This is a genomic window from Arthrobacter sp. UNC362MFTsu5.1 (genome assembly GCF_000685965.1).
Classification (GTDB): domain Bacteria; phylum Actinomycetota; class Actinomycetes; order Actinomycetales; family Micrococcaceae; genus Arthrobacter.
The window spans coordinates 112,988-170,658 of the sequence record NZ_JMLE01000009.1 but is presented as its reverse complement, the minus strand read 5'-3'; the positions used below and the strand labels follow the sequence as shown (position 1 = coordinate 170,658).

Here is a 57,671-nt window from a genome sequence, read left to right as displayed (position 1 = left end):
TTCCTGGCTGGCGGCCACGATGCCGTCGGCCATGACCAGCCGGCCTTCGGCATCCGTATTAAGGACCTCGACGGTCTTCCCGCCGAACATGGTGAGGACGTCCGCCGGGCGCTGCGCCGCGCCGGAGGGCATGTTTTCAGCAATGCACAGCCATGCGGTCACCTTAACGGGAAGGCCCAGGCCCGCGATTGCCAGCACGGTGTTAAGTACGACGGCGGCGCCGGCCATATCGCTCTTCATGTCACCCATGCCGAGGGCGGGCTTGATGGAAATTCCGCCGGTGTCGAAGGTGATGCCCTTGCCCACAAGCGCGATCTTGGCTGCGGCCTTGGACGGGGCATATTCCACCTTGACCAGCCTGGGCTGCCGGGTGGATCCCTTGCCGACACCCATGATCCCGCCGAAACCCTCCTTTTCGAGGCGCTTTTCGTCCCACACAGTGACCTTGACCGGCAGGCCCTTGGAGAGTTCCTTGGCGGCGTCGGCAAAGGACTCGGGGAACAGGTGGCTGGGGGGCTGGTTCACCAGCGAACGGGTCGCGTTGACTGCTTTCCCGATGAGGGCGGAACGGTCCAGCAGGGGCTGCAGGTCCTTGTCGGCGGCGAAGTCCGTGAAGATGACGACGTTCTTCACGGGGTCCTTGCGGCCGTTGGCAGCTGAACGGTATTCCGTGAATGAGTACGAACCCATGGCCGCGCCTTCGGCGACGGCGGCGACGTCGGCGAGGGACGCCGTCGGGAGCGCCAGCGTCACGGTGGTGAGGCCGGCAAGCTGCCGGACAGCGGAACCGGCGGCGCGGCGCAGCGCCTCTTCGGCGAGCTTTCCTCCGGCGCCGGGTTTGCCGACCCCTGCCAGGACCAGGACGGCGGCGCCGGCTTCCGGAAGCCCGGGCAGCCTGTGGACCTGGTCGGCCGCGCCGGTGAGGCCAAGAACCTTCAGGGACTCCGCGATGGCCTCGGCGGACTTGGCCGTCAGCGGGTTGTCCAGCAGTACAGGTCCGTCGGGACCCTGCGCCACTCCAATGACCAGTGCGTCCGTGGGCGACTTCTTAACGTCACGCGCAATGACGCTAAGTTTGATTTCAGTATTCTTGACCACGAGGATCAGTCCTCAATTCTCTGTGATTTTCGGCAGGATGCGCATGTTGGGCGCCCCGCCATGGAACAGGCCGTCGTCGGCTTGAGACGCAACCCGGTGTCTGCCAGGCCGTCCGTAGGGCCAGTTCCGATCGTAGTCTCTCCGTCCCGGTCGCGTTGAATTTGATGAGACCTGCAGCACATTGCCGCTGCGCGCGCCGGACCCGGAATGCATCGGGCGGCCGGTGCGTTGTAGAAAATATCCGGCGGACCTGTGCGGACCACCCCACCAAAGCGCTGCCGACCCCCGCCTCCGCCGCCACCTCGAAAGGAACACGCCGTGCTTGAACGGATTTCCGGCTCCCTGCTGGACCCCGACGCTCTCTTTGTGAGCAATGCCGAGCTGTTCGACGACCCGGCCCTCCGCGGGCTCAACCTGGTGATGGGCTTCACGGGATTCGCGGACGCCGGCCACGTGGTCAAGCAGATCACTGCTGAACTGCTGGACACCCTCGACTCTGAGGTGGTGGCTGTTTTCGACGCCGACCAGCTCATCGACTACCGCTCGCGCCGCCCGCACGTCACCTTCGTGGAGGATCACCTCCAGGACTACCAGGCCCCCAGCCTCGCCCTGTACCGGCTGGTGGACGGACTGGGCAAACCCTTCCTGTTCCTTGCCGGCTTCGAGCCCGATCTCCAGTGGGAGCGGTTCGCCCGGGCCGTTGTCCGGATCGTGGAGCATCTCGACGTGAACCTGGTGACCTGGATCCATTCCATCCCGATGCCCGTTCCACATACCCGGCCGGTGGGAGTCACGGTCCACGGCAACCGACCCGAACTCATCGAGGGCATCTCCGTCTGGAAGCCCACAGTGGAAGTTCCCGCCGCGGTGGGCCACATCCTGGAGCTGCGCCTCACCGAGGCCGGCCGCAATATTGCCGGCTACGTCATCCACGTGCCGCATTACCTTGCGGACGCCGAGTACCCCAACGCGGCCGTGGCCGGGCTTGAGTACCTTGGCGCGGCCACCTCGTTGATGCTTCCCACTGACCGCCTGCGGGAGGCCGGCCGCGAAGTCGGGCGCCAGATCGCCGAGCAGCTGGAAGCCTCCGAAGAAGTGCAGCAGGTGGTGTCGCGCCTGGAGACGCGCTATGACGAGAAGGCTGAGGGCACCGTCCGCCGCTCACTGCTGGCTGATGAAAACGACGAACTGCCGAACGCCGACGCGCTCGGCGCTGCCGTGGAGGCGTATCTCGCCCGGGAAGAGCCCCGTCAATAAACCAGGGAAGGCCCCCGTCAATAAATAGGACTTATCCAGCCAGCGGGCATAATGGAGACGTGACTGCACCGCGCGCCTGGCTCATCTGGACCGTCGGAATTTTCGCGTATCTGGTTGCGGTCAGCCAACGTACATCCTTTGGCGTCGTGGGCCTGGAGGCAACCGAGCGGTTCCATGCCACCGCAGCGGAGATCTCCTTCTTTACCGTGCTGCAGCTCCTGGTCTACGCCGGCCTGCAGATCCCGGTCGGCGTCCTTGTCGACCGGCTGGGGTCACGGACCATGATCGCCGGGGGAGCCGTCCTTATGGGACTCGGCCAGCTTCAGCTGGCCTTCGCGGACAACATCCCGGGCGGCGTGCTGGGACGGGTACTGGTGGGCGCCGGGGACGCCATGACGTTCATTTCGGTGATCCGGTTGATCCCGCTGTGGTTCGCCCCGGCCAGGGTGCCGCTCATCACGCAGCTGACAGGAATGTCGGGCCAGCTCGGGCAGCTCTTCAGTGTGGTCCCGTTCGCGATGATCCTCCATTCGGCCGGCTGGACCCCCGCATTCCTGACGCTGGCAGCCATGTCAGCGCTCGCCGTCGTCCTGGTCCTGGCGGTGCTGAAGGACCAGCCGCCCGGGCACCCCCGGCCGGACACAGGCCAGGGCCTCAAGGCCACCGGCATTTCACTCTCCCGCGCCTGGCGCCAGCCCGGCACCCGGCTGGGGCTTTGGAGCCACTTCACCATCCAGTTCAGCGGCACGGTGTTCGCCATGACCTGGGGCTACCCGTTCCTGATCTCCGCCCAGGGCCTTAGCGCCGGGACCGTGTCCGGCCTGATGGCCATCTACGTCGCCGCTGCCATCGCAGCGGGTCCGCTGATCGGCAGGTTCGTCTCCCGGCACCCGCTCCGCCGCTCCACCATGGTGCTCCTCATCGCAGGCACTACGGCTGCGGCCTGGGCCGCCGTGCTGCTCATGCCCGGCCGTTCTCCGCTGTGGATGCTCGCCGGGCTGGTGGTGGTGCTGGCCATCGGAGGGCCGGGATCCATGATCGGCTTCGACTTCGCAAGAACCTTCAATCCTGCCCACCGGATCGGAACCGCCACCGGAATCGTCAACGTCGGCGGCTTCATTGCGGCGCTCGTGGCCATTTACCTCGTAGGCGTCGTGCTGGACGTGCTCCACGCCACCGGGTTCTCGCAGGGAGAGCTCTACGGCCTCGACCCGTTCCGGATCGCACTCAGTGTCCAGTTCGTGCTGATCGGAATCGGTTCCGCGGCGATTATCTATACCCGGCGCAAGGTGCGGCGGCAGATGGCGGCCCAGGGCGTCGTGGTTCCGCCGCTGCTTAAAGCCCTCGCGCAGCAGCGCCGCCGCAACCTGGAACGCCGCCGCGCCGAGTAGGGCTGTTTCCACATAGCGCTGAAAAGCTATTAACGCGGGACGCCGGCCGTTCCAGTCTGGATACATGACACCTCCAGAACGACTGACCATCACCTGCCCCGAGGACATCCTGGGCTTCATTCCACATTCCCTTGGCTACTGGCCGGCCAACAGCCTGGTGGCCATGACCATGCAGGGAAAGCGGCTGGGTGCCACCCTCCGCGTCGACCTCCCCGACCTTGATTCGGATCCGGGGCTGCTTCGGTTTGCCCGTACCGTCAGGGACTACCTTGACGCGGACCACGACGCCGACGGCGCCCTCCTGGTGCTCTTCAGCGAGGAAGGATGGATGGGCGGGTCGGGCGGATGGCCCGGTGGTGTCCCCGCCGGGGCGCCGATGGAGGGGACCCTGGCGAGGCTGCTGGCGGCTCTGGAGGTCGAGCTGGAAGTATCCGGGCTCCCGGTCCGCGACGCCTGGTACGTCGGCGGGTCCTTCTGGCGGAATGCGTACTGCTTCGATCCCGCCTGCTGCCCGTTTCCCGGCCGCTCGGTGGATGAGATCCGGGACAGCCGGCTCAACGCCGAGATGGTGTTCCGCGGGAGCAGCGTGGGCGAGGACCCCTCGTCCGCGGGCGCCTTGCCCGCGGCCGCGGAGGCTGATGCGTGCGTGCTGGAATCCGAACAAAAGTGGTCCACTGAATTTGCTCCGCTCCGGGGGAGTTGCGCCCAGTTCGCCAAGATACTGGACGTGTGGGGGTGCGTGCTGGCCGACGGAGGGCAGGGGCACCTGCCGGCCGAGCTGTCCGGGTATCTCAGGGCTTCCCTGCGCATACCCCATTGGCGGGACGCCGTGCTGGTGATGAGCGCGGCGGGACGGCCGGCCGCGGAACAGGGCGCGGAGGACTTCGGGATCTTCGCGCCGGACGCAGGCCTGCGGGTGGTGTCACCTCCTCCTGGCGCTTGGTCGGCACCCGGACCGGCGGAAGACATGCCGGACGAGGGGGCATTCCCGATTCCCGGGTACGGGGAGGTGCTTCTGGGGCTGGCACCGCCATCGCCCCGCTGGGACCGGATGAGGGCACTGGAGCGCGTGCTGCAGCAGCTCGGCACGGCCGGCGGGGGAGAAGGCGGCGCTGCATCGCTCACGGGACGGGCCTGGATTGAGTGGTGCCGCGGCAGGGGGTCGTTCGCCCATGCCCTGCTGGACCGGGCCGTCGCGGAGCACCCCGGATACCGGCTCGCGGAACTGCTGTCCGAACTGGTCGGCCGCGGGACGCTGTGCGGATGGGCCGGGCGCCGTGACGCGGCCTGGCAGAAGTTTGAAACGGATGCGGCCTAAGGCGGCACCGCATACTGATGCGCCGGGCGGGGAGAGAGGCCGGTCCGCCGAAACATTCGGCCCCGGCGGCGGCACTGAGGGGCCGATTCGGAAAATCATGAGACAATGGATGCCGAGACCCGGTTGGGTCCGTGAATCAAGTGCATGTAGTGATGCCCGGAAACGGGAACATTACGGCCGCTCCGGCAGTTCTACTTAATGGCTCTGCTGGCCGCGATCGCACCTGATGTGAATCACGGACTTGACAGGGTCATAGTGGTGTTGCCCGTATGGTGATTCCACAGACCGCCGCTAGAAAGGTTTTCTGTGACCCCGTCTTCCGCCAAGAAGGAACCCGCCGACCAGGCCGAATTGTCCCCTGAGGAGAAGAAGGCGGCGACGAGCGCCAAGCGTGCCGCCACGCGCGCAGCCAATAAGGCTGCGGCCGCCGAAGGCGGCGCCCCGGCAAAGCCCGAGCCCAAGAAGCGCGGACCCAAGCCCGGCGCCAAGGCTGCCGCCGAGGCTGCCGGAAAGTCCGACGACGATGCAGAGGACGTCGAGCTGGACGAAGATCTGGACGACGTCAGTCCGGATCCGTCAGAGCTGAGCGAGGAAGAGGCCGCCAGCAAGACCGGTGCCGCCGCCACCGGCACTGGCTTTGTCTACTCCGACGCCGATGACGACGATGCTCCGGTCCAGCAGGTCATGTCGGCCGGCGCCACGGCCGACCCCGTCAAGGACTACCTGAAGCAGATCGGCAAGGTTGCCCTGCTGAACGCCGAGCAGGAAGTGGACCTTGCCCTCCGCATCGAGGCGGGCCTGTTCGCCGAAGAGAAGATCGCGGCGGACGACGGTTCCATGGATCCGAAGCTCAAGCGCGAGCTCGAGTTCGTCATCCACGACGGCAAGCGCGCCAAGAACCACCTGCTGGAGGCCAACCTCCGCCTCGTTGTTTCGCTCGCCAAGCGCTACACCGGCCGCGGCATGCTGTTCCTGGACCTCATCCAGGAGGGCAACCTGGGCCTGATCCGTGCGGTCGAGAAGTTCGACTACACCAAGGGCTTCAAGTTCTCCACGTACGCCACCTGGTGGATCCGCCAGGCCATCACGCGTGCCATGGCCGACCAGGCCCGCACCATCCGCATCCCGGTGCACATGGTGGAAGTCATCAACAAGCTGGCCCGTGTCCAGCGTCAGATGCTGCAGGACCTTGGGCGCGAACCTACGCCCGAGGAGCTGGCCCTCGAACTGGACATGACACCGGAGAAGGTTGTCGAAGTCCAGAAGTACGGCCGCGAGCCGATCTCGCTGCACACGCCCCTGGGTGAGGACGGCGACTCGGAGTTCGGTGACCTCATCGAGGACTCGGAAGCCGTGGTTCCCGCCGACGCAGTCAGCTTCACGTTGCTGCAGGAGCAGCTGCACTCCGTGCTGGACACCCTGTCGGAGCGCGAAGCCGGCGTTGTGGCGATGCGGTTCGGCCTCACCGACGGACAGCCGAAGACTTTAGACGAAATCGGCAAGGTCTACGGCGTCACGCGTGAGCGGATCCGCCAGATCGAATCGAAGACGATGTCCAAGCTGCGGCACCCGTCCCGGTCCCAGGTCCTGCGCGACTACCTGGACTAAACAGCAGAAACACATACGTGAGGCCCCGCCGTCCGGCGGGGCCTCACGTATGTGTGGATTTGTCCGGGTCCTGGGCAAAACGAACAGGGCCCCTCCGAACGGAGGAGCCCTGTTGCTGTCAGAGAGTTGCCTAGTCCACCGATACCGGCGGCTTCTCGTGAAGCCGGCCCGTCTCGTCGTGCCAGTCGGAGCTCAGCGGCTTAAGCGTCGCTTCGACTGCCCGCGCGTGGTGGCCGCAGAAGAGCAGCTCCCCGCCGGAGGACTCGAGAACAACCCGGACGTACGCCTGTGCTCCGCAACGATCGCACCGGTCCAGTGCGTTGAGCGTGCGGTCCGCAACTGCTGTTGTCATTTCGGCCTCCTTAGTAGATCTGTACATCTATATAACCAGCATTCGTAGCAAAACCATGACAAGGATGGATCACTTTCGCTGTGCGCGTATCACCATTCCGTAACGGGTACTGCCGGATGACGCCGATGTTGGAGTGGCTGGCAGGGGTCCCGGCGCGGGCCGACTAACCTAGGAAGAGCGTCAAAAGCCTTAGCTGTTCCGTCACTGAAGGAGTTCACAACCCGTGGCACCAAGTTCTGATTACACTGCCCGGCACCTGTCTGTACTGGAAGGCCTCGAGGCCGTCCGCAAGCGCCCGGGCATGTACATCGGTTCCACCGACTCCCGCGGCCTGATGCACTGCCTGTGGGAAATCATCGACAACTCCGTCGACGAGGCACTGGCCGGCTTCGGCCATGACATCCAGATCATCCTCCACGCCGACAACTCGGTGGAGATTCATGATGACGGCCGCGGCATCCCCATCGACGTTGAGCCCAAGACCGGACTGACCGGCGTCGAGGTCGTCTTTACCAAACTGCACGCAGGCGGCAAGTTCGGCGGCGGATCCTATACGGCGTCAGGCGGCCTGCACGGCGTCGGTGCCTCGGTGGTCAACGCGCTGTCCTCGCGGCTGGACGTGGAGGTGGACCGCGGCGGCAAGACGTACAAGATGTCCTTCCGCCGGGGCGAACCGGGGCGGTTCAAGGACCCGGGGACCAAACCCGATCCGGCGGCGACGTTCGAACCGTTCGTCAACGACTCGGTCCTTGACGTGGTGGGCAAGGCCAAGCGCGGCGTCACCGGCACCCGGATCCGCTACTGGGCGGACCGCCAGATCTTCACCCCGGACGCCAAGTTCTCCTACGAGGAACTGGCCGCCCGGGCCCGTCAGACGTCCTTCCTGATCCCGGGCCTGAAACTGACCGTCCGGGACCAGCGCAGGCTTCCGGGCACTCCCGGCGAGCTCGCCGGCCACGAGGAAGTCTTCCACCACGACGGCGGCATCTCCGAGTTTGTCGATTTCCTTGCTGCCGATCCTGCGGTCACGGACACCTGGCGGCTGCACGGCTCGGGCAAGTTCAAGGAAACAGTCCCTGTCCTGGACGAGCGGGGCCACAGCCAGTTGGCCGAGGTGGAACGCGACTGTGAAGTGGACGTGGCGCTCCGGTGGGGGATCGGGTACGACAGCACCGTGCGCAGCTTTGTGAACATCATTTCCACCCCCAAGGGCGGCACGCACCAGTCCGGCTTCGAGCAGGCCCTGGTGAAGACGTTCCGTAAGGCCGTGGAAACAAATGCCCGCAAGCTCAAGGCCGGCAACGACAAGATCGAAAAGGACGACATCTTCGCGGGACTGACCGCGGTGCTGACGGTGCGCCTGGCCGAGCCGCAGTTCGAGGGCCAGACCAAGGAAATCCTCGGCACGTCCGCGGTCCGGGCCATCGTGGCCCGCGTGGTGGAGAAGGAGATCAATGCCAAACTGACCTCCGCCAACCGCAATGACAAGGCGCAGTCCGCGCTGCTCCTGGAAAAAATCGTCAGCGAGATGAAGTCCAGGATTTCCGCGCGTGTCCACAAGGAGACGCAGCGCCGCAAGAACGCGCTGGAGACATCCTCGATGCCCACCAAACTGGCGGACTGCCGCACGGATGACGTGGCCCGCTCGGAACTGTTCATCGTGGAGGGAGACTCCGCGCTGGGTACTGCCAAACTGGCCCGCTCCTCGGACTTCCAGGCGCTCCTGCCCATCCGCGGCAAGATCCTCAACGTTCAGAAGGCATCGGTGGGGGACATGCTGTCCAACGCCGAGTGCGCCGCGCTCATCCAGGTGGTGGGCGCCGGGTCCGGGCGCAGCTTCGACATCACGGCGGCACGTTACGGCAAGGTGATCCTGATGACGGACGCCGACGTGGACGGCGCCCACATCCGGACACTCCTGCTCACGCTCTTCTTCCGCTACATGCGGCCCATGATCGATGAGGGCCGGGTGTTCGCCGCAGTGCCGCCGCTGCACCGCGTGGAGGTGATCAACGCCGGGCAGAAAGCCAACGAGATGATCTACACCTACTCCGAGGCTGAACTCCACGTGCTGCTGGCGCGGCTGGCCAAGGAGGGCAAGCGCTACAAGGAGCCCATCCAGCGTTACAAGGGCCTCGGTGAAATGGACGCGGAACAGCTGGCGGAAACCACCATGGATCCGCGCCACCGGACCCTGCGCAAAGTGGGGATCGAAAACGCCAAGCAGGCTGAAGAGACCTTCGACCTGCTGATGGGCTCCGACGTCGCGCCGCGCAAGGACTTCATCATCGCCGGTGCTGCGAGCCTGGACCGGGAGCGGATCGACGCCTGAGGCCGGCGGCCGGGGAACGCCCGGCCGCCTGGCCTGTTAGCCGAGCAGCCCCGGGACTATCAGCAAAGCGGTGGGCACCGCCAGCAGCAGCAGGCAGCCCGCAAGGACCAAAGCCCTCTGCGGGGCCGGCAGCGGCTCCTGGGGGGACAGCAGCCGGCGGACCCGGGACATGGTGGTGCCTGCCGAACTCGCGCTGCCCGGCGAACCCTGGAGACCGGCGTCGACCATTCCGGCCGCGCTGATTCCAGCCGTGCTGATGCCGGCTGTGCTGATGCCGGCCGTGCTGATGCCGGCCGCGCCGGCTTCGCCGGACGGCAGGTCGCCGCCGTTAAACGCCACGCGGCCGCCGGGGACGCCGGCGGGACCGCTGGCAACGATGGCGATGGCCTTGATAAGTGTGGCTTTGCTTTCGGTCTTCAGGGCGACGTCGTCGGCAAGCATTTCGATCAGGGTGCTCACGGATTCCTGGGCAAGGCGGGTGGTGGGCAGCCAGGGGAGGGCCTGGCGCCAGGCCGCGAATGCCCACAACAGGAGGTGGTGGCGCTGGCTCAGGTGGGCGTTTTCGTGGATGAGCACGGCGCGGAGTTCTGCCGGCTCCAGCGCAGCCATCAGGCCGTCGCTCAGTACCGTGACGGACCGCGCGCCCCCCGGAAGGCAGTAGGCAACAGGCGAATCGTGGTTGATCACCACGGTTCCCGGACCGTCCGTCGACGGTGACGCCAGCAGGGCAAGGAGTTCGCGGTGGCGCCGGCGCTGCCGCTCGATCCGGTAGTAGGTCAGCAGCAGCGTAAAGACGAGGTGTGCCGTGAGGAGCGCCGCCGCGGACAACGCGAAGAGATGCCAGAAACCCAGCGCGGTGGTGGGGGCATTAAATAGGACCATGCCGGCCAGGCCGCGCAGGCCGGCCAGGAGGTTGTCGCCGATCGGCTCGAGGCCGTAGACCAGCATGGCGCCGATCATGGACAGTCCGCCGGCAAGGGCGATTGCCTGCCAGAGCAGCATGGCCGTGAACGGTGACCGGGCCGGCCATTGCGCGCGTGAAAGAAGGATAGGCACCGGCCATGCCAGGACTATCGCCAGGACCGCCAGCAAATATGAGGTCCAGAACATGCGCTGTTAGTTGTGGCCAAGCAGTTTGCGCAGTGTTTCGGCTTCACTTTCGGTGACGGAGCCAATAAAGCGGGCAAGTACGGCTTCGCGGTCCGGCGCCGAGCCGAGGACCTCGTGCATGAGTTCGGCCGTGTGGTCCGCCCTGCTGGAAACAGCCTGGTAGCGGTGCGGGCGGGTGCCGCGTTCGCGCTCCACAAGCCCCTTCTTCTCCAGGCGTGAAAGCACGGTCAGGACGGTGGTTACGGCCAGATCCTTGCCCTCGTGGCCGGCCGTGCCGCCCTGGGCCTGGGTGCTCTGCGCCAGCAGGTCCCGCAGGGTGTTGGCGGTGGCCGCTTCCTGGCCTGCCCAGAGCAAATCCATCACTGCCCGTTCCAGTTCACCAAGACTTGCCATTCCGTACATCCTTCTTAAAGTTCCGATCCGCGAAGCCGGGGCGGCCTTCGCGGAGCGCGGTTGAATACTTAGGTTCTAAATTTACCTCTTTTTGCAGTTTCTTTCTACATGAGGTAGAACAATCGGCGCGTCGCGCCCTTGCCAGTGGGTCCGGCCGGTGGAACTGTTGGTTACAGTGCTCGCCGAAAGTGTTCTACACTCTGTAGAAGTTAGTCTTCTACGCAGCGTAGAAGACTTGGACTGATGAAAGCCTAGCCAAAAGTAGGGACTGCCTTGGACGCTTTGGAAATCGCACGCTGGCAATTCGGAATCACCACCGTGTACCACTTCATGATGGTCCCGCTGACCATCGGGCTGGGCCTCGTGGTGGCAGTCATCCAGACAGTCTGGTACCGCACCGGCAAACCGGAATACCTCCGCATGACCAAGTTCTGGGGGAAGCTGTTCCTCATCAACTTCATCATGGGCGTCGCCACCGGCATCGTGCAGGAGTTCCAGTTCGGGATGGCCTGGAGCGAGTACAGCCGCTTCGTGGGCGACGTTTTCGGGGCGCCGCTGGCGCTTGAAGCACTCCTCGCCTTCTTCGTGGAGTCCACCTTCCTGGGACTGTGGATCTTCGGCTGGAAGCAACTCAAGAGGGGCGTCCACCTGGCCTGCCTCTGGATTGCCGTGATCGGCTCGGTGTTCTCCGCGTACTTCATCATCGTGGCGAACAGCTGGATGCAGCATCCCGTCGGTGTGGAAATGATCAACGGGCGCCCGGTCATGACCGATGCCTGGGCCGTCTTCACCAACAACACCGCCCTCGTTGCAGTCCCGCACACCCTCTTCGGCGCGCTGGCCGTCGCCGGAGGCTTCCTGCTGGGCATCGCCTGGTACCACCTGTGGCGCCGCCGCCATGACGGCATCGACACCGTGGGCCCCGACGGCAAGGTCATCCCCGGCGAAGCCGACATCCCCGGCCGCGACAAGGCCGACTACAAGGTCTGGATCACCTCGCTCCGGATCGGCGCCGTCGTGGCCATGATTTCCTTCGCCGGAACCGCGCTCACCGGCGACCTGCAGGGCAAGCTCATGTTCGAACAGCAGCCCATGAAGATGGCCGCGGCCGAGGCTGCCTGCCACGACGGCACGGGCTTCTCCGTCCTCAGCGTCGGCAACGTCGGCTCACAGAACTGCGACGAGATCGTGGCGGTCATCGAAGTCCCCGGAATCCTGTCCTTCCTGGCCAAGGGCGACTTCACCACGGAGGTGAAGGGCGTCAACAGCCTGCTGGACCAGTACAAGGCCGACTACGGAACGCACCTCCCGGACAACCCCATCTACGGTGACCGTGCGGGGCAGGAAATCGAGTACGTTCCCGTCATGGAGGTGACCTACTGGGGCTTCCGGATGATGATCGGCTTCGGCGGCCTCGCCGCCCTAGCCGCCCTCGTGGCACTCTGGGCCACCCGCAAGGGCACCGTGCCGGCCTCCCGCGGACTCATGCGGCTCGCCGTCGTCGGCATCATGGCCCCATTCGGCGCCAACGCCGCCGGCTGGATCTTCACCGAGATGGGCCGCCAGCCGTTCGTGGTGGCACCCAACCCGGACCCCAGCGGGATCGACCAGGTGTTTATGTTCACCGCCGCTGCGGTCTCACCCGGCGTTTCCGCAGGAGAACTGCTCACCTCCCTGGTGGTGCTGACCGCCGTGTACGCCGTGCTGCTGGTGGTGGAAGTGAAGCTGCTGGTGAAGTACATCCGCGGTGGCGTGGTTTCCGCAATGCCCGAACTCGCCCACGCACCGGCCGGTGAAAACGAGGACGCCACACCCGGCCCCGGTGGCCCCGGCAAGCCCGGCGGCTCCGACGACGTCCTGGCATTCGCCTACTAAGCGCAGAGGAAATTCGACCATGGAACTGCTGCCCACCATCTGGTTCATCGCCATCGCGGTGTTGTGGACGGGATACCTCTTTCTCGAAGGGTTCGACCTCGGCGTCGGCATGTTGATGAAGCTCTTCGCCCGCAACAACACCGAACGCCGTGTCCTGCTCAACACGATCGGCCCGGTCTGGGACGGCAATGAGGTCTGGCTGCTGACCGCCGGCGGAGCGACGTTTGCCGCCTTCCCGCTCTGGTACGCCTCCCTGTTCTCCGCCCTGTACCTTCCGCTGCTGCTGGTCCTCGTGGCACTCATCTTCCGCGCAGTGGCCTTCGAATACCGCGGCAAGGTGGACACGGACCGCTGGCGCGCGGTGTGGGACTGGGCCATCGCGGCCGGATCCCTCGTGGCGGCCTTCGGCGTCGGCGCGGCGCTGGCACTGACCACCACCGGGCTTCCGCTCAACGCCAACGGCGACCGTGAGGGCGGACCGTTCGCCTGGTTCAGCGGCTACGCCGTCCTGGGCGGGCTCGCCGTTGTGTGCTTCTCTCTGCTGCACGCGCTGGCGTTCCTCGCCCTGAAGACCGACGGCGATGTCCGGCACCGCGCCCGGAACTGGTTCGTCCGGCTCCTGCCGGTCCTCCTGCTCCCCATCGCCGGCTGGGCCATCAGCGTGCAGCTGCTCAGCGGCGAAGCCTGGACCATCGCCGCGGTTGCCGCGGCAGTGGTGGCCGCGGTGTTCGCCTGGCAGTTCGGCCGGAACGGACTCGAAGGGAAGGCGTTCCTGTCGCTCGGGGTGTTCCTGCTCCTGGGCAGCGCGTCGATCTTCGGTGCAGCCTTCCCGGTGGTGCTTCCCTCCACCCTCAACCCGGACTTCAACCTGACCATCTCCAATGCCTCATCCTCCGACTACACCCTGGGGCTCATGACCATCGTGGCGTGCGTGGGACTGCCGCTGGTGCTCGCTTACCAGGCCTGGACCTACTGGGTGTTCCGCCGCCGGGTCAGTGCCGCCCACATTCCGGAAGCGCACAGCTTCCTGCCCGCCATCGCCGCCAGGGCGCTGGCCCCCAAAGACTAGGACCCCATGAGACCGCAGTTCCCGGCCGGACCCGCAAACCGGCTCGCGCTTTATTGGCTGGGCTTCCTTGCCGCCCTCAAGGCATTGTCCCTGGTGCTGATGGCGCAGGCGGTCGCCTCGGTCCTGGCCGGGCTGGTGTCCCAGAACCCGGCGTGGGCGGACCAGCTGGGCTGGGGTCTGGCCGGTGTGGTCCTCCGGTCCCTGACGGTGTGGGCGCAAGGGGTGGCCTCGCGCCGGGCGGCCCTCGGGGTCAAGGAGGAACTGCGTGCAGCACTGCTCGAACGCGCGCTGCGGAACGGCACACGGGCGGCAGGCCCGTCTGACGGCGGTTTGGCGATCCTCGCCACCAGGGGCCTGGACGCACTGGACAGCTATTACACGCAGTTCCTGCCCGCCCTCGTCAACTGCGCCGCCATCCCGCTCCTGCTGGGAGTCCGGATCCTGTTCGCCGATTGGGTCAGTGCAGTGGTGGTCGTCCTGACCGTACCGCTCGTGCCGGTGTTCATGGTGCTGATCGGCCGGTACACCGAAGACCGGGTCCGCGCCGCGCAAACGGCTTTGGCCCGGCTGTCGGGCCACATGCTGGAACTGGCCAAAGGGCTGCCCGTACTGGTGGGCCTGGGCCGGGCCAGCGCCCAGCGGAAGGCACTCGAGGACATTTCGGAGCAGTACCGCTCCCGGACGATGGACACCCTGCGGACAGCCTTCCTTTCCGCGCTCGCCCTCGAGCTCATCGCCACGATTTCGGTGGCCGTAGTGGCCGTCTTCATCGGCGTGCGCCTGGTCCACGGCGACATGGCACTCGAAGCCGGGCTGCTGGCCCTGATCCTGGCCCCCGACTGCTATCTGCCGTTGCGGGAACTGGGCACCGCCCACCACTCAAGCGACGACGGACGTGCCGCCCTGGCCGAGGTCACCGCGGTCATGGATGCGCCGGAGGTCCGGCCGCTGCAGCCCCAGAATGACGGCTCGCAGCCGCACAACGGTTCTCTTCCGCTGAATGGCTCACGGCCGCAGGGCCGCCGGCATCCCCTGAACGGAGCGTCCGACGGCGGTTCGGGACTTCCGGCGCTGACCGTCAGGAACCTGACGGTCACGTACGGCGGGCGGCTGGAACCTGCCGTCGGACCGCTCAGCTTCGACGCGCCCGCAGGGCTGATCACTGCCCTCGATGGGGCCAGCGGGGCAGGCAAGAGCACCATTCTGGGCGTCCTGGCGGGAATCGTCGGAACCGGCGGCAGTGCAGCGGTGAACGGCCGGATCTCCGGGTTCTCGCCGGCGGACGTCGCCTGGGTGCCGCAGCATCCCGTCATGGTGGAGGCCAGCGTGCTGGCCGAGGTGACGCTCTACCTGGCGGGCGGCGCTGCCGGCACGGGCTCCGCCGCTGCCGCCACCGAGAAGGCCAGGGCCTGCCTTGAGGCGGCGGGAGCCGGGCACCTGGCTGCGAAACACCCCGCCGAGCTCAGCCCGGGGGAGCTCCGCAGGGTTGCCCTGGCGCGCGGCCTGGCCAGGATCGAGGCCGGTGCCACCCTGCTGCTGCTGGATGAGCCCACCGCGCATCTGGACCGCGAATCCGCCAACGTGGTCAACGGCTCCATCCTGAAGCTTCGCGGCCGGGCCACTGTGCTGCTCGTGGCCCACGACCGCCTCACCAGGGAACTGGCGGACCACGTAGTGCCTGTCACGGCCGGTTCCGCGCTGCGACGGCCGGCCGCAGACGGCGCCCCGTCACGGCTTTCCACGGTTCTCCGGGCCCCGGACGCGGGACTTGATGCGGCTCCGGACGCGGCACCGGCGACCACGCAGGCGACGACGCGGGCCGCCGCAGCGGGTACCCGAGGCCGGGCCGAGGGTCCCTCGGGGGTCCGGACGCACAACACTTCCGCCCGGATCTTCAGGCTCCTGCGGCCGGAGTCCCTCAAGTTCGGCGCGGCCGGCGTCGTGGGGGTGCTGGCGGCCCTGTTCGGCGTCGCCCTCGCAGGATTGTCCGGCTGGCTCATCATCCGTGCCAGCGAGCAGCCGCCCATCCTCTACCTCCTGACCGCCATCGTGGGCGTGCGGTTCTTTGGCATCGGCAGGGCCGTCCTGCGCTACACCGAACGGCTCCTGCTGCATGATGCAGTCTTCGCCTCGCTCACCAGGCTGCGCGGCCGGCTCTGGGATTCCCTGAGCCGGCGTGCCCTGTCCCTGCGGCGGCTGCTGCAGGGCGGAAATGTCCTGGGAACGGTGATTGACGACGTCGACACGGTCCGGGACCTGCTGCCCCGGGTGGTCCTGCCGCCCGTGACCGCCGTGGCCGTAGGCGCATCCGCCGTCGCGGCCACAGCCCTCCTGCTGCCCGCGGCGCTGCCCGCGGTCATCTCAGCTGCCGTGGTTTCCCTGGTCGCCGCGCCGGCCGCGGCACTCCTGGCAGACAGGATGTCCGCACAGGCCGAACAGCGGCTCCGCTCAGGGGTCCTGCGGGACATCGCCGCGGCGCTGGACGCGCGGGCTGAACTGCACGCCAACGGTGTTGCCGCACCTGTCCTGTCCGCCATCGGCGTTGCCGATAAGGAAGCAACAGCCGCCTCGCAGCGGTCCGCGTGGGCCGAAGGGCTGGGCCAGGCGCTCACCGTCCTGGCCTGCGGTACCGCCGCCCTGGCCACTGCCGTGCTGGCCGGCCCCGAGGTGACGGGCGGATCCGTTGCCCCGGCCACGGCCGCCGTCGTGGTCCTGCTGCAACTGGCGCTGGTGGATCCGTACGCCGCCATCACGACGGCGGTACGCCAGTACCCGGCGCTCCAACTGGTCCTGGACCGGATCAGCGAGGCCGGCGTTCTGGAGGCCTCCGACGCCGAAGGCGCGGACGTTCCTGCCGGAGTCACACCCGCTGCGGAAGCCGCTGGACGGAACGGCGGGACACCCGGACTGGAACCTGTTGCCCAACGCCCCGGCGCGCTGCCCGGCATCGAGCTTGAGTCGCTCTCCGCCGCCTGGCCCGCGGGCCCGGAAGTCTTCAGCGCTGTTTCCGCGACGGCGGAACCCGGCCGCTGGCTCGCCGTCACCGGAACTTCGGGCTCCGGAAAGTCAACCCTGCTGGCCGTCCTGCTCGGGTTCCTGCCGCCACGCTCCGGCCGCATCGCCGTCACCGGACGCGCCGCCTGGTGTCCGCAGGAAGCGCACCTTTTCGACTCCACCATCCGCGGCAACCTCCTGCTCGGCCGGCCGGAAGGCAAAGACGGCGACGCCGGTCAGGAAATCGCTGAGGCCCTGGCAGCCGTGGGGCTGGAGCCGCTGCTGCGCCGGCTGGAGGACGGCGCCGACACCCGGATCGGACCCGGCGGCGCTTTCCTCAGCGGCGGGGAACGCCAGCGGCTCGCGGTTGCCCGCACCCTCATGACCGGGGCGGACGTAATCCTGCTGGACGAACCCACCGCGCACTTGGACGCCGAAGCCGGCCGGGAAATGCTTGCTGACCTTCGGCGGGGTCTCGCCGGGCGGACCGTGGTCCTGGTGACCCACAATCCCGACGACATCGACCCGGCAGACCGCAGGCTGGACCTCGACGCAGGGGCGCGGGCCGGCGTCGGGCATGTTCTGGCGCGGGGCGGGGCCGGCAGTTAGCCTGTTGGCATGCTGATCAACGATGCTCCGAGGCCCGGATCCTGGCGGGACGCACTGGCCGGCGAGGGACTGGCCTGGCGTCCGGCCGACGAACCGGACATCGCGGCGTGGGCTGCCCTGATTGCCCGGACGGCCGAGGCGGAACGGCCGGTGTGGTTTGAACGGGCCGCCGACCTTGAACAGGTCCTGCAGTCGACGAAGAACTATCCGGCCGCCAACACCCTGCTGGTGCTGGACGGCGGGTCCGTTCCCCGGGCCTATGCGCGCATCACGAAAAACCCGGACGGCGACAAGGCCTACGGTTTCGGCTGCGTCGACCCGGCCTGGCAGCGCCGGGGGATCGGCACGGCGCTGCTGGGATGGCTCAGCGAGCGGACCCTCGAGCGCTTCGCGGAAGACCCTGGGGCGGACGACGGCGGCCCGGAAGGCAGCGGCACAAAAGGCAACGGCACGGAAGGCAGCGGCACGGAAGGCAGCGGCCCGGTGCCGCGGCTGCGCGTGCACATGGAGCAGCAGCACGAGCACCAGCAGCGGCTGCTCCGCCGGAACGGATTCCGCGTGGTGCGCTATTTCAACGAGATGCACCGGCGCCTGGACGGCGTTCCGCTTCCCGAAGTGCGGCTCGATGACGGGCTGGAGCTGGCCACCATGCGGCCGGAGCTCACTGAGGAGGTCCGGCTGGCCCACAACGCAGCCTTCCGTGACCATTGGGGAAGCGAGCCCCGGGATGAGGAATCCTGGGGCTTCACCGTCAATGATCCGCAGGCCAGGCCGGACCTGAGCGCAGTGGTCCTGGACCGCAGCTCCGGAATCGTGGCAGGCTACCAGCTGGCCAGCCACGACCCGGACAGCGCGGTATCCCGGGGGTACAGCGAGGGGTATACGGAACTGCTGGGCGTCCGCCGCGAGTACCGCGGACGAGGGGTCGCCCGGGCCTTGCTGGCCGATGCGATGCGGCGCTTTGCGGCGGCGGGGATGGACCGCGCCTCCCTCGACGTCGATTCAGAGAACCCCACCGGCGCGCTCGCCCTCTACGAAAAGATGGGGTACGCCGCCGTCAACCGGAGCCTGGCGTGGGACAAGGAACTCGCGCCGCCCAACTGAAACCCGCCTGGCTTAGCGCGCCTAGGCGTCGACGTCGTGCAGGTGATGGACGACGTCGTGCAGGAAGTACTGCGCGAGGGTCATCACCGTGAACTCCGAACCGTTGCTCCGGAGGCCTTTCCGGCCCCACTCGTCCTCGTGCACGCCGGCGAAGGATGCCGCGATCTGCTCGCCCTCGGCGGTCAGTTCCGCACTGACGATGGCGGGGTCGGCATTGGCGTAATCCTGCTCCACGGCGGTCTTGTCCTGGTCCCAGTTCTCGAACCGGGCATCATCGGAAGTCAGCATCAGGTTCAGCCGGCGGTCGAAGAGGCTGAAGACGTCCCGGACATGCGATGCGTACTCCAGCACGGACCAGGTGGCCTCGTCCGGTCGTTCAGCGACATCCGGCCGGCGCAGTGCCGCCCGCCAGCGCGGCAGCATGTTCGTGACGCTGCCGGGAACCGTGGCCGGAGTGACCGTTGAGGCGTCGAATCCGCAGTCCGGGCATACCCTGGTCAGCACCCAGGTCCAGTCTTTTTCATCGGGGATGATAGGCATGCCAGTAGTCTAGGCCCAGGTCATGCTGGGCCCAATGGCGTCCACGGCCTGCGACAGCGGGATGCCGGAACCGTCCCGTCGGCCATGCTCCTGCGGGAGCGACCGCGCCACCCCTGCCAGCGAGGACGCCTTAGCCGGACCGTGTCCGGCCCATGCAATGAGCAGGGTATCTTCGCCCTTCAGGAACCGGTGTGCCCGCACTCCCGCAGTGGCCCTGCCCTTGGCCGGGTACTCCGCGAAGGCCGTCACCTTCCCGGCCCCCGGAGCCGTGCCCGGCAGGGCGCCGTCGGTCCCGGAAACAGTCACGACGACGGCCTCCTCGTCGCCGGGGGCAACGGTTCCGAAGAACAGCACTTCGTCCCCGGCTCCCAGTTTGATGCCCGCCATGCCGCCCGCGGTGCGGCCCTGCGGCCGGACATTGGCCGCGGAGAAGCGCAGCAGCTGCGCCTGCTTGGTGAGGAACACGAGGTCGACGTCGTCCGCCCCGGCAGGCTCAACGCCCACCACGGTGTCCTTGTCCTTGAGGGCAATGACTTCCCAGTCCTCGCGGTTGAGGGGGTAGTCGGGCTGCACGCGTTTGACGATGCCCTGCGCCGTCCCGATCGCCAGGACTGTATCCAGCGGGGCGAAAGCGACGAGTGTCTCGCCCTTCAGCAGCGTGATGAAGTCCTTGGCGGGCACGCCGCCGGCCAGGTTGGGAAGCCCGGACATCGGCGGCAACACGGGCATGTCCATGACCTGCAGGCGCAGCATCCTGCCCTGGGAGGTGACTGCCGCGATCTCGCCGCGCGCGGAGGTCTTCACCACGGACCGGAAGACGTCGTGCCGTGACCGCGGACCGGACTCGGCCAGCGGTTCCTGGTTTGAGGTCCGGGCGATCTGCCCGCTGGCGCTCAGGATGGCCCAGCAGGGATCGTCGGCTATTTCCAGGGCGAGCGGGGCCGCCTTGCCCTTGCCGCCGGGCGCAGCGGCCAGCGCGGCAACGGTGGGTGAGACTGCCTCGGATTCAAGCAGCACCGTCCGGCGGGGAGTGCCGTACTTTTCCGCGATGTCGCCCAGTTCGTCGGAGACCAGTTCACGCAGGCGCTGGTCCGAGCCCAGGATGGCCTCGAGCTCCGCGATCTCACGTTTGAGCTGGTCCTGCTCTTTTTCGAGCTCAATCCGGGAGTACTTGGTGAGCTGCCGGAGCCGGAGCTCCAGGATGTAGTTCGCCTGGATTTCGGTGAGGTCGTAGATGGACATGAGGCGTTCACGGGCGGCGGCAACCTCGTCGGAGGACCGGATGATCTGGATGACCTCGTCGATGTCCACGATGGCGATCAGGAGGCCCTCCACCAGGTGGAGCCGGTCCTTCTTCTTTGCCAGCCGGAAAGCCGTGCGGCGCCGCACCACGTTGATGCGGTGGTCCACGTAGACGGAGAGCAGCTGCACCAGGCCGAGCGTCTGCGGCTGGCCGTCCACCAGCGTCACGTTGTTGATGCCGAAGGAATCCTCCATCGGCGAGAAACGGTACAGCTGCTGGAGCACTGCGTTGGGGTTGAAGCCGTTCTTCAGCTCGATCACCAGCCGCAGCCCGTGCTTGCGGTCGGTCAGGTCCACGATGTCGCTGATGCCGGTCAGCTTCTTGCCGTTGACGGCGTCCTTGATCTTCTCGATCACCTTCTCCGGGCCCACCATGTAGGGAAGTTCGGTGACCACCAGGCCGGTGCGGCGGGCGGACAGCTGCTCGATCTCCACCTTGGCCCGGGTCTTGAACGAGCCGCGGCCCGTGGCATAGGCGTCGCGGATGCCGTCCAGGCCAACGATCCGGCCGCCCGTGGGCAGGTCCGGGCCGGGCACGAACCGCATAAGGTCCTCCAGGGTGGCCTCGGGGTTCGCGATCAGGTGCCGGGCTGCGGAGATGACCTCCACGAGGTTGTGCGGGGCCATGTTCGTGGCCATGCCCACGGCGATGCCCGTGGCGCCGTTGACCAGCAGGTTGGGGAATGCCGCCGGCAGGACATCCGGCTGGGTCAGCTGGTTGTCGTAGTTGGGGACGAAATCCACCACGTCTTCGTCGAGGTGGTCGGTGAGGGTGAGCGCAGCCGCCGCGAGGCGGGCCTCGGTGTACCGCGGGGCTGCCGGGCCGTCGTCGAGCGAGCCGAAGTTGCCGTGGCCGTCGATCAGCGGCAGCCGCAGCGAAAAGTCCTGCGCCATGCGGACCATGGCGTCGTAGATCGCGGTGTCGCCGTGCGGGTGCAGCTTGCCCATGACCTCGCCCACCACGCGGGCGCTCTTGACGTGGCCGCGGTCAGGGCGCAGGCCCATTTCGCTCATCATGTAGAGGATGCGCCGCTGCACCGGTTTCAGGCCGTCACGGGCATCCGGGAGGGCCCGTGAATAGATGACCGAATAGGCGTACTCGAGGAACGAGCCTTCCATTTCCGACGTGACGTCGATGTCAACGATGTTCTCGGTGTAGTCCTGGACGGCGTCCCCTGCCGGGGCGGAACTTTGGCGGCGGGCCATGGGGCTGGTGGATCCTTAACGGTTTACTGGCGAGTTTTAGCTAGGCTAACCCTATGGTGGATCAGCCCGGGGACGGCGTATATCCGGAATATTGGGAAGCCGATGTCGTTCTGCGGGACGGAGGGACGGCTCATCTGCGCCCGATCCACCCCTCAGATGCCGACGCCGTGCAGGCTTTCCATACCGGCCAGTCGCAGAAGTCCATCTACATGCGGTTCTTCGCCTTCAAGGCGAGGCTCTCCAGCAAGGAGCTGAAGCGCTTCACGGAGGTGGACTACAAGGACCGGGTGGCGCTGGTGATCACCATTGGCGGTGAAATCCTGGGCATCGGCCGCTACGACCGGCTGACCGATCCCGAAGAAGCCGAGGTTGCCTTCAATATAGCCGACGCCCACCAGGGCCGCGGCATCGGATCCATCCTGCTGGAACACCTGGCCGCCGCCGCACGCGAAAACGGCATCCGGAAATTCAGCGCCGAAGTGCTGCCGGAAAACCGCAAAATGCTGATGGTCTTCTCCGACGCCGGTTACGACGTCAAGAGGCATTTCGACGACGGCGTGGTGAGCCTCGAGTTCAACATCGACCCCACGGAAAAATCCCGGGCGGTGATGGAGTCACGTGAGCACCGCGCGGAGGCGCGCAGCATCCAGGAGCTGCTGGCGCCGTCGTCGGTCGCGGTGATCGGGGCCAGCCGCAAGTGGGGCACCATCGGCTACCAGCTGCTCGAACACATCATCGAAGGCGGCTTCACCGGGCCGGTCTATGCCATCAACCCCGAGGCGCTCGAACTTGCCGGGATGCTGTCCTTCGCAAGGCTCTCCGAGGTACCGGACCCGGTCCGGCTGGCCATCATCGCCGTCCCCTATGAGGAAGTCCCCAAAGTGGTGGCGGACTGCGCGGCCGCGGGCGTCAAAGGCGTTGTGGTGGCGACGGCCGGGTACGCCGACGACGGTGAGCGCGGGCTTGCCCGGCAGCGTGAGCTGGTCCGCCAGGCCCGCTCCAACGGGATGCGGGTGATCGGCCCCGCATCCCTGGGCATCGTCAACACGAACCCGGCCGTGTCCCTGAACGCCTCCATGGCGCCAAGCCTGCCGCGCCGGGGCGGCCTGGGACTCTTCAGCCAGTCCGCCGCAATCGGCGTGGCGTTGTACGCCGCCTCCAGCCGGCGCCGCCTGGGCCTTTCCACGTTCCTGTCCGCCGGCAACCGGGCCGACGTCTCGGGCAACGACATGATGCAGTTCTGGGAAGACGACGCCGACACCGCCGCGGTGGGGCTCTACCTCGAATCCATCGGCAATCCGCGCAAGTTTTCCCGGCTCGCCCGCCGCCTTGCCCGCACGAAGCCCGTCATCGTGGCGAAATCGGACTCGATGGGCCTGCAGTTGCCTCCGGGGCATGCGGTGCGGACCACGCAGGCGCCTGCCGGCGCCCTGGACGCGATGATGCGCCAGTCCGGCGTGATCCGGGTGGAAACGATCGAGCAGCTGATGGACGTGGCCCAGATCGTCGCCGGCCAGCCGCTGCCGGCCGGGGCGGACATCGCCGTGTTCAGCAACTCCCGGGCCCTCGGCAAGGTGGTCGCGGACAGTGCCGCCGCCAACGGGCTCGGCGTTGAACGGATCGTCACCGACGTGGACCTCGACGCCGGCATGTCACTGGCGCTGCCGGCCCTCCGGGAGAGCCTGGCCGGGATCCTTGCCTCGGACTCCATCCACGCCGTCGTAGTGGCGCTGCTGCCGGCACGGGGCCTCACCGTGGAGAAGATTGCCGGCGTCCTCGCGGAATGCTCCGCCGCGGCCGGAAAGCCGGTGGTTGCCGCCTTCACCGGAATCCTGGACCCGTCCGTCTATGTTGAGGGCATGGTGGGCGCGGACCCGGCGGGGGCTGGACCTGTCCACGCCGTGGGCGCCGAATCCGTACCGTGCTACTCCAACCCCGGCGCCGCCGTCGCAGCGCTCGCCGCCGTGGTCAAATACGCCGAGTGGGTGGAACGCGACCAGGGCCTCTTCGCGGAGCCGGAGGGATGCGACCCCGAAAGCGTCCGGGCCGAGCTGGAGGACCTGCTCCATGACGTCCCCGGCGAACAACTGGTGCAGCTCGCCCCGGCCAAGGCGGCAACGCTGCTGGCCCACTACGGCATCGACGTGGTGCCCTCCGTGGGCTTCGAGACACCCGACGAGGCTGTTGCAGCCGCCGAGCGGCTTGGCTGGCCCGTGGTGCTGAAGACCACCGATCCGACCCTGCGCCACCGGCTGGACCTTGGCGGTGTGCGGCTGGACATCCAGGACGCCGAATCATTGCGGCGCAACATCGTCGAGATGCACCGCGCCCTGGCGCCCTACGGCTCGCCGTCCATGGAAGTCCAGATGATGGCTCCGGTGGGCCAGGCGTGCACGTTCCGGGCCATTGAGGATCCGTTGCTGGGCCCGGTGGTTTCCTTCGGACTGGCCGGGGACGCGGTGAATTTGCTGGAGGACTGGGCCCACCGGGTTCCGCCGCTGTCCGGCGCCGATGTCCACGACTTCATCCGTGCGCCGCGCGCGGCCAGGAAACTGTTCGGCTACCAGGGCCTTCCCGCGGTGGATGTGGCCGCGCTGGAGGACCTTGCCGCGCGGTTGACCCGGCTCAAGGACAACCATCCCGAAATAGCGCTGGTCGAGTTCAACCCTGTCCTGGCCGGGCTTCGCGGCGTATCTATCCTGGCCGCTGATGTCCGGATCGCGAACGCCGCCCAGCGGACAGACAGCGCCCGCCGGGCGATGCGCAGCTAGCCCGCCCCGGGCGCACAGTTAGCAAGTGCCCAGTCGATCTGTGAAAATGGAGTAATGAGCCCCCAGCCTCCCACGTCGAAGCCGCACGCACCCCGACCCGGTCACCAGGCCTCGCACGGGCATAGCGCACATGACCACGGCGTCCAGGGCCAGAGCCTGGAAGGGGCGCTCCAGCAGGCAGGCTTCTACCCCCGGCTGGTGGCCGACGTCGTTGATGACGCCCTGGACGGGCGCGACTGCATGGCGCACCTTGTGCATCTTGAAACGCATTTCGACCGCGCGGAGGTGCGCCGCCACATCACTGTGCTGGTGCTGACGGACGACATGCTGGTCATCGCCCACGTTGACGACCAGCAGCTCGACGAGGCCGGCGAACAGATTGTCGCCCAGATTTCCACCGAGTCAGTGCCGGTGGCGCAGATCCGTTCCGTGGTGCTGAGCTACATGTACGCCCAGCCGCAGAACTACAAGCCCTCCGATCCCGTGCGGGAACTCACCCTCTCCATCGCCTGGTCCGGCGGCCAGCGCCTGGACATGGGGCCGGCCAGCTGCGGGGATCCCCAATGCGAAGCGGACCACGGCTACAGCGGCACCATCGCCCAGGAGGACATTGTGCTGCGCATCAGCGCCGAAGCCGACGGCCTGCAGGCCGTCCAGGACGCCAAGCTGTTCGCCCGCGCGCTGCGCGCCGTCAACACCGGTTCGGCGCCCCTGCCGCACAACGGTCCGGTGGCCGCGCCACGTCCGCGCACCGGCGTTTTTGGAAACCGCCTCAGCCGCGGGCACCAGCGCTGAGATGATTCCCGGAAACAATGCTGAGCCGTCAGCCCTCGCCATCGCCGAGGGTGCCCGCGTTCCTTCACCGATGCCCCCGGCGCCTGCCTTCGGCCAACGTTCCATCGCCGAAGTACTGACCAGCGCGGCAGCGAGCCTGGGGATTGAGGGCTTCGAGAACCGGCTGAACCTGCCCGCCGCCAAGCGGGTGTGCGTTGTCCTCGCCGACGGCCTGGGCCGCGGCCTGCTCAAACAAAAGTCGGCGCACACGCCCTTCCTCCGGTCCGTGATGCAGCAGGGCCAGGGGGCGGTTCCGGTAGCGCTGGACTCCGCTTTCCCCTCAACCACTGCATCCTCCCTCGCCAGCTTCGGAACAGGGCTCCCGGCCGGCCAGCACGGAATGGTGGGCTATGACGTCCTCGATCCCGGACAGGACAAGGTGGTCAACATGCTGGGCAACTGGGATGCCGGCGTGGACCCGCTCGAGTGGCAGCCGTTTCCCACGGTGTTCGAGCGCGCCGCCGCCCACACCGACGTCACCACCATCAGCCTTCCGCAGTTCGGCGCCTCGCCCATGACCCAGGCCGCCCTTCGCGGCGGCCGGTTCATCGCCGCCGGTACTCCGCATGCCAGGACTGCTGCCGCGGCGGAAGCCATGCTGGACGCCGAAAGCTCCCTGATGTACTTCTACGTCAACGACCTGGACAAAGCCGGGCACCGCTACGGCTGCCAGTCCGCCCAGTGGGAACACCAGCTGGAAGAACTCGACGCAACGGTTCGCCGGCTCAATGCCACGCTTCCGCCGGGGACCACCGTCCTGTTGACGGCGGACCACGGCATGCTCGACGTCCCGGAGTCGCAGCGGTTCGACTACTCCGCGGAACCGGCCCTCATTGCCGGTGTGCGGCACACAGCGGGGGAGCCGCGCATGGTCCACCTGTACTTGGAGCCCGACGCCGGTGAACAGGACCGGGCACGGCTGATCGAGTCGTGGCGGGAGCGGTTTGGTGACAGGATCTGGGCGTTCACCCGCGACGAGGCCGTGTCCGCCGGACTCTTCGGCGACGTCCGGCCGGCGGTCAGTGCGCGCATCGGCGACGTCATGATCGCCGCCCGGGACGCCCTCGCGCTCTACGACACGCGCCGCGTCCGCTCCACCGCCCTGGAGGTCGTCGGGCAGCACGGGTCGCTGACCAAGGCCGAGCGGGAGGTTCCGCTGTTGTACTTCCAGGCCCAAGGCAGAAAGGGAGCGCGTGGCTGAACTCGTCTTCTTCTCAGGAACGATGGACTGCGGAAAATCCACGCTGGCCCTGCAGATGGACCACAACCACCGGGCCCGCGGCCGCGGCGGCGTCCGGTTCAGCCGCAACGACCGTGCCGGCGGTGCAAGGATCTCCAGCCGGCTCGGGCTCGAAACGGACTGCGTGGAAGTCCTGGACTCCACGGACTTCTGGGACGAGGTCATCCAACGCCGCACCCGCGGCCTCCGGGTGGACTACCTGATCTGTGACGAAGCCCAGTTCTACTCACCGCTGCAGGTGGAACAGCTCGCCCGGATTGTGGACGAGATCGACGTCGACGTGTTTGCTTTCGGGATCAGCGCCGACTTCCGAACCCGCCTCTTCCCGGGGTCGCAGCGGCTCATCGAGCTGGCGGACCGTGTCCAGGTCCTGCAGGTGGAGGCGCTGTGCTGGTGCGGACGCCGGGCCACCCACAATGCCCGCACGGTCGACGGCGTGATGGTCACCGAAGGTGCGCAGGTGGTGGTGGGCGACGTCGACATGGCCGGCGACCAGGCCTCCACCGGCGCGGCGGACCACGCCCCCGTGGTGGGCTACGAGACGTTGTGCCGACGGCACTTCATGCGGCGGGTCACCGCCCACGGCGCCAACGTCATGGCCCAGCAGGACCAGCTGCTGCCGTTCGAGGTGGACGCCTGCCTGTGGCACGGTGCCGGAGAAACCCGGCCCGGCTGACCCGCTACGCCGGGCGGTTCAGTCGCCGCGTGCGCCGAAAACTATTTCATCCCAGCTCGGTACGCTGGAACGCTTGGGTTTGGACGGCTGCCGTTCGGGCTGCTCCGCGTCCCGGTCGTTTCTGGGGGTGGCCGGTGCGTCGTCCCGGGTCCGGCGCGGGCTCCCTCCACCCAGCAGTTCATCCAGCCCCACGTTCGGAGCGGATTCGCGGTTCCAACCGGTCTGGCGGGGGCGCGCCGTTTCCCTGACCGGAGCAGTTTCCGCCGCGGCGGCTTCATCGCCGTCCGGGCTGGCGGCAGGTACCGCCGGCGTGCTGCCGGAGTCTTCAGCGGACGCTTCGTCCGGGTCCGTCACCGGACGCAGCGGGGAGGCCACGATGGTGATTTCGCGGGTTTCCGTGCTGACGCCGTCGTGGAGTTTCAGCCGTTCATCGTCGTCCCCGGTGTGCCGGGGAGCCAGGCTGAGGCGGGACAGCATTGACGCGCGGACTTCACGCTTGCGGGTGAACGAGTCTCCCTTGGCGGCCGGGGATTCGGCTTCGTCGCGGCTTTCCGTCCCCGTTGCGTCGTCGTCGGAGTCGGGCTCCGCTACCACTTCGGAGGGCCGGGGGTGGGCCGCCGGAACACCGTTGGTGAGCAGCAGTGCCAAGGCGTCGTCGGCGTCCTCGTCCACACCGAGCCGCTGTCCGCGGCGTGAGCGCAGCATCTCCAGCAGGCCGTCCGAGTCCTTGCCGGGCTGGCCGGATGCCGTCCGGGCAGCGGCCGCCTCGGCGTCGGTCTCAAAGTCAAACGGGCGGTCGGACACTGCCGACAGGCGGCGGGCAGGCACAGGACCGTCGAGCGGTTCCAGCTCGCTGAGCTGCTGTGCCCAGCGGTTGGCGTTCTGCAGGGATTTCCGGGCGGGACTGAAAGTCCACATGGCGGGCGGTTCCTCGCCGATGCTGGTGTGCGCGCCGGTATTGGTTTCGAAGCGTGCCACCACGGTCCAGGTGCCGTCCGGGCGCCGCCAGGAGTCCCACTCGACGGTGGAGGATTCGATGCCGTGGGCGTTGAGGCGGTGTGCCACCATGTCGCCGAGGGTTGCCGGGTTGTCGCCGAAGGCGGAGCGGTAGACGTCATGGCCCGGCGCAGGGGAGGCCACCTCGATTTTTCGCGCCTGCTGTGCGACGTAGTCGCGCTCGGCAAGTACGGGGCCTTCATAGCGCTGGACCTTGGCCAGGGGGATGCCCGAGAGTTCCGAAACCTCCGCGGCCGTGGCGCCGCTTCTGATGCGCGCCTGGATGTCCCGCGGGGACATGGCAACAGGCGCAACTGCAGCGGCCGCTTTCGCCGGAGAGCGGCTGGCCGCGAGCCGAAGGGCTTCGTCGATCGGCAGCCGGAACATCTCGCCGCCGGTGCCGCTCAACAGGAGATGCTCCCCGTCGTCGTGGACGCCTACAAGCCGTAGATCCTGCATACAAATCCTCCACCCTGGCATTACTGACATTCGAAACTCTGCCACTCGGCAGTCGCAATTCGGGGGAGGGGAGAGGGCGCGCCGCAATATTCCAGGGTTTTCCAGTCGTCAAGTGCGTTTTTACTGCTTCCGGCCTACGGCGGGCGGGCCCGGCCGGCACCCGCCTCGCACAGACCACGCTTTCCCATGCCGCGCAGGGAAAAATAGGCGCCTGAGTCGGGCACAAAATGAGTCAAGCCAGCGTTGACATCGGTGAACCGGCCCGGGGGACCAGCCCGGCGGACGATGTCCGTCCCGAAGAGGCCACCGGCGCCCGGCCATCCAACCGAAAAATCGGAGTGTGAACAGAAGATAATGGCGACAGACTACGATGCGCCGCGGAAATCAGAAGAGGACCTGAACGAAGATTCCATCGAGGCATTGAAGACCCGCCGCGTGGACAAGCCAACGGCAGTGGTGGATGAGGACGAAGCCGAGCTGGCTGAAGGCTACGAACTCCCGGGGGCAGACCTGTCCGGCGAAGAACTCCTGGTCCGCGTCCTGCCGGCCCAGGCTGATGAATTCACCTGCTCGTCATGCTTCCTGGTCCGTCACCGCTCGCAGATCGCCCGGGAAAAGGACGGTTTGCTCTTCTGCAAGGAGTGCGAGGGCTGACAGCGGCGCCCTAGGCGCGGGTGAGGGCGGCGGTCAACTGTGCCGGGTGCCGCGTGGAGGTGAGCCAGTAAGGCGTGGGGTCGGATGGATCCGTGATGTCGATCCTCACCACCGGGTCCACCCAGCCCCGGATGCAGAGGTATGCCAGTCCGTTCAGGCGTGTGCCGCGTTCCGCCGTCGCCTCCTTGCCGGTGAACGGTGTCACGGTCCCTATATAACGACGCTCGATGGTGGCCCGCCCCACTTGGAGCGTTTCTGCCGTCACCGTTATCGACGGCGTGGACAGGATCAGCAGCACCGTGATGATGCTGAACAGCACCAGTGCCGCCGTGATGCCGGCCGCCATGCTGATCGGAGCAAACACGAGGATGCCTGCGCCGGACAGTCCGGCTGCGACGAGCCAGATCCAAAGGTTGGGGTGGAGTTTCTCGCTGTACAGAACGGCTGTTCCGCGGGGTGTGCTGTTGGGGGCAGGCACAGCTGCACTAGATTCCGGCATAGGCCCAGCTTTCCACTTTTTCCGGGGTATTTCACCTTGGCCCGGTAGCGGCCGCTGCCCGCGGCGGCCAGGCCGCGGCTAGGCCAAGGTGCGCCGCTCGCGTTAGAGTAAATGACTGTGACTGAAGAAACTGCAGCCGTGAGTACTTTGCCGCCGAACTCCCTGGAAGGCAGCGCCGCGGCCTACGGATCGCCCACGCTGTCGGTCCAGCTGAAAATGCTCGACGCCGGCCTCGAAGCCCCGTCCTACGCGCACCCCGGCGACGCCGGTGCGGACCTTCGCGCCCGCGAGGACGTAGTCCTTGAACCAGGCGAACGCCGGCTGGTGCCCACGGGGGTTTCCATCGCCCTCCCCAACGGTTATGTCGCCCTCATCCACCCCCGGTCCGGGCTGGCCACCAAGCATGGCCTGACAGTGGTCAACGCCCCCGGGACCGTGGACGCGGGATACCGCGGCGAGATCGCCGTGACGCTGCTGAACACGGACCGTGAGAAGGCCATCGAGCTGCGGCGCGGCGATAGAATTGCACAGATGGTCATTCAGCGCGTGGAGTACGCACAGTTTGTGGCCGTTGCGGAATTGAGCGACTCGGTCCGCGGTGACGGCGGCTTCGGTTCCACCGGCGGATTCGGTTCCGCCGCCGGGTTCGGAACACCGCAGGCCTAGCCGCGGGCGCTGCCCGGCTCAGCCGGTGCTGCATGACTTACCGCGCGGCCCACAGTGGCACGGCGGGAATTGATCACTACTAAGGAGACAAACCCGATGGTTTTTGGGCGTGGCAAGAAGGCCAAGAAGGACCAGGCGGCAGAGACCGCGGAAAGCCCGGAAACTGCAGGCTCCGTTGCCGAGGAGCGCACTGGCCGGGCAGCCACGGGGCCCTTTGACGTCTCCGAAGTCGACAGCACTGACGGCTACGTTGACCTGGGAGCCCTCCTGATTGCTCCCCGGGAAGGCCTCCAGCTCCGTCTCGAGATCGAGGAAGCCACCCAGCGGGTTGTGGCTGTGACCATGGACCTCGACGGGTCGAGCCTCCAGCTCCAGGCCTTCGCCGCGCCCCGCACCGAGGGGCTCTGGGACGAGATCCGTGAACAGATCGGCCAGTCCGTGGGAAGCCAGGGCGGCCAGGTCGAGGAGATTCCCGGCGTTTTCGGTACCGAACTGGTGGCCAAACTTCCGGCAGGAACGGCCGACGGCGCGGGCGGCTACCGCGTGGCCCGCTTCATCGGCGTCGACGGCCCCCGCTGGTTCCTCCGCGGCGTGCTGGGCGGCGAAGCTGCCCTGGACCGCGACGCCGCGGCGAACCTGGAATCGCTGTTCCGGCAGATCGTGGTGGTCCGCGGCGAGAGCCCCATGCCGCCGCGTGACCTGCTGCAGCTCCGCCTGCCGAAGGATTCCGCTCCCGCGCCGCTGCAGGGCGCACCCGAGTTCGAGCAACCCGAGCGCGGACCGGAGATCACCCAGATTGGCTGACCCGGCCGGCGAATATCCGCAGCCCGAACTTTCCATCAGTGGATTGCCGGACCGTGGACGGGTGCTGTGCCGTGGCTTCATCGAGTCCGTGACCTACGTACCGGCCGCACAGGTTGCCAGCTTCACCGCGATCATCACGGACCACGACCTGCCGCGCACCAAGGGAGGCGCTGCCCCCGCCGCGGTGGAACCGGCGTCGGCCCGGAGGCCCGGAGGACCCGGCCGGCGCGACCGGCTGCGGGTCGTGTGGCTCGGCCGGCGTCGCGTTCCCGGCGTCGACCCCGGCTGCGAACTCCGGCTGGAAGGCATGCTGACGTTGCGCGACGGGCTGCCCACCATGTTCAACCCCCGCTACGAAATACTGTCCCGCCAGGAGAACCAATGACGCCGTCCGAGACTCCGGATCCCGCTGCCGGACCGGCCGCATCCGAACCGGTCAAACCACGGCCCGCGCCCGAGCCGCCGTCAGTGGCCGACCTCGCGGAAGGCTACGCGGTCAAGGCCGGCCTGCACCGGACCAAGGACGGCAGCATCGATGTGCTGAAGACCGCCGGCGGCGTCCAGGGTATCGCCGAGAGCATCGTCCCCGGACTCACCTTCCTCGTAGCCTTCACCATCACCCGCGACCTCACCCTGTCCCTGATCGGGGCCCTTGCCGCGGCCGCAGCCTTCACCATTGCCCGGCTGGTCCAGCGGCGTCCGCTGACCCAGGCGCTGGCCGGGATAGTCGGCGTCGGAATTTCGGCGTGGCTGGCGAACACCACCGGGAAGGCGGAGAACTTCTACGTTCTGGGGTTCTTCACCAACGCCGCCTACATTGCAGGCATGGTGGTGTCCATAGCACTGCGCTGGCCCATCGCCGGCCTGCTGTTCGGTTTCATCAGGAACGAGGGCCTGGAGTGGCGCAAGGACCCGGCCCGGGTCAGGGCCTACCGCCTGGGCACGTGGGTCATCGTGGGTGTCCTGGTGCTGCGGCTGCTGGTACAGGTGCCGCTCTACCTCCTCGGCGAGCAGGGCCTGAACGGCCTCGCCACCACACGGCTCCTGATGGGCGCCCCGCTGTACATCCTGGGCATCTGGGTTGCGTGGCTCATCACCAAGCCCGACCGTAGCCGCCCGAACTAGCCGTCGAAGCCGTCGTCCTCGGGAGCCTGCTGCTCCCGGGGCTGGGCGGCGGCCGGGTGCCCCTCGTCCTCCTGTGCACCGTCCGTGTCCCGGTCCTGCTGTTCAGGCGACAGCAGCGCCCTGAGCTGGTCTTCGGCAGCAATGGTGGTGACGAAAAACAGTTCGTCCCCGCCGTCGAGCACATCGTCCCGGCTGGGCGTGATGGGGGCCTGGTCCCGGAGGATCGCCACCAGGGTGGAGTCCTCGGGCCAGTCAATGTCTCCCACGGTGGTTCCGATGACGTGCGAGTCGTGGGGCACGGTGAACTCGACCAGGGACGACACCCCGGTCTGCAGCGTGAGCAGCCGGACGAGGTCGCCGATTTCCACCGCTTCCTCAACGAGGGCGGTCATCAGCTGCGGGGTGTTGACTGCGACGTCCACGCCCCACGAATCATTGAACATCCAGTCATTCTTGGGGTTATTGACGCGTCCCACCGTGCGGCCGACGCCGAATTCGGTTTTGGCCAGCAGGGACACCACAAGGTTCACCTTGTCATCACCCGTGGCTGAAACCACCACCTCGGCGTCCTCGAGCTTGGCGTCCTGGAGCGTGCTCAGTTCGCACGCGTCGCCCACCAGCCAGTGCGCCCCGCGGAGCCCGCTGCGGCCGATCACTTCCGGTTTCAGGTCGATCAGCAGGATTTCGTGTTTGTGGGCAAGAAGCTCACGGGCGATCGAGGAACCGACGCTGCCTGCCCCGACGATGACGACTTTCACTTACTGCTCCTTGGGGGGTTCTTTGGCAAGAATGTGGCCTACCTCGGCGCTGCGGTCCACGCGCAGCATGGCGTGGACGGTGTCGCCCTCCTGATAGGACGTGCCGGCGGCCGGCAGCATACCTTCGCCAAACCTGGTCAGGTAGGCAACCCGGATTCCGGCCGCCTTCTCGATCTGGGCGACGGAGTGCCCGATCCACGCCGGGTCGAGGTCGATTTCGGCCAGGACCAGCCGGCCGGAGGGCTCACGGAAGTCGCCGGCGAGGTGCTGTTCGGGCAGGATCCGGCGCAGCACCTGGTCCGCGCTCCAGCGCACTGCCGCGACCGTGGGAATGCCCAGGCGCTGGTAGATCTCGGCGCGGCCGGGGTCGTAGATCCTTGCCACCACGTGCGGGACGTGGAACGTTTCGCGGGCCACCCGGGTGGCCAGGATGTTGGAGTTGTCACCGCTGGACACGGCCGCGAAGGCGTACGCCTCACTGACGCCGGCCTGTTTCAGGGTCTCCCGGTCGAACCCGACTCCGGTGACCTTGCGACCGGAAAAGCCGGTGCGGAGCCTGCGGAAGGCACGGTCGTCCTGGTCGATAATGGCCACCGAATGGCCCGCATCCTCGAGGGTGTGCGCAAGCGTAGCTCCCACACGCCCACATCCCATGATCACGAAGTGCGCCACCCGTGCCTCCTCAGTCTTTTTCCTGTTGCTGCGTAAGACTCTACCGGCCGTCGGCGCCACTCGGCCCGGTGGCCGCAACTTCCCGCCCGGCGGCCTCACCGGCGGCCGCGGGGGCGCCGCGGAGTGGCCCCGGGGCGAACAGCCACATGCCGTCATGACATCGCGTCCGAATCAGACTAGCTTTGTGGAGTGCTGACAATATTGAATGCCGTGAAGCGGGTGCTGGTGGGGAGGCCCTTCCGGAACGACCGGCTGGCCCACACCCTCCTGCCGAAGCGGATCGCGCTTCCGGTCTTCGCCTCGGATGCCCTGTCCTCTGTGGCCTACGCGCCCGACGAAATCCTCCTGACCCTGGCACTGGCGGGCGTCAGCGCGGTTGCCTTTTCACCATGGGTGGGCCTCGCCGTCATGGTGGTGCTGCTCACGGTGGTGGCGTCCTACCGCCAGAACGTCCACGCCTACCCGTCCGGCGGCGGCGACTACGAAATAGCCAACGTCAACCTGGGCAAGTACGCCGGATTGACCGTGGCCTCAGCGCTGCTCGTTGACTATGTGCTCACGGTTGCCGTCTCGATGTCCTCCGCGGCAACCTACCTCACCGCAGCGGTCCCGGCGCTTCACGGCCAGCAGGCACTGATTGCCACCGTGGGCGTGGTCATCCTGGCGCTGGTAAACCTGCGGGGCATCAAGGAAGCAGGCAGCGTCTTTGCCGTTCCCACCTACATCTTCATGGCGTCCATCCTGGGCATGACCGCCGTCGGCGTCTTCCAGGCGGCAACCGGCCAGCTCGGCGAGGCCCCGTCCGCGAACTTCACGATTGTTCCGGCGGCCGGGTTCGACGAGGGGCTGGTGGGGCTTGCCGGCGCCTTCCTGCTGCTCCGCGCGTTCTCCTCGGGTGCCGCGGCCCTGACCGGCGTGGAAGCCATCAGCAACGGCGTTCCGAATTTCCAGAAACCCAAGAGTAAGAACGCCGCCACCACGCTGCTGCTGCTGGGTGTCATCGCTTCCGCAATGCTCGCCGGCATCATCTACCTGGCCAACGCCACCAAGGTGCACATTGTGCTGGACCCGGCCACGGAATTCCTGGTCAACGGGCAGCCGCTGCCGGAAGGCTACATCCAGAGTCCGGCCATCAGCCAAATCGCCCAGACCATCTTCGGGCCGGGTTCGGTGCTGTTCTACATCGTGGTGGCCGCAACCGGCGTCATCCTGGTTTTTGCCTCGAATACAGCCTTCAACGGTTTCCCGGTCCTCGGATCCATCCTCGCGCAGGACGGCTATCTCCCGCGCCAGCTGCGCACGCGCGGTGACCGCCTGGCCTTCAGCAACGGCGTGCTGGCCCTCGCCGCAGGCGCCCTGGTGCTCATCCTGGCCTTCAACGCCGACGTCACCAAGCTCATCCAGCTCTACATCGTCGGCGTTTTCATCTCCTTCACGGCAAGCCAGCTGGGCATGGTCCGGCACTGGGGGCGCGAACTCAAACTGGCACGGGACAAGACCGTGCGCCGCCGGATGCTGAAGTCGCGCACCATCAACATGATCGGGTTCGGCATGACCGCCCTGGTCCTGACCATCGTGCTGATCACCAAATTCGAGCAGGGGGCATGGATCGCGCTGCTTGCGATGTTCGTGCTCTTCCTCATCATGTGGAGCATCCGTGCGCACTACGACAACGTGGCCAAGGAACTGGCCGTGGACGAGGACTCCTCCCCGCGCGCCCTTCCGTCCCGGGTCCACGCCGTGCTCCTGGTGTCCCACGTCCGCAAGCCCGTCCTGCGGGCCCTGGCCTATGCGCGCGCGTCCCGGCCCTCGCGGCTCGACGCCATCACGGTGGATATCAACTCCGAAGAAACGGCCCACACCCTCGCGGACTGGGAGAAGCTCGAAATTCCGGTGCCGCTGACGGTCCTCGCCAGCCCGTACCGGGAAACGGTGACCCCCATCATGGAATACGTCAAGAACATGCGGCGGGATTCGCCCCGCGACCTCATCGTGGTCTACATCCCCGAGTACGTGGTGGGTAAGTGGTGGGAACAGCTGGTCCACAACCAGACCGCCCTCCGCATCAAAACCCGCCTCCACTTCGAGCCGGGTGTCATGGTGGCCAGCGTCCCCTGGCAGCTGAAATCGTCCGAAGAAGCCAAGAAATTGCAGGATATCCAATGAACCCCGAGACCCAGACCCGCACGCATGCCGAACTTGTGGTGGAGGTCGGGCCGATAGCCCACGGCGGCCACTGCGTGGCCCGCCACGAAGGCCGCGTGGTGTTTGTCCGGCACGCAATTCCCGGCGAAAAGGTCAGGATCCGGCTGACGGACGCCGGCGAGGACTCCAAGTTCTGGCGCGCCGACGTTGTGGAGGTGCTCGAAGCGTCACCGGACCGCGTGCCCCATTTCTGGCACGTGGCTGATTCCCTGCGTGCCTGGTCCCACGGCCACCCGCCCGTGGGCGGCGCCGAACTGGGCCACGTCTTGCTGGAACGCCAGCGCAGCCTCAAGGCTGAGGTCCTGGCGGAACAGCTGAAGCGGCTCGCCGGCGTCGAACATCCGGCTGTGTGGGCGGACCCCGCCGGCCGGGAGAACATCGTCGAAGCTGTGGGGGAAGCTGCGGCGGCCGACGGCACCCCCGGCGCGGCAGGCCTCGGCTGGCGCACGCGGGCAAGTTTTGCCGTGACGCCCGCCGGGAAGCTGGGAATGCATGCCCACCGTTCCGATCAGGTCATTGCCATCCGTGAGATGCCCCTCGCCGTGGCCGGAATCAACGAGCTTAAGCTCTGGGACGCCGACCTCCAGGGCGTCGAGCGCGTGGAAGTGGCAGCCCCTGCCAACGGATCGCGCCCGCTGGTTCTGCTGGCCCCGTCCGCAGGCACCCGCGCCAAGCGCCTCAGCGGCATCCTGGCGCAGCTTCCCGACGACGTCTCCGTGGCCAGTTTCGATCCGGCCAAGGGCGAGGTGCTGCAGCTGCGCGGCCGCACCTGGGTCCAGGAGACCGCCGCCGGACACGAATACCGTGTCACGGGGGAGGGCTTCTGGCAGATCCACCGGGACGCGCCGGACACCCTCGTCGGGGCGGTCAAAGGATTCCTGCACGACGGCGGATACCTTGAGCCGGGCGCGGTGGTGGCCGACCTGTACGCCGGTGCGGGCCTTTTCACCGCAGCCCTCGCCGACGCCGTCGGTGTCACCGGTTCGGTGCTGTCCGTTGAAGGTGCCCCCGGCACCAGCCGCGACGCGCGGAAGAACCTCCACGGGGCGCCGCAAGTGGAGATCGTGCAGGGACGCGTGGAACGTGTGCTGCGCCAGAAACCCCGCAACTTCGACGCCGTCGTCCTTGATCCGCCCCGCGCCGGCGCGGGCAAAGCCGTGGTCAGCCAGTTGATGGCCGCGGGGCCGCGGGCGGTCGCCTATGTGTCCTGCGATCCGGCGTCGTTCGCCCGGGACCTGGGGTACTTCCAGCAGGGCGGCTGGTCGCTCGCAGGGCTGCGGGCGTTCGATCTGTATCCGCACACGCACCACATGGAGACAGTGGCGTTGCTGACGCCCCCGGCCTGATGTGACTAGGATGGGCGTAGTAGTCCCACGTCGCGCGCCGAATTCTCGGCTGACCCCATGCTCTTTTGTATGACCTTGTACTAATTAGGATGACCTAACTAGCAAGCGGTCTACCGCGCGACAAAGATGAAACTGTTGCGAGAGGAGTCCTGCGATGAGCATTGTGGACAGCTTCGGTTCAAAAGGCAAACTTAATGTAGCCGGTACCGAATACGAAATTTTCCGGTTGAACTCCGTTGAAGGTGCAGAAAACCTTCCGTTCAGCCTCAAGGTATTGCTTGAAAACCTGTTGAGGACCGAGGACGGCGCGAACATTACGGCCGATCACGTCCGAGCACTGGCCGGTTGGGATCCCAACGCCCAGCCCGACACTGAAATCCAGTTCACGCCGGCGCGCGTGATCATGCAGGACTTCACTGGCGTGCCCTGCGTTGTGGACCTCGCCACCATGCGTGAGGCCGTCAAGGAGCTCGGCGGTGACCCCAAGAGGGTCAACCCGCTGGCTCCCGCCGAGATGGTGATCGACCACTCGGTGCAGATCGACGCATTCGGTAACTCCGGCGCACTGGAGCGCAACATGGAGATCGAATACCAGCGGAACGGGGAGCGCTACCAGTTCCTCCGCTGGGGCCAGACCGCGTTTGACGACTTCAAGGTCGTCCCGCCGGGAACCGGCATTGTGCACCAGGTCAACATCGAGTACCTGGCCCGCACCGTGATGACCCGTGAAGTTGACGGCGTTGTCCGGGCCTACCCGGACACCTGCGTCGGCACCGACTCGCACACCACCATGGTTAACGGCCTGGGCGTGCTGGGCTGGGGCGTTGGCGGCATTGAAGCCGAAGCTGCAATGCTGGGCCAGCCCGTGTCCATGCTGATCCCGCGTGTCGTGGGCTTCAAGCTGACCGGATCCATCCCGGCCGGCGCCACCGCCACCGACGTCGTCCTGACCATCACCGAGCAGCTGCGCAAGCACGGTGTTGTGGGCAAGTTCGTGGAATTCTACGGCGAAGGTGTGGCGGCAGTGCCGCTGGCCAACCGCGCCACCATCGGCAACATGAGCCCGGAGTTCGGCTCCACGGCCGCCATGTTCCCGATCGACGACGTCACCCTCGACTACCTGCGCCTCACCGGCCGGTCCGAAGAGAACGTTGCCCTCGTGGAGTCCTACGCGAAGGAACAGGGCCTCTGGCACGATCCTTCCAAGGAGATCAAGTTCTCCGAGTACCTCGAGCTGGACCTGTCCACGGTTGTTCCCTCCATCTCCGGCCCGAAGCGTCCCCAGGACCGCATCGAGCTCACGGATGCCAAGGAGCAGTTCCGCAAGGACATCCACAACTACGTGAGCATCGAAGACGGCAGCGTCGACGAGTCCCTGGAAGAGTCCTTCCCGGCCTCCGACCCGCCCTCCTTCACCCACGCCGATTCCCACACCACCGAAACTGCGCGCGTTGAGTCTGCCGCCAACGGTGCCCATGGGCGTCCGTCCACCCCGGTGCACGTTGTCACCGCGGACGGCCGCGAGTTCGAGCTGGACCACGGCGCGGTCTCCATCGCCTCGATCACGTCCTGCACCAACACGTCCAACCCGTCCGTGATGCTTGCTGCCGCACTGCTGGCCCGCAACGCCGTGGACAAGGGCCTGGCCGCGAAGCCGTGGGTCAAAACCTCCGTGGCTCCGGGCTCCAAGGTAGTCACCGACTACTACGAGAAGTCCGGCCTCACGCCGTACCTGGAGAAGCTCGGCTTCTACATCGTGGGCTACGGCTGCGCCACCTGCATCGGCAACTCCGGCCCGCTGGACGCCGAAATCTCCGAGGCCATCCAGGCCAACGACCTTTCCGTCACCGCGGTGCTCTCCGGTAACCGCAACTTCGAAGGCCGGATCAACCCGGACGTGAAGATGAACTACCTGGCCTCCCCGCCGCTGGTCATCGCCTACGCCCTGGCCGGAACCATGGACTTCGACTTCGACACCGATGCCCTCGGCCAGGACGAAGCCGGAAACGACGTCTTCCTGAAGGACATCTGGCCGAACCCGGTCGAGGTCCAGCAGGTCATCGACTCCTCGATCGACAAGGAAATGTTCGCCCGCGGCTACGAGGGCGTCTTCGACGGCGACGACCGCTGGAAGGCACTCGACACCCCGGCCGGCGACACCTTCGCCTGGGACGAGAAGTCCACGTATGTCCGGAAGCCCCCGTACTTCGAAGGTATGAAGGCCAAGCCGGAGCCCGTCACGGACATCACCGGTGCCCGCGTGCTGCTCAAGCTCGGCGATTCGGTCACCACCGACCACATCTCCCCGGCCGGTTCCTTCAAGTCGGACACCCCGGCCGGCCAGTACCTGCTGGCCAACGGTGTGGAGCGCAAGGACTTCAACTCCTACGGCTCGCGCCGTGGCAACCACGAAGTCATGATCCGCGGCACGTTCGCGAACATCCGCATCAAGAACCAGCTGCTCGACGGCGTCGAAGGTGGCTTCACCCGCGACTTCACCCAGGCGGACGGTCCCCAGGCGTACGTTTACGACGCCGCCCAGAACTACCAGGCAGCCGGCACCCCGCTGGTGGTCCTGGCAGGCAAGGAATACGGCTCCGGCTCATCCCGTGACTGGGCTGCCAAGGGCACCGCGCTCCTGGGCGTCAAGGCTGTCGTGGCCGAAAGCTACGAGCGCATCCACCGCTCGAACCTGATCGGCATGGGCGTCCTGCCGCTGCAGTTCCCGGCCGGCGAATCAGCCGCGACCCTGGGCCTGAGCGGCACGGAAACCTTCGCAGTCGAGGGCGTCACGGCCCTCAACGAAGGCACCACGCCGAAGACCCTCAAGGTCACCGCTACAGCTGAAGACGGCTCCGCCAAGTCCTTCGACGCGGTCCTCCGCATCGATACCCCGGGCGAGGCGGACTACTACCGCAACGGCGGCATCCTGCAGTACGTGCTGCGCCAGATCTCCGCCAACTAGCGGCAGAGGTCACAACCGGCACCACCCAAAAGCCCCGGACTGTCACCGACAGGCCGGGGCTTTTGCGTGGCGGCCATCGCTCCCTGCGTCCGGCCCGCCGTCGAGGCGTTAGAGTTAAAAGGCATGTCTACCACCCGAAGGAGGCCCCGTTGGGAATTTTGGACACCATCCGGAATCCGCAGGACCTGAGCAAGTTGACCGAAGAACAGCTGACCCAGCTGGCTGCGGAGGTCAGGAGTTTCCTGATCGGCAACGTGTCGCAGACGGGTGGCCACCTCGGACCGAACCTCGGCGTTGTGGAACTGACCATGGCCGTGCACCGTATTTTCGATTCCCCCCGGGACAGCATTGTCTTTGATACCGGGCACCAGTCGTATGTCCACAAGCTCCTCACCGGACGCCAGGACTTCAGCACGCTCCGCCAGGAAGGCGGCATGTCCGGCTACCCGGACCGTGCGGAGTCCGAGCATGACATCGTGGAAAGCTCCCACGCCTCCTCTTCGCTGTCCTGGGCCGACGGCATCTCCCGCGCCCGGCAGCTGACCGGCGACGGTGACCGCTACGTGATTGCCGTGGTGGGCGACGGCGCCCTCACCGGCGGCATGGCCTGGGAAGCGATCAACAACATCGCAGCGGACAAGAAGCGCCGCGTCGTGATCGTGGTCAACGACAACGGCCGTTCCTACGCGGCAACCGTCGGCGGCTTCGCCGACTACCTGGCATCCCTGCGTCCCACCATCGATTCGTTCCGCGCGGCCCCGGCCTACGAGGGCACCCTGGACTGGTGGAAGCGGAAGCTCCAAAACGGCGGACCCGTGGGGCAGTTCACCTACCGGAGCCTGCATGCCATGAAGAAGGGCATCAAGGACTGGTGGGCGCCGCAGGGCATGTTCGAGGACCTGGGCATGAAGTACATCGGCCCGGTGGACGGACACAACCTCCAGGCCATGGAGCACGCCCTCTCGACCGCGAAGAACTACGCCGGTCCGGTCATTGTGCACGCGATGACCGAAAAGGGCCACGGCTACGCGCCGGCACGCGCGCACGAAGCCGACCAGTTCCACGCCGTCGGCATCATCGATCCCGAAACCGGGGAGCCCACCGAGGCGGGCGGCGCCCAGTCCTGGACATCGGTCTTCGCCGACGAAATCGCCGCGATCGCCGATGAACGCCAGGACATCGTGGGTATTACCGGTGCCATGCTCATTCCGGTGGGCCTGCACAAATTCGCCGCACGGCACCCGGAACGCGTCTTCGACGTCGGCATCGCCGAGCAGCACGCGCTGACCTCTGCCGCCGGCATGGCCTTCGGCGGGCTCCACCCCGTCGTCGCCGTCTACGCGACCTTCCTGAACCGCGCCTTCGACCAGCTGCTCATGGACGTTGCCCTGCACCGGGCCGGCGTCACCATCGTGCTGGACCGCGCCGGCGTGACAGGGCCTGACGGCGCCAGCCACCACGGCATGTGGGACATGGCCATGGTCCAGATCGTCCCGGGGCTCCACCTGGCAGCGCCACGCGACGCCACAAGGCTCCGCGAAGAACTCCGCGAAGCCGTGGCCATCAAGGACGCGCCCTCTGTTGTCCGCTATTCCAAGGGCAGCGTAGGCGCCGAAGTGGAAGCGCTGGAGCGCCTGGGCGACGGCGTGGACGTGCTGGCCCGCCGTCCCGCTGGCTCCAGCGAAAACGACGTGCTGATCGTGAGTGTGGGCGCCATGTCCGAGCTCGCACTGGATGTCTCCAACCGGCTGGGCGCCCAAGGCATCAGCTCCACGGTGGTGGACCCCCGCTGGCTGCTGCCGGTCCGGAAGTCCATCATTGCGCTGGCTGCCCGCCACCGCCTGGTCATCTGCATCGAGGACGGCGTCCGCGCCGGCGGTGTGGGTTCACGCATCCGGCAGGAAATGCGCGCCGCGGGCGTTGACACCGCCCTCAACGAGGTGGGCCTGCCGGTGGAGTTCCTGGACCACGGCACGCGTGCGCAGGTGCTGGAACGGGTCGGTTTGACGGCCCGCCAGATCACGCACGACGTCGTTGCCCAGGTCCTGGGGACCAAGGTGCCTTTCGCCCGTCCCCTGCCCGGCCAGGAACACCCGACTACGGGTAGCCTGCCAAAACTGTGATCCCGCACGAGGCCGAACCTCCCGGGGACCTGGCACCGGGAGACCTGGTGGTGGCGCGGAACCGCAAATGGGACGGTGGCGCGCACTGGGTGGTACCGGGCAGCTACCTCGGCGCCGACAGCCATGGCTGGTGGATCTTCCAGCCCAAGGGATCGTTCATTTCGCGGCCCGGAGCGGCTTTCCACGCCCGGTCCGACGCGGTCCTGCTTGTTCCGCGGACCGGCGACTACGTGGCGACGTTCTACGACGACACCTACCCCGGGGACTTCCGGGTGTACGTGGACCTCGCCGTGGGCCACGGCTGGAACGTCCTCCGGCCCGGCACGCTGGAGTTCCACGTGATCGATATGGACCTGGACGTCATCCGGTCCGTGACCCGTGGCGTCTACATCGACGACGAAGACGAATTCGCCGAGCACCAGGTGCGTATGGAGTATCCGCGGGACCTCGTGGACCGCATGCTCCGGGAGACAGAACAGCTTTACCAGGCCGTGAAGGCACAGCAGGCACCGTTCGACGGCACAGACGCCGAGTGGTTCAGGAGAGGACGGGCATGAGCGGAATTATCAGGGTCTACAAACGAGACGACGAAGGGGTCCTGCTGTTCCGGGAAGCCTGGTTCGATGAGGACTACAGCCAATTCGTCATGAACCACGGCGTGGTCGGGCACCAGAGCAAGACGGACGAAACGGACGTCGCCGATGCCGGAGCCGCCGAAGGCCTCATGGACGCCTTCGCGGTGCAGTGCGCCGAGGACGGCTACGCCGAGATTGCCGACGAAGAGCAGTTCTGGGTGGTTGCGCAGTACGCACTGAAAACCAAGGACGGCACCGACCGTGACCGCTACCTGGAGGAAAAGGCCAAGGACGCCCTCATCAGCCACCTTGCCTGGCGCGGACTCGGCACCGTGGAGCGGTCAGAATTCGGCGATGCCAAACTCAACATCTTTTGCCTCTGCCCCGACGTCAACAAGGCCGTCAATGCCATCAAAGTCTGCATCCGCGGCGAGGACCTGGACTTCACCAAGCTCAGCATCGGGGCTGCGCCGTTCGGGGCACCAGAGGCCTTTAAGCTGAAGCACTCGCCGAAACCGGCTTCGGGCTTTACTCTCTAAGAGGGGGCAACCGACTGACTGGGAGGCAACCGCTATGGCGCCAAAATCCGTTCAACCAGGCCACACCCCGATTCCCCGCGGAATCGGCGCGCCTGCCCGCCGGGCCATGGCCCACGCGGGGCTGGAAACCTTGGAACAGGTGGTCCAGTACCCCCAGCGGGAATTGTTGAAGTTGCACGGAATGGGCGTCAAGACCATGGCACAGCTCCAGGACGCCATGGACGAGCACGGACTCGAGTTCCCCGCCACCTGACACGGCTTCCGGCCTCCGGCCACGGTCCGGACGCAGCCCCGAAGGGCTGCGTCCGGACCTGTATTGCGGCCGTTATAGGCTGAATTCATGACTGAATACCGCCGCCTTGGAAAATCCGGATTGACCGTCTCCGTTGTTGGCCTCGGCTGCAACAATCTCGGCCGGGCCAATACCGTGACGGAGTCGCAGGAGGGGACCGACGCCGTCGTGCATGCCGCCCTGGACGCCGGCATTACGCTCTTTGACGTCGCGGACACCTACGGCCGGGAGCCCGGACTCAGCGAGACCATGCTGGGCAAAGCCCTTGCAGGCCGGCGCGGTGACGCTATTGTGGCCACGAAGTTCGGCATGGACATGCGCGGAGCCAACGGCAACGACTTCGGGGCCCGCGGATCACGGCGCTACATCGTCAAGGCCGCCGAAGCCTCGCTGCGGCGGCTCGGCACCGACTGGATCGACCTCTACCAGTTCCACACCCCGGACCCGCTGACGCCCATCGACGAGACACTTGCCGCCCTGGACGACCTCGTCACCAGCGGCAAGGTCCGCTACCTCGGGCACTCCAACCGGGCCGGCTGGCAGGTGGCCGAGGCCGAATTCGTTGCCCGCGCCCGCGGAGGTTCTCGCTTTGTGTCCACCCAGAACCACTACAACCTGCTGGACCGCCGCGCAGAAGCCGAAATCACGCCCGCCGCAGAAGCCTACGGCCTGGGCGTGCTGCCCTACTTCCCGCTGGCCAACGGACTGCTGACCGGCAAGTATGCGCCCGGCAAAGCTCCGGAAGGCTCCCGCCTCAGCCACACCCGCACCAACCTGGTCCACGACGCCGACTGGGACCAGCTGGAGAAGTTCAGCGCGTTCGCCGCAGAGCGCAACCTCACCGAAATTCAGGTGGCGTTCTCCTGGCTGGCGGCCCAGCCGTCCGTCAGCAGCGTGATCGCGGGCGCCACGAAGCCGGAACAGGTCCGCGAGAACGCCGCCGCCGTGGCCTGGGTGCCTGCTGCCGACGAACTTGCCCGGCTCGATGAGATCTTCCCCCGTGCGCCCAAGGTGGCACTCTTCTGATGCATTCAGTCCTGATGGACGTGGACACCGGGATCGACGACGCCCTGGCCCTGGTGTACCTCCTGTCCCGCCCCGAAGTCCGGGTGCATGCCATCACCTGCACCGCAGGAAACGTGGGCGCCCGGCAGGTGGCGCTCAACAACCTGGCCCTCCTGGAGCTATGTGGCAAGCCGGGAATCGAGGTGGCCATCGGCGCTGAAGTGCCGCTGGAAATCCCGCTTGTCACCACTGAGGAAACCCACGGGCCGCAGGGGATCGGCTACGCGGAACTGCCGCCGCCCGCACAACAGATCTCGGCCCGGCACGCCGTCGACGTCTGGGTGGACGAGGTGCGCAAGCACCCCGGCGAGATCACCGGACTCATCACCGGTCCGCTGACCAACTTTGCCCTGGCCCTCCGCCGGGAACCGGACCTGCCGCACCTGCTCAAGGGGCTGGTGATCATGGGCGGCTGCTTCTACTACCAGGGCAACACCACCCCGACGGCAGAATGGAACGTTTCGGTCGATCCGCACGCCGCGAAGGAAGTGTTTGCCGCCTACCGGGGACTCCCGGAGGACAAGCTGCCGGTGGTGTGCGCGCTGGAGACCACCGAACTGATCGAGATGCGGCCCGAACACCTGCAGCGCCTGGCCGAGGCCGCGGGCGCCGGTCCGGAACCCGTCCTTCCGGACCAGCCTGAGGGGCTCCGCAGCACATCCGGAAACCCCTTGGTGGCGTGCCTCTCGGACGCCATCCGTTTCTACATGGAGTTCCATCGGCTCTACGACCAGGGCTTCGTGGCCCACGTGCACGACGCTTTCGCCGCCTGCGTGGCGGTGGGGCGGACGGACGTGGCCACTGCGCTGGCCACGGTGGACGTCGAAACCGTATCCCCGCTGCTGATGGGCACCACCGTGGCGGACTACCGGGGGCTGTGGGGCCTGCCGCCCAACGCCCGGATTGTGATGTCGAACAATCCGAAGCAGTGCTTTGATGAGCTCATCGAATCAGTGGGGGCGCTGGCAGGGCGACTGCCCTAAGATGGTAGCTGCGCCGAGGTGACATAGGCGCACGTTTGCCGATCCCGGTACCGGTGTACCCAAGTCCGTGTACCCGAGGAACGCAGCCCACAGCCAAAGGAACAGCCATGTCACAGCAATCCCGGACCCTGCCCGCCCCTGGACAGGCGGCGGTCCGCAACCGCCGCCTGCTTGAAATCCTTGGTGCGGTGTCCATTGCGGCAACCTTCATTTTCCTCGTCCTGACGCAGCCCGCGGACATCACCAACGGGTTGGCGGGCGGATCCACCCTCGTGGCCCTGGGCGGTTTCCTGCTGGGAGCCATCCTCCTGATCATCGGTGTGCTCCCCACCCTCCCCACCTCCACACTCGTGCTGATTCCGGTGGCACTCGTCCTCAACATCGCCCTCGGGCAGATCATGGGCTCCACCGGACTGCCGTTCTACTTCGACGCGATCGGCACAGTGCTCATTGCCGTCCTGGCCGGTCCGGCCGCCGGAGCCGCAACGGGCGCCCTCAGCAGCGTCGTGTGGTCCTTCATCAACCCCACCGTGCTGCCCTTCGCCGCCGGTGCGGCGCTCATCGGTTTCCTGGCGGGCCTCGCCGCCCGCTACGGGCTGTTCCGCCGCTTCTACCTGGCCCCGGTGGCAGGCTTCGTGACGGGCATCCTGGCCGGCGTCGTCTCCGCACCGATCGCGGCTTTCGTCTTCGGCGGCACCTCCGGTGTCGGGACCGGCGCGATTGTCAGCGCTTTCCGGGCCATGGGCGATACCCTGCTGGCGGCCATCACCAAGCAGGCGCTCATTTCGGACCCCATGGACAAGGCCATTGTCTTCGCCGTCGTCGCGATACTGGCGTACGCGCTGCCGCGCCGGACCACGCTGCAGTTCGCCTTCGTCCGCCGCTTCAACGTGCTCGCAGGCAAGAAGCGGGAAGCGCCGGACGCCTGATTCCGTGCCTGCCCGACTGAACCCTCCCGCCGCGCCCAACCCCCTGACCGCACTCGCCGCTGCCGTCGCGGCCGCAGCAATCACGACGGCGGTGTCCAGCTGGGCCGTTTCCCTCGCCGTTGCCCTCGCCTGCGCGATGCTGGCAGTGCGGTCCGGGGTGGCCGGCCGGCTGGCGCCGGCGGCCGCGGTGATCCTGGCACCGTTCTGGCTGTCGCTTCTGGTCATGCACGGGCTGTTCTTTCCCGAGGGCAGGACGGTCCTGGCGGACTGGGGCGCAGCCAGGGTCACGGCGGAGGGCCTGGGTTTCGCGCTGGACATGGGTGCGCGGACGGCCGCATACGTCATGGTCTTCCTGCTCTTTTCGTTCACCGTCCGTGTGCCGGACCTGGTGGCGGTGATGGCGGCGCGGCGCGTGCCCCCGCAGTTCGGCTACGTCCTGGCATCCACCCTGACGCTGGCACCGGCCATCAGCCGAAAGCTGGCGCGGATCCGGCAGGCCCAGGAATCCCGGGGACTGGTGCTGGGAGGCGGACCGCTGCGGCGGCTGGCGGCCGCCCGGCTGCAGATGGTTCCGCTGGTCCTCTCGCTCATCGAGGATGCCGGTGAGCGGGCACAGGCGCTGGATGCCCGGGGCTTCAACGGCAGCCGGACCCGCACCAGCTACCGGGACGTGCCGGATACTGCTGCCCAACGGGCATTCCGGGCCGTCGCCCTGCTGCTGGCCGCAGCCGCGGTGGCGCTGCGGCTCTCCGGACAGTGGCCCGAGCTCCCGGGGTTCCCGCTCCAGGGGTTCGCAATGCTGTGGCCAGGCGGAGTGCCGGGATGAGGAGTGTGGCCCTGCTCGAGGCCCGGATTGAAGCCTTCAGCTATCACGGCGAGGACGCGTCCGTTCTCCACGACGTCGAGGTTGTTGCGGCACCGGGTACGCTCACTGCCGTGCTGGGCGGTTCCGGCAGCGGCAAGTCCACCCTCGGCCGGCTGCTGGCCGGCTGGCTGTCCGGCGGGAACTCCGGACAGTTCAAAGGCAGCCTGCACCTGCGTACTTCCGACCTGCGTGCTTCCGACCTGTCTGATTCGGGCAGGTACGCGGCACCGGGGGACGGCGGGCCCCTCGTTTTTCACGGCACGCCGGACGACCCACGGATTGACGCGGCCCTCTGGTCCGATCAGGTGGGGTTCGTGCCGCAGGATGCCGCAGCCCTGTTGTCCACCGTGGGGTCCACAGTGGCCGAGGAGCTGGCGTTCGGCCTCGAGAACCGGGGCATGGACAGGACCTTGATGCACGCGGAGGTGTTGCGTGCCGCCGAATCCGCCGGACTGACCGGGCTGCTGGAACGCGATCCGGCCACCCTCTCCGGCGGCGAACTGCGGCGGCTCGCGGTGGCCTGTTCCGCCATGACGCGCCCCGGAGTGCTGGTGCTCGATGAACCGCTGGGCTCGCTGGATGCCGCAGGCTCAGCCTCGGTGCGTGCGCTGGTCCGTCGGCTTCTGGACGCCGGCACCGCCGTCGTTGTCCTGGGCCAGGCCGTGGACGACCTGGCGATGTCAGCCACCCGCTGGCTGGTGCTCGACGGCGGCACGGTCACCGCACGCGGCACCCCCGGCGAGCTGGCGGGCAGCCCCGCGCTGCTGCAGTCCGGCGTTGTGGTTCCCGCGCCGGCGGACGACGGTTCCGGCCTGCGCTGCCGGACCGTTGACCGGCAGTTGGCCGCTGCCGGTCCCGGAACGGAAAATCCCGCTGCTGCCGTCCTGGAACTGGACCGTCTCAGTTTTGGCTACCCGGCAGGCAGGGGAAAGACGGGTCCGGGCGGGCTGGGCGATCTCAGCCTCGCAGTGGCTGCCGGACAGGTCGTCGCCGTGACGGGTCCGAACGGAGCCGGCAAGTCAACGCTGCTGAGGCATCTCAACGGCCTGCTCCGCCCAATGCGGGGGGCCGTCCGGATCGAGGGCAAGGACATCGCCGGCATTCCGACGGGGCGTGTGGCGGACCGGGTGGGCCTGCTCTTCCAGCATCCGCGGGACCAGCTCTTTGAGCGAACGGTACTGCGCGAGGTGCTGTTTGGCCTGGAGCGGAAGGTCGGTGCGGCGGCGGAAGCGGCCGCGCGGGCGGCGCTGGCCGCCGTCGGACTCGGTGACCAGCTGGCGGCCCATCCGCATGAGCTTCCGGCGTCCCGGCAGCGGCTCCTCGCCCTTGCCACGGTCCTGGCCCGGGAACCGGTCCTCATCGCCCTGGACGAGCCCACCGTGGGCCTGGACCGCCACGGCCTCGAACGCCTGGATGAGGCGCTTGGCGCGGCGGCCGAGCGTGGTGCAGCCGTCGTTATGGTCACGCACGAGCTCGCCTATGCCCGGGCCACGGCCCACCGGGTCCTCGAACTGCGGGACGGCACGCTCCGGGAGGTTTGAATGTTGCCGGGCACTCCGGCCCTACGGCCGCCTCTGTCGGCCACCTAGGCTTACCGCTATGAGTTCAACGCCCCCGGTGCCGGTCGTCACGGACAAGCCCGCACCCGTGACGGCTGCCATCAGGATCCTGCTGATCGTGGGCATCCTCGGAACGCTGTTGGCGGGTGCAGGGCTCTTTTTCCTGTTGGGAATGCTGGGTATGGTGAGTCTGCGGACCGCGGCGCCGGGCCTTGCCATGTGGTCGGTCGCGTTCCTGGTGAGTGTGGCCGATATCGTAGCCGCACTGGCACTCCGTCGCGGGAAGCGGGGCGTGCGCCCCGTCATCGTGGGATTTCAACTGGCGGGCCTGGCGATGCTGGGGTTCAGCGTGGTGGCCGGGTGGGCGAGCCAGACCCAACCCGGGGCTCCGGGCGTGGGCCAGATGCTGGTGATGTTGCTCGGTGTCCTGGCGTCATCGGGCCTGCCGTTCGTCTTTGGCCTGGTGGCAGCGGGTCTTCTCTGGGCGCCGTCTGCGAGGGCCTATTTCAACCCCGATACGGCCACAGTGGACTGACGTCTCGTTCACACGCAGCAGCACCGAACGCAGAAACGCCGCCGCCCGCACCGGATAAGGTGCGGGCGGCGGCGCCGTCGGTTGGGCAGTGGGGGTGGACTGCTGCCCCGTGGCCCTAGGCCGGAACTGCCGCGGAGGCTACGCCGGGAGCGAGGAACTTCCTGCCGTTGACCCGTTCGGAGGCCCCGACGCGGTCCAGGTAGGGGGTGATGCCCCCGAGGAACATCGGCCAGCCGGCTCCGAGGATCATGCAGAGGTCGATGTCTTCCGGACCTGCCACCACGCCTTCTTCCAGCATGAGTCCGATTTCCTCCGCCAGCGCATCCTGCGTGCGGCGGAGGACTTCCTCCCCGGTGGAGGGGGAGGTGCCGAAGGACAGCAGCGCCAGCGTGTCGGCGGGGATGAACGGCTTTCCGTCCGGTCCCTTTTCCGGCACCCCGTTCTGCAGGGCCCAGATGGATTTTACGCCGTTGTCGATCAGCTTTTGCAGGTTCTGCGAAACGCTGAAGCGGTCCCCGAACGCGGCATGCAGGGATTCCTGCACGTGCTGCGCCACGGGCAGGCCAACCATCGCACCGAGCGTAAACGGCGTCATGGGCAGCCCCATGGTCCGCAGCGCGTTGTCGGCCACGTCCGCCGGAGTTCCCTCGTCGAACGCCGCGGTCACTTCGCCCATGAGGCGCAGCAGGATGCGGTTGACCACAAACGCGGCGGCGTCCTTGACCAGGACGGCGGTCTTCTTCAGGCCCTTGGCAAGTTCGAACGCGGTGGCCAGCACGGCGTCGTCGGTCTTTGGCGCCCGGACGATCTCCAGCAGCGGCATCACGGCCACCGGGTTGAAGAAGTGGAAGCCCACCAGACGCTCAGGGTGCTTCAGGTCCTCAGCCATGGCAGTGACAGACAGTGAGGACGTGTTCGTGGCCAGGATGCACTCGGGGGAGACAATCGCCTCCACCTCCGCGAACACCTGCTTCTTGACGTTCAGTTCCTCAAACACGGCCTCGATGACGAAGTCGGCGTCGGCGAACGCCGCCTTGGAAACCGAGCCCGTCACAAGTGCCTTGGTGCGGTTGGCGGCGTCAGCACTGAGCCGCTTCTTCGCGAGCATCTTGTCCACTTCGGCGTGGACGTAGCCCACACCCTTGTCCACGCGGTCCTGGTCGATGTCCGTCATGACCACCGGCACCTTCAGCTGCCGGGCGAAGAGCAGCGCCAGCTGGCTGGCCATCAGGCCTGCGCCCACCACGCCCACCTTGGTCACCGGCCGGGCCAGCTTGCGGTCAGGTGCCCCCGCCGGGCGCTTGGAACGCTTTTGGACGAGGTCCAGGAAGGCGTACACCGTGGAGCGGAATTCGTCGGTCTGCATGAGTCCGGCCAGGGTCTCGCATTCGAGTGCTGCCGATTCCGTCTGGCTCATGGTCCGGTTGGCCTCCATGATGTCCAGCACTTCGGCCGGCGCGGGCGAGGCATTGGACGTCTTGGCCTCCACGAAGGCCCGTCCGGCGGCAACGGCCGCCGTCCAGCGGCCGGCAACCTCCGGATCGGAAGGCTCGACGGCGTTGGGCCGCTTCGGGGCGACCTCGCCGGAAATGACGTCGGCCGCCCAGGCGAGGGACTGCTCCACGAAGTCGGCCGGTTCGAACATGGCGTCGGCGATGCCCAGGCTGAAGGCCTGCGGACCGGTGAGCGTCCGGTTGTTGCTGAGCGGATTCTCGATCATCACCTTGACGGCGTTCTCCGGTCCGATCAGCCTCGGAAGGATGTAAACGCCGCCCCAGCCGGGCACCAGGCCGAGGAAGGCTTCGGGAAGCGCCAGGGCACCGGCGCCGGTGGACACCGTCCGGTAAGTGGACTGCAGGGCGATCTCCAGGCCGCCGCCCAGGGCCACGCCGTTGATGAAGGCGAAGCTGGGCACGCCCAGGTTGGCGAGGGTGGCGTAGACGTCGTGGCCGAGCTGCGCCATCCAGAGTCCGTGGTCCCGGTGGTTCAGGGACTTCACGGCGGACAGGTCCGCGCCGGCCACGAGGTAATAGGGCTTGCCGGTCACGCCGACGCCCACAATCTCGCCGCGGGCGGCCCGGTCCTTGAGGCCCTCCAGGACCGTACCCAGTTCCACCAGGGTATTCGGGCCCAGCGTGGTGGGCTTGGAGTGGTCAAAGCCGTTGTCCAGGGTGATCAGCGCGAACGTTCCCGGGCTCGGCTTGCCGGCGGCAGCCGGCAGCTCGATGTCCTGGACATAGGAGTGCGTGACGGCCTCGTCAGGGAAAAGGTCGGCAAGCTTGCGGAAATCGGCGGCGCTCATGCTGCTGCTCCTTCAGTCTGGGTGATGGCGGGATCGGTGCTGGCGGTGTCATCGGCGGGCGACACGGCGCCGCTGTAGTCTGTGTATTCCGAGTGACGAGGGTTTTCCCAGATGACGGTGGCGCCCATGCCCAGGCCGATGCACATGGTGGTCATGCCGAAACGGACCGACGGGTCCTCCTCGAACTGGCGCGCCAGCTGGTTCATCAGCCGCACTCCGGAGGAGGCCAGCGGATGCCCGACGGCGATCGCACCGCCGTAGCGGTTGACGCGGGGATCGTCGTCGGCAATGCCGAAGTGGTCCAGGAAGCTCAACACCTGGACGGCGAATGCCTCGTTGATTTCGAACAGCCCGATGTCCGAGATGTCCAGGCCTGCGTTCTTCAGCGCCTTTTCCGTGGCGGGGACCGGTCCGATGCCCATGACTTCGGGCTCCACGCCGGCAAAGGCGTAGCTGACCAGGCGCATTTTCACCGGCAGCCCAAGCTCCGCCGCGGCCTCCGCGGAGGCGAGCAGGGCCGCCGTCGCGCCGTCGTTCAGACCGGCGGCATTGCCGGCGGTCACCCGGCCGTGGGGGCGGAAAGGCGTGCGCAGCGCGGCAAGGTCCTCGAGGGAGGTTCCCGGCCGGGGCGGTTCGTCAACGGTGTTGACCGTCCAGCCCTGCCCGGGCTTCATGGTGGCCACCGGCACCAGGTCCGGCTGGATCTGGCCCTTTCCGTAGGCCGCCGCCAGTTTGTCCTGGGATGCCACGGCGTAGGCGTCCGTGCGGTCCTTGGTGATGGCCGGGAAACGGTCGTGCAGGTTCTCGGCGGTGTTTCCCATGTTCAGGGCGGCGGGGTCCACGAGGCGCTCGGACATGAACCGCGGATTGGGATCGGCGCCCTCGCCCATCGGGTGGTTGCCCATATGTTCCACTCCTCCGGCGATGACGACGTCGTACGCTCCGAAAGCGATGCCGCTGGCAGTGGTGGTGACGGCGGTCATCGCGCCGGCGCACATGCGGTCCACGGCGAAGCCGGGGACGGTGCGGGGGAGTCCGGCCAGGAGGGCCGCCGTGCGGCCGATGGTGAGCCCCTGGTCGCCGGTCTGGGTGGTGGCGGCTACTGCCACCTCGTCAATGCGGTCGGCCGGGAGGGAAGGGTTGCGGCGCATGAGTTCGCGGATGCACTTGACCACGAGGTCATCGGCGCGGGTTCCGGCGTAGATGCCCTTTTCGCCCGCGCGGCCGAACGGGGTGCGGACACCGTCCACAAAGACGACGTCGCGGACGGTCCTGTTCCTTCCACTGCTGTGGGTTCCGCTGCTTTGTTCTCCGCTGTGGCGGGGCTGGCTCACGTGATACTCCTCATCGAGACATTGGTGCCGGACGCGCGCCAGTGGCAGCGGCAATCCGGGCGGCATTGATTCCAATGTTACTCGTGAGTAACTTAGCTGGCAAGGACCCGCGCGACGGTTGTTGTCCGGCCCCGGCGGGCAGGTCGATGCGGCCCGCCGAGTGAGGTCCGGGAAGCCTAGCTCGCGGTTCCGGGCGCGGCCCGGGGCTCCTTCGGTTCCTTGGGGGGCAGCGGCTGCGGATTGAGGAAGGCGGCAGTGATCAGGGGGGCCGTCAGCTCGATCTGCCACGGCCGGGCACCCAGTTCGCTGAGCTCTTCGGCGATCGCCTCTTCGTTGAGCTCCGCCGGCGGACGCCATGCCACCCGGCGGAGGAAGTCGGGCGTGAGCAGGTTTTCGACAGGGAGGTTCAGTTCGTCGGCTTTGTCCTGGAGCAGCGGCCTGGCGGTCGTCAGGCGTTCGGCCGCAGCCGGGTCCCTGTCCGCCCAGACGCGCGGAGGCGGCGGAGCATTCGTGGGCAGGTGCAACGGCGGCAGTTCCTCCATGCTCCTGGCTGTCGCGATGCACCGCAGCCAGCGCGGAGCCTCGCGCTGCGCGGCACGGCCGTGGAAGCCCTTGGTTCCCAGCAGCTGTGGAACGGTGGTGGGCATGGCCTTGGCGGCTGCCACCAGCGAAGAGTCGGGGATGAGCCGGCCGGGAGCGACGTCGCGCTTGCGGGCCAGGGAGTCGCGCTCCAGCCACATCTCACGGACCGCCGCCAGCTGCCGGCGGTCCCTGATCTGGTGCAGCCCCGAGGTCTTGCGCCAGGGATCCACGCGCGGCGGGGCGAGTCCGGCCGCGAGGATGGCGGCGAACTCCTGTTCGGCGAATTCAAGCTTCCCGTCGGCCTGGAGCAGTTCGATGAGTTCCTCGCGCAGTTCGGTGAGGACCTCAACGTCGAGGGCCGCGTAACGAAGCCAGGGTTCCGGGAGCGGACGGGTGGACCAGTCGGCGGCTGAATGCTCCTTGGCGAGGCCGAAGCCCAGGAGTTGCTCGATGACAGCCGCGAGACCCACCCGCGGCAGGCCGGCAAGCCGCGCGGCCAGTTCGGTATCGAAGAGTTTGTGGGGCCACATGCCAAGCTCCGACAGGCACGGAAGGTCCTGGCTCGCCGCGTGCAGGATCCATTCGACGCCCTCGAGGGCGTCGTTGATGATCCGCAGGTCCCCGAAGGGTTCCGGGTCGATGAGCCACGTTCCCGAGCCTTCGCGCCGGATCTGGACGAGGAAGGCCCGTTGCCCGTAGCGGAAGCCCGAAGCGCGTTCCGCATCCACCCCTGCCGGGCCGGTCCCGGCGGCAATGGCGGCCGCGCAACGCTCCAACCCGGCCGGGGTTTCAATGACTAGCGGCACTCCGTCGCGGGGGGAATCCAGGTCGATGACCTCGGGGACCAGACTGTCGAAGCCTTCCACCGTGATGTGGGGAGTAATGTCAGCAGCCGGGACGCCGGCCGTGGTGTGTTCCGGATTTTGAGGGGTCATGATGCCTTCAGTTTACCGACATCGCGCTGCAGGGCGTCCCGCCGTGGTCCGCCATGGTCAGTTGCGCCGCCTGCGGGGCAGGGCGGATACGCCCTCGGGCAGCGGCGGGAGCCCGGCGAAGGTGCAGACCATGTCCGACCACGCCTCCAGATGGGAGCGGATATCGGGCCCCGCAGGGGTCCAGGACGCCCGCAGCTCGATGTCGATGGAACCGGGCCTGTCGGCGAGGGTGCCGAAGCTTTCAGACAGGATCCGGGTGGCTGTTCCGCCCGCCGCACGGTAGGGCGCGTTGTGGTTCTCCAGTGCCTCCACGAGCCAGGTCCACGCAACCGAGCCCAGCATTTCGTCGTTGCCCATCTCCGCCTCCAGCTGGGCACGGATGTAGGTGACGATCCGGAACTCGCCGTCCCACACCGCCGAGCCGTCGGGATCGTAGAGCAGGATGAACCGTCCGGTGGCGAGTTCCTCGGCGTCCTCACCGACGGTTCCTGCGGCCCGCACCAGTGCGGCGGAAACCGGTCCGTGCACGGCGGCGGGGGCCGGCCCCGGAACAGGGCCTATGACCTCCGCGCCCAGGGCCACTGCGAAGGGGGCCAGCCTGGACGGCGCGGGGATCTCGTCCAGGTGCAGCTCACCGCGGCACCGTGCTTTTCGTAGGGATTCCAACGCGGTAAGGAACTCCGCGGGAACCTGGGCGAGTGCGTTCACATTGGCAGGTTACGCAAAAGGTGGCGTCGAACCCGGCAGGCTCGCCGCCCCGTGCGCCCGCTCAACGGGCCGCCAACTCCCGCTTGATGGCAGCGACAAACGAATCCACGTCCTCTTCACTGGTGTCGAAGGAGCACATCCAGCGGACTTCCCTCGCAGCTTCATTCCAGTCGTAGAAGCGGAAGGATTCACGCAGCCGGTCGGCCACGCCCTCGGGCAGTACGGCGAACACGCCGTTGGATTCCGTCTTCTGCGTGGGTTCCACGCCGTCGATCCCGTCCACGGCAGCGCGCAGCCGGGCAGCCATGGCGTTCGCGTGCCGGGCCGACCGCAGCCAGAGGTCGCCCTCGAGCATCGCGATGAACTGGGCGGACATGAACCTCATTTTGGAGGCCAGCTGCATGTTCATCTTGCGGAGGTAGACCAGGCCGTGCGCGGCGTCGGGGTTGAGTGCCACCACCACCTCACCGAACAGCAGTCCGTTCTTGGTGCCGCCGAAGGAGAGGATGTCCACACCGGCGTCGCGCGTGAACGCCCGGAGCGGCACGTCGAGGTGGGCTGCGGCGTTGGCCAGCCGGGCGCCGTCCATGTGGAGCTTCATGCCCTTGGCATGGACGTGGTCCGCGATGGCGCGGACCTCCTCCGGCGTGTAGCAGGTGCCCAGTTCGGTGGTCTGGGTGATGGAGACGGCCAGCGGCTGGGCGCGGTGCTCGTCGCCCCAGCCCCAGGCTTCCCTGTCGATCAACTCGGGGGTGAGCTTTCCGTCGGTGGTGGGGACCTGCAGCAGCTTGATGCCGCCGATCCGCTCCGGGGCGCCGTTCTCGTCCATGTTGATGTGCGCCGTCGACGCACAGATCACTGCGCCCCAGCGGGGGAGCAGGGACTGAAGTGAGAGGACGTTGGCGCCTGTTCCGTTGAAGACGGGGAAGCATTCGATGCCGGCGCCGAAGTGCTCCTCCATGAGCACCTGCAGCCGAGCGGTGTAGTCGTCTTCGCCGTAGGAGACCTGGTGCCCCTCATTGGCGGCAGCCAGGGCAGCCAGGACTTCGGGGTGCACGCCGGAATAGTTGTCCGAGGCGAACCCCCGCACGGCAGGGTCGTGGAGCCGCGCCGCGGTGGCGGCAGGGGCAGTTTCAACTGTGGTTGTCATCGCTTTGGTCACGCTTTCAGTCTAGGGATGTGGGCCGTTATCGGCTAAGAACCAGCCGCCGGCCGTTCAGTTCCGCCGCCGGGGTGGTAAAAAGTCCGACGGCGGCAGCCGCCAGGTCCGAAACGTCGGTGAAGCCGGGGAAGCTGCGTTCGGGGGACCGGGCACGCATCCCGGCGTCCACGAGGCCTTTTGCCACGAAGATGACGGCGGCGCTGTGCGTCCCCTTGCTGAAGCCTTCGGCAACCGCAAGGGTCCATGCCTCGGCGGCCGCCTTCGCCGCAGCATAACTCGCACCGGACGCCGTCGGGGTTGCAACGGCCGTGGAAGTGACCATGGCGAACCGGCCGGCCTCCGAGGCTGCGAGGTCGTCGTAAAACACCCTGGTGACATTCCGCACGGTGGTGAGGGCGCTGCGTTCCAGGAAGTCCCAGTCCTCGTCGGTCTGGTCGGTGATGCCCTGGGCGCCGCGCCAGCCGCCCACCAGGTGGATGACGCCGTCGATCCTTCCGGCAGTGGCGGAAATGGTGGCGTGCAGCGCCCGGACGTCTGCCAGGTTGGCGAGGTCGCAGACGAGGGGGATGACGCCGTCGCCCGCTTCCGCGGCGGCAGCCTCAATCCGGGGACCGTCCGAACCGACCGTAAAGACCGTATGGCCGGCTTCGCGCAGCGCGCGTGCCGTGGCGATCCCGGACGGCCCGCTGCCGCCCGTGACCACCACGTTCAAGGGGCGTCCGGCACTCATCCGGCGTTCATGGCCAGCGTGTTGATGCCGGTGCCGGTGGCTGAAGAACCGGTGATGCCGGCTGTTGATTCGATGACGGGGCGCATCTTCTTTTCGAGGGCTTCATAGAACATCGACAGCGGGAATTCGTCATCGAGCACCTGGTCCGTCAGGCCGCGGGGCGGCCCGGCCAGCGGCAGCGCGTCCGGACCCTTGGCCCAGACGGAGGACGGGTTCGGCGTGACG

Annotated in this window: 48 protein-coding genes (2 of these 48 running past the window's edge); 31 read left to right on the top strand and 17 right to left on the bottom strand. The window is 67.3% G+C overall.

What is annotated here, in order from left to right; all coding sequences use genetic code 11:
• Positions 1–1,098, bottom strand: partial view of a leucyl aminopeptidase gene (locus tag BS38_RS0111020; RefSeq protein WP_028270849.1) — the 5' portion only. 429 nt of this gene lie to the left of the window's left edge; only the first 1,098 of its 1,527 coding nucleotides appear in the window; the start codon lies at positions 1,096–1,098; its stop codon lies beyond the left edge, outside the window.
• A gap of 318 nt (positions 1,099–1,416) precedes the next feature.
• Here BS38_RS0111020 and BS38_RS0111015 point away from each other — a divergent pair, with 318 nt between their 5' ends.
• The 4 genes from BS38_RS0111015 (at position 1,417) to BS38_RS0111000 (ending at position 6,672) form a co-directional block, all read left to right on the top strand.
• Entirely contained in the window at positions 1,417–2,355 is a 939-nt protein-coding gene (locus tag BS38_RS0111015; RefSeq protein WP_028270848.1) for a proteasome assembly chaperone family protein, read from the top strand.
• Positions 2,356–2,414: 59 nt separating this feature from the next.
• Positions 2,415–3,746: an MFS transporter gene (locus BS38_RS0111010; RefSeq protein ID WP_028270847.1), complete on the top strand. Its 1,332-nt coding sequence runs from the start codon at positions 2,415–2,417 to the stop codon at positions 3,744–3,746.
• Between the two features lie 64 nt (positions 3,747–3,810).
• Entirely contained in the window at positions 3,811–5,064 is a 1,254-nt protein-coding gene (locus BS38_RS0111005) for a DUF4192 family protein (RefSeq protein WP_028270846.1), read from the top strand.
• 306 nt (positions 5,065–5,370) lie between these two features.
• Complete coding sequence (locus BS38_RS0111000; protein ID WP_028270845.1) at positions 5,371–6,672, top strand: RNA polymerase sigma factor; 1,302 nt, start codon at positions 5,371–5,373, stop codon at positions 6,670–6,672.
• Between the two features lie 130 nt (positions 6,673–6,802).
• Here the strand turns inward: BS38_RS0111000 and BS38_RS0110995 are convergent, their stop codons facing one another.
• Positions 6,803–7,024 carry a DUF7455 domain-containing protein gene (locus tag BS38_RS0110995; protein WP_028270844.1) on the bottom strand — a complete coding sequence of 74 codons (222 nt, stop codon included), beginning with the start codon at positions 7,022–7,024 and terminating at the stop codon, positions 6,803–6,805.
• A 223-nt stretch (positions 7,025–7,247) separates the two neighbouring features.
• Here BS38_RS0110995 and BS38_RS0110990 point away from each other — a divergent pair, with 223 nt between their 5' ends.
• Positions 7,248–9,356, top strand: coding sequence for a DNA gyrase/topoisomerase IV subunit B (locus BS38_RS0110990; RefSeq protein ID WP_028270843.1), 2,109 nt, complete (start codon positions 7,248–7,250; stop codon positions 9,354–9,356).
• A gap of 36 nt (positions 9,357–9,392) precedes the next feature.
• Here BS38_RS0110990 and BS38_RS0110985 read toward each other — a convergent pair whose 3' ends face one another.
• Positions 9,393–10,466, bottom strand: coding sequence for a M56 family metallopeptidase (locus tag BS38_RS0110985; protein WP_028270842.1), 1,074 nt, complete (start codon positions 10,464–10,466; stop codon positions 9,393–9,395).
• A gap of 6 nt (positions 10,467–10,472) precedes the next feature.
• Positions 10,473–10,859: a BlaI/MecI/CopY family transcriptional regulator gene (locus BS38_RS0110980; protein WP_028270841.1), complete on the bottom strand. Its 387-nt coding sequence runs from the start codon at positions 10,857–10,859 to the stop codon at positions 10,473–10,475.
• A gap of 273 nt (positions 10,860–11,132) precedes the next feature.
• Here BS38_RS0110980 and BS38_RS0110975 point away from each other — a divergent pair, with 273 nt between their 5' ends.
• The 4 genes from BS38_RS0110975 to BS38_RS0110960 are packed head-to-tail and all read left to right on the top strand — an operon-like array spanning position 11,133 to position 18,510.
• The gene (locus BS38_RS0110975) at positions 11,133–12,734 is read left to right on the top strand and encodes a cytochrome ubiquinol oxidase subunit I (protein ID WP_028270840.1); all 1,602 of its coding nucleotides are present in this window, start codon (positions 11,133–11,135) and stop codon (positions 12,732–12,734) included.
• Positions 12,735–12,753: 19 nt separating this feature from the next.
• Positions 12,754–13,803 carry a cytochrome d ubiquinol oxidase subunit II gene (gene cydB, locus BS38_RS0110970; RefSeq protein WP_028270839.1) on the top strand — a complete coding sequence of 350 codons (1,050 nt, stop codon included), beginning with the start codon at positions 12,754–12,756 and terminating at the stop codon, positions 13,801–13,803.
• 6 nt (positions 13,804–13,809) lie between these two features.
• Positions 13,810–17,406: a thiol reductant ABC exporter subunit CydD gene (cydD, locus tag BS38_RS0110965; RefSeq protein ID WP_028270838.1), complete on the top strand. Its 3,597-nt coding sequence runs from the start codon at positions 13,810–13,812 to the stop codon at positions 17,404–17,406.
• Between the two features lie 9 nt (positions 17,407–17,415).
• Positions 17,416–18,510 (top strand): GNAT family N-acetyltransferase, encoded by a 1,095-nt coding sequence (locus BS38_RS0110960; protein ID WP_028270837.1) that lies wholly within the window; start codon positions 17,416–17,418, stop codon positions 18,508–18,510.
• 21 nt (positions 18,511–18,531) lie between these two features.
• Here BS38_RS0110960 and BS38_RS0110955 read toward each other — a convergent pair whose 3' ends face one another.
• Both BS38_RS0110955 and BS38_RS0110950 read right to left on the bottom strand, forming a co-directional pair.
• Positions 18,532–19,050, bottom strand: coding sequence for a DinB family protein (locus tag BS38_RS0110955; RefSeq protein ID WP_028270836.1), 519 nt, complete (start codon positions 19,048–19,050; stop codon positions 18,532–18,534).
• A 9-nt stretch (positions 19,051–19,059) separates the two neighbouring features.
• Positions 19,060–21,558, bottom strand: coding sequence for a DNA gyrase/topoisomerase IV subunit A (locus BS38_RS0110950; RefSeq protein WP_028270835.1), 2,499 nt, complete (start codon positions 21,556–21,558; stop codon positions 19,060–19,062).
• A 53-nt stretch (positions 21,559–21,611) separates the two neighbouring features.
• Here BS38_RS0110950 and BS38_RS0110945 point away from each other — a divergent pair, with 53 nt between their 5' ends.
• The 4 genes from BS38_RS0110945 to BS38_RS0110930 are packed head-to-tail and all read left to right on the top strand — an operon-like array spanning position 21,612 to position 27,079.
• Positions 21,612–24,329 (top strand): bifunctional acetate--CoA ligase family protein/GNAT family N-acetyltransferase, encoded by a 2,718-nt coding sequence (locus BS38_RS0110945; RefSeq protein ID WP_028270834.1) that lies wholly within the window; start codon positions 21,612–21,614, stop codon positions 24,327–24,329.
• Between the two features lie 54 nt (positions 24,330–24,383).
• Positions 24,384–25,124, top strand: a complete 741-nt coding sequence (locus BS38_RS0110940; RefSeq protein ID WP_028270833.1) for a DUF5998 family protein — start codon at positions 24,384–24,386, stop codon at positions 25,122–25,124.
• A 1-nt stretch (position 25,125) separates the two neighbouring features.
• Positions 25,126–26,364 (top strand): alkaline phosphatase family protein, encoded by a 1,239-nt coding sequence (locus BS38_RS0110935; RefSeq protein WP_051628848.1) that lies wholly within the window; start codon positions 25,126–25,128, stop codon positions 26,362–26,364.
• Entirely contained in the window at positions 26,357–27,079 is a 723-nt protein-coding gene (locus BS38_RS0110930; RefSeq protein WP_028270831.1) for a thymidine kinase, read from the top strand. Before BS38_RS0110935 ends, BS38_RS0110930 begins: the two co-directional genes overlap by 8 nt.
• A gap of 18 nt (positions 27,080–27,097) precedes the next feature.
• Here BS38_RS0110930 and sepH read toward each other — a convergent pair whose 3' ends face one another.
• The gene (gene sepH / locus BS38_RS0110925; RefSeq protein WP_028270830.1) at positions 27,098–28,534 is read right to left on the bottom strand and encodes a septation protein SepH; all 1,437 of its coding nucleotides are present in this window, start codon (positions 28,532–28,534) and stop codon (positions 27,098–27,100) included.
• A 354-nt stretch (positions 28,535–28,888) separates the two neighbouring features.
• On the opposite strand from sepH, the gene BS38_RS0110920 reads away from it, so the two are divergent.
• On the top strand, positions 28,889–29,188 hold the full coding sequence (locus tag BS38_RS0110920; RefSeq protein WP_028270829.1) for a DUF4193 domain-containing protein: 300 nt from the start codon (positions 28,889–28,891) through the stop codon (positions 29,186–29,188).
• Positions 29,189–29,198: 10 nt separating this feature from the next.
• On the opposite strand, the gene BS38_RS0110915 is transcribed toward BS38_RS0110920, so the two are convergent.
• Complete coding sequence (locus BS38_RS0110915; RefSeq protein ID WP_028270828.1) at positions 29,199–29,687, bottom strand: DUF3093 domain-containing protein; 489 nt, start codon at positions 29,685–29,687, stop codon at positions 29,199–29,201.
• A gap of 117 nt (positions 29,688–29,804) precedes the next feature.
• On the opposite strand from BS38_RS0110915, the gene dut reads away from it, so the two are divergent.
• The 4 genes from dut to BS38_RS0110895 all read left to right on the top strand — a co-directional run bounded on the left by dut (position 29,805) and on the right by BS38_RS0110895 (position 32,282).
• Complete coding sequence (gene dut, locus BS38_RS0110910) at positions 29,805–30,353, top strand: dUTP diphosphatase (RefSeq protein WP_028270827.1); 549 nt, start codon at positions 29,805–29,807, stop codon at positions 30,351–30,353.
• A gap of 96 nt (positions 30,354–30,449) precedes the next feature.
• Positions 30,450–31,157, top strand: coding sequence for a DUF3710 domain-containing protein (locus BS38_RS0110905; protein WP_028270826.1), 708 nt, complete (start codon positions 30,450–30,452; stop codon positions 31,155–31,157).
• The gene (locus BS38_RS0110900; RefSeq protein ID WP_028270825.1) at positions 31,150–31,542 is read left to right on the top strand and encodes a hypothetical protein; all 393 of its coding nucleotides are present in this window, start codon (positions 31,150–31,152) and stop codon (positions 31,540–31,542) included. The genes BS38_RS0110905 and BS38_RS0110900 overlap by 8 nt, the downstream gene beginning before the upstream one ends.
• Positions 31,539–32,282: a DUF3159 domain-containing protein gene (locus tag BS38_RS0110895; protein WP_028270824.1), complete on the top strand. Its 744-nt coding sequence runs from the start codon at positions 31,539–31,541 to the stop codon at positions 32,280–32,282. Before BS38_RS0110900 ends, BS38_RS0110895 begins: the two co-directional genes overlap by 4 nt.
• Here the strand turns inward: BS38_RS0110895 and BS38_RS0110890 are convergent.
• Together BS38_RS0110890 and BS38_RS0110885 are read right to left on the bottom strand one after the other, a co-directional pair.
• Positions 32,279–33,040 carry a potassium channel family protein gene (locus BS38_RS0110890; protein ID WP_028270823.1) on the bottom strand — a complete coding sequence of 254 codons (762 nt, stop codon included), beginning with the start codon at positions 33,038–33,040 and terminating at the stop codon, positions 32,279–32,281. The genes BS38_RS0110895 and BS38_RS0110890 overlap by 4 nt on opposite strands.
• Positions 33,041–33,712, bottom strand: a complete 672-nt coding sequence (locus BS38_RS0110885) for a potassium channel family protein (protein ID WP_028270822.1) — start codon at positions 33,710–33,712, stop codon at positions 33,041–33,043. It abuts the gene before it with no gap.
• A 189-nt stretch (positions 33,713–33,901) separates the two neighbouring features.
• On the opposite strand from BS38_RS0110885, the gene BS38_RS0110880 reads away from it, so the two are divergent.
• The 13 genes from BS38_RS0110880 to BS38_RS0110820 all read left to right on the top strand — a co-directional run bounded on the left by BS38_RS0110880 (position 33,902) and on the right by BS38_RS0110820 (position 49,693).
• Complete coding sequence (locus BS38_RS0110880) at positions 33,902–35,878, top strand: APC family permease (protein ID WP_028270821.1); 1,977 nt, start codon at positions 33,902–33,904, stop codon at positions 35,876–35,878.
• Positions 35,875–37,263, top strand: coding sequence for a class I SAM-dependent RNA methyltransferase (locus BS38_RS0110875; protein ID WP_028270820.1), 1,389 nt, complete (start codon positions 35,875–35,877; stop codon positions 37,261–37,263). Before BS38_RS0110880 ends, BS38_RS0110875 begins: the two co-directional genes overlap by 4 nt.
• A gap of 154 nt (positions 37,264–37,417) precedes the next feature.
• Complete coding sequence (gene acnA / locus BS38_RS0110870; protein ID WP_028270819.1) at positions 37,418–40,228, top strand: aconitate hydratase AcnA; 2,811 nt, start codon at positions 37,418–37,420, stop codon at positions 40,226–40,228.
• Between the two features lie 149 nt (positions 40,229–40,377).
• Complete coding sequence (dxs, locus tag BS38_RS0110865) at positions 40,378–42,351, top strand: 1-deoxy-D-xylulose-5-phosphate synthase (RefSeq protein ID WP_028270818.1); 1,974 nt, start codon at positions 40,378–40,380, stop codon at positions 42,349–42,351.
• On the top strand, positions 42,348–42,908 hold the full coding sequence (locus BS38_RS0110860; RefSeq protein WP_028270817.1) for a DUF402 domain-containing protein: 561 nt from the start codon (positions 42,348–42,350) through the stop codon (positions 42,906–42,908). The genes dxs and BS38_RS0110860 overlap by 4 nt, the downstream gene beginning before the upstream one ends.
• A complete protein-coding gene (locus tag BS38_RS0110855) occupies positions 42,905–43,465 on the top strand; it encodes a hypothetical protein (protein ID WP_028270816.1) in 561 nt (186 codons plus the stop codon). Before BS38_RS0110860 ends, BS38_RS0110855 begins: the two co-directional genes overlap by 4 nt.
• A 34-nt stretch (positions 43,466–43,499) precedes the next feature.
• Positions 43,500–43,718 carry a hypothetical protein gene (locus BS38_RS0110850; protein WP_028270815.1) on the top strand — a complete coding sequence of 73 codons (219 nt, stop codon included), beginning with the start codon at positions 43,500–43,502 and terminating at the stop codon, positions 43,716–43,718.
• Positions 43,719–43,805: 87 nt separating this feature from the next.
• The gene (locus BS38_RS0110845; protein ID WP_028270814.1) at positions 43,806–44,783 is read left to right on the top strand and encodes an aldo/keto reductase; all 978 of its coding nucleotides are present in this window, start codon (positions 43,806–43,808) and stop codon (positions 44,781–44,783) included.
• A complete protein-coding gene (locus tag BS38_RS0110840; RefSeq protein WP_028270813.1) occupies positions 44,783–45,805 on the top strand; it encodes a nucleoside hydrolase in 1,023 nt (340 codons plus the stop codon). The genes BS38_RS0110845 and BS38_RS0110840 overlap by 1 nt, the downstream gene beginning before the upstream one ends.
• 107 nt (positions 45,806–45,912) lie before the next feature.
• Positions 45,913–46,734: a hypothetical protein gene (locus BS38_RS0110835; protein ID WP_028270812.1), complete on the top strand. Its 822-nt coding sequence runs from the start codon at positions 45,913–45,915 to the stop codon at positions 46,732–46,734.
• Positions 46,735–46,738: 4 nt separating this feature from the next.
• On the top strand, positions 46,739–47,560 hold the full coding sequence (locus tag BS38_RS0110830) for an energy-coupling factor transporter transmembrane component T (RefSeq protein WP_028270811.1): 822 nt from the start codon (positions 46,739–46,741) through the stop codon (positions 47,558–47,560).
• Complete coding sequence (locus BS38_RS0110825) at positions 47,557–49,140, top strand: ABC transporter ATP-binding protein (protein ID WP_028270810.1); 1,584 nt, start codon at positions 47,557–47,559, stop codon at positions 49,138–49,140. The genes BS38_RS0110830 and BS38_RS0110825 overlap by 4 nt, the downstream gene beginning before the upstream one ends.
• 58 nt (positions 49,141–49,198) lie before the next feature.
• Complete coding sequence (locus BS38_RS0110820; protein WP_156037108.1) at positions 49,199–49,693, top strand: hypothetical protein; 495 nt, start codon at positions 49,199–49,201, stop codon at positions 49,691–49,693.
• A 115-nt stretch (positions 49,694–49,808) separates the two neighbouring features.
• On the opposite strand, the gene BS38_RS0110815 is transcribed toward BS38_RS0110820, so the two are convergent.
• From BS38_RS0110815 to BS38_RS24950, 7 genes are all read right to left on the bottom strand, one after another.
• A complete protein-coding gene (locus BS38_RS0110815; protein WP_028270808.1) occupies positions 49,809–51,995 on the bottom strand; it encodes a 3-hydroxyacyl-CoA dehydrogenase NAD-binding domain-containing protein in 2,187 nt (728 codons plus the stop codon).
• Entirely contained in the window at positions 51,992–53,329 is a 1,338-nt protein-coding gene (locus tag BS38_RS0110810) for a thiolase family protein (protein ID WP_028270807.1), read from the bottom strand. The genes BS38_RS0110815 and BS38_RS0110810 overlap by 4 nt, the downstream gene beginning before the upstream one ends.
• Positions 53,330–53,505: 176 nt before the next feature.
• A complete protein-coding gene (locus BS38_RS0110805; protein ID WP_028270806.1) occupies positions 53,506–54,846 on the bottom strand; it encodes an HRDC domain-containing protein in 1,341 nt (446 codons plus the stop codon).
• 57 nt (positions 54,847–54,903) lie between these two features.
• A complete protein-coding gene (locus BS38_RS0110800) occupies positions 54,904–55,554 on the bottom strand; it encodes a DUF3000 domain-containing protein (protein ID WP_028270805.1) in 651 nt (216 codons plus the stop codon).
• 61 nt (positions 55,555–55,615) lie between these two features.
• Positions 55,616–56,704: a threonine aldolase family protein gene (locus BS38_RS0110795; protein ID WP_028270804.1), complete on the bottom strand. Its 1,089-nt coding sequence runs from the start codon at positions 56,702–56,704 to the stop codon at positions 55,616–55,618.
• 37 nt (positions 56,705–56,741) lie between these two features.
• Entirely contained in the window at positions 56,742–57,446 is a 705-nt protein-coding gene (locus tag BS38_RS0110790) for an SDR family oxidoreductase (RefSeq protein ID WP_028270803.1), read from the bottom strand.
• Positions 57,443–57,671, bottom strand: the 3' end of a protein-coding gene (locus tag BS38_RS24950; RefSeq protein ID WP_043438365.1) for a DUF6421 family protein. The gene runs 1,175 nt beyond the window's last position; 229 of the gene's 1,404 nt are visible here — the last part of the coding sequence; the start codon falls outside the window, past its right edge — the gene reads right to left on this strand; the stop codon is at positions 57,443–57,445. The genes BS38_RS0110790 and BS38_RS24950 overlap by 4 nt, the downstream gene beginning before the upstream one ends.

Excerpts from the sequence above, each read along its gene's own strand:
- BS38_RS0110920 (WP_028270829.1), top strand. The coding sequence starts at position 28,889 with ATGGCGACAGACTACGATGCGCCGCGGAAATCAGAAGAGGACCTGAAC.
- BS38_RS0110875 (WP_028270820.1), top strand. The coding sequence starts at position 35,875 with ATGAACCCCGAGACCCAGACCCGCACGCATGCCGAACTTGTGGTGGAG.
- BS38_RS0110795 (WP_028270804.1), bottom strand. The coding sequence starts at position 56,704 with ATGACAACCACAGTTGAAACTGCCCCTGCCGCCACCGCGGCGCGGCTC.
- BS38_RS0110840 (WP_028270813.1), top strand. The coding sequence starts at position 44,783 with ATGCATTCAGTCCTGATGGACGTGGACACCGGGATCGACGACGCCCTG.
- BS38_RS0110855 (WP_028270816.1), top strand. The coding sequence starts at position 42,905 with ATGAGCGGAATTATCAGGGTCTACAAACGAGACGACGAAGGGGTCCTG.
- BS38_RS0110845 (WP_028270814.1), top strand. The coding sequence starts at position 43,806 with ATGACTGAATACCGCCGCCTTGGAAAATCCGGATTGACCGTCTCCGTT.
- BS38_RS0110945 (WP_028270834.1), top strand. The coding sequence starts at position 21,612 with ATGGTGGATCAGCCCGGGGACGGCGTATATCCGGAATATTGGGAAGCC.
- BS38_RS0111005 (WP_028270846.1), top strand. The coding sequence starts at position 3,811 with ATGACACCTCCAGAACGACTGACCATCACCTGCCCCGAGGACATCCTG.
- BS38_RS0110940 (WP_028270833.1), top strand. The coding sequence starts at position 24,384 with ATGAGCCCCCAGCCTCCCACGTCGAAGCCGCACGCACCCCGACCCGGT.
- cydB (WP_028270839.1), top strand. The coding sequence starts at position 12,754 with ATGGAACTGCTGCCCACCATCTGGTTCATCGCCATCGCGGTGTTGTGG.
- BS38_RS0110960 (WP_028270837.1), top strand. The coding sequence starts at position 17,416 with ATGCTGATCAACGATGCTCCGAGGCCCGGATCCTGGCGGGACGCACTG.
- BS38_RS0110790 (WP_028270803.1), bottom strand. The coding sequence starts at position 57,446 with ATGAGTGCCGGACGCCCCTTGAACGTGGTGGTCACGGGCGGCAGCGGG.
- BS38_RS0110995 (WP_028270844.1), bottom strand. The coding sequence starts at position 7,024 with ATGACAACAGCAGTTGCGGACCGCACGCTCAACGCACTGGACCGGTGC.
- BS38_RS0110835 (WP_028270812.1), top strand. The coding sequence starts at position 45,913 with ATGTCACAGCAATCCCGGACCCTGCCCGCCCCTGGACAGGCGGCGGTC.
- BS38_RS0110980 (WP_028270841.1), bottom strand. The coding sequence starts at position 10,859 with ATGGCAAGTCTTGGTGAACTGGAACGGGCAGTGATGGATTTGCTCTGG.
- BS38_RS0110915 (WP_028270828.1), bottom strand. The coding sequence starts at position 29,687 with ATGCCGGAATCTAGTGCAGCTGTGCCTGCCCCCAACAGCACACCCCGC.
- BS38_RS0110805 (WP_028270806.1), bottom strand. The coding sequence starts at position 54,846 with ATGACCCCTCAAAATCCGGAACACACCACGGCCGGCGTCCCGGCTGCT.
- BS38_RS0110955 (WP_028270836.1), bottom strand. The coding sequence starts at position 19,050 with ATGCCTATCATCCCCGATGAAAAAGACTGGACCTGGGTGCTGACCAGG.
- acnA (WP_028270819.1), top strand. The coding sequence starts at position 37,418 with ATGAGCATTGTGGACAGCTTCGGTTCAAAAGGCAAACTTAATGTAGCC.
- BS38_RS0110895 (WP_028270824.1), top strand. The coding sequence starts at position 31,539 with ATGACGCCGTCCGAGACTCCGGATCCCGCTGCCGGACCGGCCGCATCC.
- BS38_RS0110950 (WP_028270835.1), bottom strand. The coding sequence starts at position 21,558 with ATGGCCCGCCGCCAAAGTTCCGCCCCGGCAGGGGACGCCGTCCAGGAC.
- BS38_RS0110905 (WP_028270826.1), top strand. The coding sequence starts at position 30,450 with ATGGTTTTTGGGCGTGGCAAGAAGGCCAAGAAGGACCAGGCGGCAGAG.
- BS38_RS0110935 (WP_051628848.1), top strand. The coding sequence starts at position 25,126 with ATGATTCCCGGAAACAATGCTGAGCCGTCAGCCCTCGCCATCGCCGAG.
- BS38_RS0110825 (WP_028270810.1), top strand. The coding sequence starts at position 47,557 with ATGAGGAGTGTGGCCCTGCTCGAGGCCCGGATTGAAGCCTTCAGCTAT.
- sepH (WP_028270830.1), bottom strand. The coding sequence starts at position 28,534 with ATGCAGGATCTACGGCTTGTAGGCGTCCACGACGACGGGGAGCATCTC.
- cydD (WP_028270838.1), top strand. The coding sequence starts at position 13,810 with ATGAGACCGCAGTTCCCGGCCGGACCCGCAAACCGGCTCGCGCTTTAT.
- BS38_RS0110985 (WP_028270842.1), bottom strand. The coding sequence starts at position 10,466 with ATGTTCTGGACCTCATATTTGCTGGCGGTCCTGGCGATAGTCCTGGCA.
- BS38_RS0110820 (WP_156037108.1), top strand. The coding sequence starts at position 49,199 with ATGAGTTCAACGCCCCCGGTGCCGGTCGTCACGGACAAGCCCGCACCC.
- BS38_RS0110815 (WP_028270808.1), bottom strand. The coding sequence starts at position 51,995 with ATGAGCGCCGCCGATTTCCGCAAGCTTGCCGACCTTTTCCCTGACGAG.
- BS38_RS0110850 (WP_028270815.1), top strand. The coding sequence starts at position 43,500 with ATGGCGCCAAAATCCGTTCAACCAGGCCACACCCCGATTCCCCGCGGA.